This is a genomic window from Halobacterium hubeiense (genome assembly GCF_001488575.1).
Taxonomy (GTDB): domain Archaea; phylum Halobacteriota; class Halobacteria; order Halobacteriales; family Halobacteriaceae; genus Halobacterium; species Halobacterium hubeiense.
Map to the genome: position 1 here is coordinate 1,366,648 of NZ_LN831302.1, position 53,077 is coordinate 1,419,724.

Consider the following 53,077-nt stretch of genomic DNA (forward strand, 5'->3'; position numbering starts at 1 on the left):
CCGTCTCCGAATCTTTCTCGGCGAGAACGCGACTAGTCCGGCAGCTACACGCCCAGCGCGTCCAGCAGGTCGAAGCCGAAGCCGAAGTGCTTGACGAGCCGGTAGCCCAGCCAGATGCCGACGATGCCCATGACGCCGGCCAGCGACGGCGGCGCGGGAATCGGGATGCGGAGGGACGCGAACACCACGCCGACGGCGATGCCGGTCAGCGTCGCGGCGACGACGAAAGCGACGTTCATGGCCGTAGCTGAGGGCGGGCGGCGGCAAAAGCAGCGCGAAACGCGTCAGTCCGAGCGGTACTCCTTGCGGTAGCCGCGGAACTCCGTGCGGTGGGCTTCCTCGTCGGCGAGAATCGTCACCGCGAGGTCCTCCGTGACGGGGTCGTCGGCGTCCTCGGCGGCGTCGATGAGGTCGCGGTACGTGTCGATCGCGTCCTCCTCGGCGTCGAGCACGCCGTCGATGACCGACAGCACGTCGGTGGTGTCCTCGGGCGGCTGGAGGCTGTGCTGGTGGGCTTCGAACTCCGCGGACGCGGGCGGCTGTTCGTCCAGTTGCTTGAGCCGCTCGCCGAGCTGTTCGGCGTGGGAGAGTTCCTCCTGGATGTCCGTCTGGAGGGACTCCTTGATCTCCTCGGCGCGCACGCCGTCGAGGACGATGGAGTTGGTCATGTAGTTCATCACGGCCTCGATTTCGTCGCCGTACGCCTTCCGTAGCAGTCGCGTGACTTCCTCGCTCGTCATACCGGCGACTACGCGTGGCGGTCTTAAAGAACCAGGTGGCGGTTCCGGATTGGCGAAAGCTACTCGCCGCGGACGTCGTCCATGTGGTCGATGCGCTCCTGCAGCAGCGCGTCCGTGCCGATGTCGCGGCGCACGCGCAGTCCTTCGGGGAGGTCGCCGAGCGCGGCGCTGGCCTCGGCTTCGGCGTCGGGAATCGAGGAGCCGAACCCGACGACGGCGTACGACCGCGACGTGGTGGTGTAGATGCCGTCCTCGCGGGCGTCCACGCTCGCGTAGAACAGCTCGGCGTCGTCGAGGTCGGCGGCGTCGATGGTGACGCGGGTGCCGCCCTCGGGATTCGTCGGGTAGCCGTCGGGGACGACGTACTTGCAGACGGTGGCGACGTCCGCGAACTCGGGGTCCGGGAGCGGGTCGTCGTCGCGGGCCGCCGTGAGCACGTCGATGAGCGGCGTCTCCATCGTCGGGAGCGTGTTCAGCGCCTCGGGGTCGCCGAAGCGCGCGTTGAACTCCACGACCTTCGGGCCGTCGTCGGTGAGCATGAACTGGCCGTAGAGGACGCCGCGGTACTTCGGGAGCGCGTCCACGACGGCTTCCAGCGTGTCAACGCAGGCCTCGTACTCGTCGTCGGTGACGAACGGGAGCGTCCAGTCCGGGCCGGTGTAGCTTCCCATGCCGCCCGTGTTCGCGCCCTCGTCGCCTTCGAGCGCGCGGCCGTGGTCGTGGGCGACCGGCGTCGGCCGGACGTCGCGGTTCGCGACGAACGCCTGCACGGTGACCTCCTCGCCGACGAGGCGCTCCTCGACGACCCACTCGTCGTGCTCGGAGGAACGCACGTAGTCGGCCGCTTCCGCCTTGGACAGTTGGTCGCCGGTGACGCGGACGCCCTTCCCGCCCGTCAGGCCCGCGGGCTTGACGGCGACGTCGCCCTCGACGGACTCGACGTAGTCGGCGGCCGCGTCCGAATCCTCGAACGTCTCGAACGCCGCTTGGCCGGGGACGTCGTGCTCGGCCATGAACTCCCGCTGGAACGTCTTGTCCGTCTCGATGCGGGCGTCGGCCTGCTTCGGGCCGAACGCGTAGACGTCCTCGTCGTCGAGCGCGTCCACGACGCCCGCGGCCAGCGGTCCCTCCGGGCCGACGACGGCGAGCGTCGCGTCCACGTCCAGCGCGTAATCGACGACCGCGTCGGGGTCCTCGGTGTCGAGTTCGCGGAAGCCGTCCGCGAGTTCGGCGATGCCCGGGTTGCGGTTGCCCGCGGCCGCGTACAGTTCGCAGTCGCCCGCGAGTTCGTCGGCGATGGCGTGCTCGCGGCCGCCGCCGCCGACCAGCAGGACTCGTTCGGTCATGTCCGGTGAGAGTAAGCAAGCAAGTGTAAATCTTCCCCTACTCCGCCAGCGTGTTGTACGCGTTCGTGTATCGGGCGTGCCGCGAGAGTGGGTTTTACCCGCCGGCGCGCCCTCGTTGGGGTATGTCCGACCCCACCGCGCGGAACCGGCTCGACGAGACCGCGAGCCCGTACCTCCGCCAGCACGCCGACAACCCCGTGCACTGGCAGCCGTGGGACGAGAAAGCGTTCGAGGCCGCCCGCGAGCGCGACGTCCCCATCTTCCTCTCCATCGGCTACTCGGCGTGCCACTGGTGTCACGTCATGGAGGAGGAGTCCTTTTCCGACCCCGAGGTCGCCGAGGTGCTGAACGAGCACTTCGTCCCCATCAAGGTCGACCGCGAGGAGCGCCCGGACGTCGACTCGCTGTACATGACCGTCTGTCAGGCCGTCCGCGGTGGCGGCGGCTGGCCGCTGTCGGCGTTCCTCACGCCCGAGAAGGAGCCGTTCTACGTCGGGACGTACTTCCCGAAGGAGGCCGAGCGAAACCAGCCCGGCTTCCTCCCGCTGACGAAGCGCGTCGCCAAAGAGTGGGACCAGAACCGCGACGAGCTGGAGGAGCGCGCCGACCAGTGGATGAGCACCGCGCGCGGCGAACTGGAGTCGCTGCCCGACCCCATCGAGGTCGGCGACGAGAGCCCGCTGCTCGCCGCCGCGGACGAACTCGCGCGCGCCGCGGACGGCGACCACGGCGGGTTCGGGCGCGCGCCGAAGTTCCCGCAGGCCGGCCGCGTGAGCGCGCTGCTACGCGCTCACCATCGAGAGCGAGGTGACGGCGAGATGGGGACGCGCTACGGCGACGCCGCCCGGCACGCGCTCGACGCGATGGCCGACGGCGGCCTCTTCGACCACCTCGGCGGAGGCTTCCACCGCTACTGCACGGACGCCGACTGGACGGTGCCGCACTTCGAGAAGATGCTGTACGACCAGGCCGCGCTCGCCGAGTTGTACGTCGACGGCTACCGGCTGTTCGGCGACCAGCGGTACGCCGACGTGGTCGACGAGACGCTGGCGTTCGTGGACCGCGAACTCGGCCACCCCGACGGCGGCTTCTACGCGACGCTTGACGCCCGCAGCGCGCCGCCCTCGAATCCCGATGGTGACCACGAGGAGGGCGCGTTCTACGTGTGGACGCCCGACGAGGTGGCGGACGCGATTGGCGAGTACGCCGGCGAAGCGCCCAGCGACGAGTCGGACGACTTCCTCGCGGACGTCTTCTGCGCGCGATACGGCGTGGACGCGGCAGGGAACTTCGAGGACGGGCAGACGGTGCTCACGGTGTCCGCGACCCTGTCCGAACTCGCGGACGACTTCGAGCGCTCCGAGGGCGAGATTGCGAGCGCGCTCGACGCCGCAGCGGAGCGCCTGCGCGTGGCTCGCGAGGACCGGCCACGGCCTGCGCGCGACGAGAAGGTGCTCGCAGGCTGGAACGGCCTGATGGCGCGAGCGTACGCGGAAGCCGGCCTCGCGCTCGACGACTCGTACGCCGAGCGCGCCGCCGACGCAATCGAGTACGTCCGCGGGACGCTGTGGGACGGCGAGCGATTGTCTCGCCGGGTCATAGACGGGGACGTCGCCGGCGTGGGCTACGCGGAGGACTACGCGTACCTCGCGGCAGGCGCGCTCGCGACCTACGAGGCGACCGGCGACCACGACCACCTCGGGTTCGCGCTCGACCTCGCGGACGCCCTGCTCGCGGAGTGCTACGACGCGGAGACCGGCGCGCTCTACGAGACGCCCGAATCCGTCGAGGACGTGGGCGTGCGCTCGCAGGACGTGGCCGACGGGCCGACGCCGTCCCCCGTCGGCGTCGCCGCCGAAACCCTGCTCGCGCTGGACGCGTTCGACCCCGACGCGGGCTACGGGGACGCCGCGGGCGCGATGCTCGAACGGTACGGCGGCCGCGCGGAGACCACGCCGACGAGCCACGCGACGCTCGCGCTCGCCGCCGATACCCGCGCCGAGGGGCTCCTGGAGGTCACGGTCGCCGCGGACGCGCTCCCCCGCGAGTGGCGCGAGACGATTGGGGCGTCGTACCTCCCGCACCGCCTACTGACCGTTCGGCCGCCCGCGGAGTCCGGGCTAGCGGCGTGGCTGGAGGACCTCGGACTCGGGGACGCGCCGCCGGTGTGGGCCGAGCGGAGCGCGGCCGACGGCGAGCCCGCGGCGTACGTCTGCCGGCGCGCGTGCTCGCCGCCCGTGACGACGACCGCAGAAATCGCGGAGTGGCTCGCGGAGTTCCGCGCCTAGAGCTGCTCGGCGAGGTAGACCGCCGGCGAGACGCTCTCCTCCTCGACGAAGCGCGCGAGCTCCTCGCCGTCGCGCTCGATGATGATGGTCGGGATGAGTTCGATGCCGTACTCCTCGACCTTCGGGCCGTACTTCTCGCCGTCCTCGCGCTCGACGGGGTACTGCTCGACGTTCTCGACGCCCGCGGCGTCCAGCGCGGCCGCGAAGTCCGGGAGCTGGCTGCGGCAGTCGCCGCACCAGTCGGCGCCCCAGACGTGGACGGTCACGTCGTCGCCGAGGCTCTCGAACGCTTCCACGACCTCCGGGTAGGACTTCGCGTCCCACGCCGGGTTCGGCTCCATCGTGTTCAGGCTCATAGCTATCAGTTGGCGTGGCGCGGGCAAAAGGCTCGCGCTCGCGGCGACGGCCCCACAGACTCATTTGCGAGCACGTACCAGTCCGCGGTGATGAGTGTCATCGAGGCCGACTCCCTGCGGAAGGCCTACGGGGACGTGCGGGCCGTGGACGGACTCGACCTCGCGGTCGACCGCGGCGAAGTGTACGGGTTCCTCGGGCCGAACGGCGCCGGGAAGACGACGACCATCGAGATTCTGACCGGCCAGCTCCGCCCGGACGGCGGCCGCGCGGCGGTGTTGGGGACGGACCCCGCGAACGAGCCCGTCGAGACGCGGCGCCGGGTCGGCGTCCTTCCCGAGCAGCAGACGCCGCCGAGCTTCCTCACGCCCACGGAGTTCTTCGAGTTCGTCGGGCGCGTGCGCGGTCTGGACGACGAGACGGTGGCCGAGCGCGTCGAGGAGTGGAGCCAGCGCCTCGGATTCGCGGCGAAACTGGACACGCTGTGCGCGGACCTCTCGCGGGGCCAACAGCAGAAGGTGATGCTGACGCAGGTGTTCGTCCACGAGCCCGACGTGGTGGTCATCGACGAGCCGCTGGCGAACCTCGACCCAATCGTCCAGGAGCAGGTCAAGCGCTACCTCCGGTCGTACGCCGAGGACGGCAACGCGGTGTTCCTCTCGACGCACAACATCGACGTCGCCGAGGACGTCTGCTCGCGGGTCGGAATCGTGACGAACGGCCGGGTCGTCGCGGAGCGCGACGTCGCCGACACCGAGACTGACCTGCTGGACGCGTTCCTCGACGCCGTGGAGGGCGCGGACCCGCGGGACACGCCGGCGGGCGGGGTGCAGTGATGGCGTCGAGGACGTGGCTGGTGTTGCGCGCGATGGCCCGCGAGGAACACCGCCTGCACGCGGCGCTGTTCGGCGGCCAGCGCTTCGGCGCGGTCCCCGTGTTCGTCGCGGTCGCGAGCGCGGCGACCGTCGGCGCGCTCCAGTTCACCGGCACGGACGCGGCCGCAATCGCGGACGGCGCGCGCGTGCTCGCGCTCGCGTTCGGCCTCTACACGGGGACCGCCGGACTGGTCGGCGACGACCTCCTGGAGCGCGCGCTCGGCGAGACCGAGGTGCTGCTCTCGACGGCGGGCTACCTGCCGCTGTCGCGGCGCCGGCTGCTCGGCGCGTTCCTCGTGAAAGACGCCGCCTACTACGCGGTGTTGTTCTTGCTACCGATTTGCGCGGGGTTCGCGCCGCTGGTCGCGACGGGCGCGCTCGCGCCGGCGGCGCTGGGCTCGCTGTGGGTGTCGCTTTTGGTCGCGTTCGTCGTCGGGATGGTCGCCACGTTCGCGGCCATCGCGGCCCGCACGCGCGGCGTCCCGTCGTGGGCGCTCGGTGTCGTCGTCGCCGGCGGCGCCGGAGCGGTCTGGGCGACGGGGAACGCGGCCGCCGCGTGGAACGCCGTCGTCGCCACCAGTTTCCTGCACGCGCTCGCGGTGCTGGCGGCCGCGCTCGCCGCCGGCGCCGCGGCGCTCGCCGTCTACGTCCCGACGCACCGCGACCCCGCCGAGACCCGACCGAACCAGTTCGGGCCGCTCGCGGACGCCATCGGCGACGAGAACGGGCTCGTCGCGCGCACGCTGTTGGACCTCGCACGCTCCAGCGGCGGCCTCCTCAAGCCCGTCGTGTCGGCGGCGATTCTGCTCGCGCTCGCGGCGTTCCTCGTGGACGTCGCCGCGCGCATCGTTGGCGTCACCCCGAAGCCCGGCGTCTTCTTCGGGACCGTCCTCGCGCTGAGCGCGTTCACGACGTACAACTGGCTGACGCAGTTCGACAGCGTCGAGGAGTACCTCCTGTTGCCGGTGTCGGTGCCGGCGGTGTTCCGCGCGAAGCGCACCGCGTTCCTGCTGACCGGGCTCCCCACGTCGGTGGCCGCCTACGTCGTCGTGCTCGCCATCTACGACGTATCGCTGGTGGACGCCGCCGTCGGGCTGGCGCTGCTCGGCGGGCTCTCGGTGTACCTGTTCGGCGTGACGGTCGCGCTGGCGGGCTTCGACCCGAACGAGTTCCTCTTCGACGTCCGGCGGTTCGCGCTGTTCACGGCCGGCGTCGCCGTCCCCCTCGTCCCGGTGCTACTGGTCGCGTTCGCCACCGTCTCCGGCCCGATTTCGGGGGCGTACGCCGGCACGCTCGTCGCCGCCAGCGCCGCCCTCGCCGCGGTCGGGGTGGGCCTCTCGCGGCGCGCCGGCCCGCGCTGGGCGGCCGTCTACGCGGCCGGGTAGGCCGGTGTCGAAGGCGGCGAGGACTGACGGTGCCCGCCACACGTTTAGTGGGGGACTACCTAGACGTGGCTAATGAAGGACAGCATCCTCGAAGCCATCGGGTCGCCGCTGGTCCGCGTCCCCGCTCCCGAGGGCGCGACCGTCGCGGCGAAACTCGAGGCGTTCAACCCCGGGGGGTCCGCGAAGGACCGGCCCGCCCGAGAGATGGTGCTGGCCGCGGAGCGCGAGGGCCACGTCTCGCCGGGCGACCGCCTCGTAGAGGCCACCAGCGGGAACACGGGCATCGGCCTCGCGGTCGTCGCTGCCGCGCGCGGCTACGACCTCACCATCGTGATGCCGGCGTCGATGTCCGAGGAGCGACGCCGCCTGCTGCGCGCGTACGGCGCGGACCTCGAACTCGTCGAGGGCGGCATGGAGACCGCCAACGAGCGCGCCGACCGGATGGCCGCCGAGGACGGCGGGTTCCGCGTCAGCCAGTTCGAGAACCCCGCGAACCCGCGGGCGCACTACCGGACGACCGCCGAGGAGATAATCGACCAAGTGGAGGGCCGCGAGATAGACGCGTTCGTCGCCGGCGTCGGTACCGGTGGGACCATCACGGGCACCGCGACCCGGCTCAAGGAGGAGTACCCCGACATGGAGGTCGTCGCGGTCGAACCCGAGGAGAACGCCGTGCTCTCGACCGGCGAGTCCGGCGACGACGACTTCCAGGGGATGGGACCGGGGTTCGTCAGCGACCTCCTCGACCGCGACCTCATCGACACCGTGGAGCGCGTCGCCGTCGAGGACGCCGAGGCGACCGTCCGCGAGCTCGCGCGCGAGCAGGGCATCCTCGTCGGGCAGTCCAGCGGCGCCGCCTACGTCGCCGCCGAGCGCGTCGCCGAGCGCATCGCCGAACCCGGGCTGAACTGCCCGGAAGCCGACTTCGACGCCGCCGACCTCGCGGACGCCGGCATCGACGAGGACGCCCTCGCCGACGGCGGCACGCCCGACTACGACGACTGCCCGCTCGTGGTTACGGTGTTCCCGGACTCCGGCGAGCGCTACCTCTCCGCGGGCGTCTTCGACGCCTGATTACGCCTCGAACTCGGCTTCTGTCACGCGCACGACCACGGTCTCCTCGACGTCCCGGAGGTCGTAGTCGGGACGCTCGCCCTGCACGCGCGTGACGTACATCGGCTCGACGAGTTCGCCGTCCTCCACGCCGTAGACCTTCAGCCGCGCGTCCGTCTCCGGCGCGCGCACGTCCCCGTCCCGGACGGCCGCGGCGAGGTCGCGGGAGAGCCACTCGTCGTCGGCCACGGACGGTTCGAGGACGAACGCCTCCTCGGCGAGCCGGACGAGATACCAGTTCAGGTCGTTCAAAAGCGACACCGCGGCGCCGAGGCTCACGGTGTCCACGGCGACCGTGTTCTCGTACGGCGACCTCACGTCGTAGGTCGCTAGTGCGCGCCGCGCGGTTTCGTACGCGAACAGCTCCGTGCGAAGGTCCACCTCCGGCTTGCCGACGATGCAGACGCGCGTCACGCCGGCACCCCCTCCGAGACTTCGATGCCGTCGGCGACCGCGTCGGCCCACGCGAAGAGGTCGTCGGGTTCGTCCTTGCGGACGCTCTCCATGGACGCGGCCGTCAACGGTTGGTTCGGCGCGAGGCGCTCGCAGCCGACGTTCAGCGTGGAGTCGCGGTACGTGCCGACCTCGCGGGCGCGAGCGATTATCTCCTGCTTGTCGAGCGCGAACAGCGGCCGGTGGACCGGGAGGTCGGTGACGCGGTCTACGACCGCGAAGTTCGCGGCGGTCTGACTGGACTTCTGCCCCAGCGACTCACCCGTGACGACGCCGACGGCGCCGACCTGTTCGGCGAGCCGTTCGGCGACCCGGTACATGAACCGGCGGTACGAGAGCATCCGCGTGCGACCGACCTCGTCGCCGAGGCGTTCGACCGCGTCGCCGGCGTCGGCCACGCGCAGCCGCAGGTCGAAGTTCGGCGCGTACGCCGCGAGGTTGCGCGCCGTCTCCTCGGCGCGGGCGCGGTGGTCGGGGCCGCCGTACGGCCCGAGGTCGAGGTACAGCGGGACGACCGGCGAGCCGCGCTTCATCGCCTCCCACGCCGCGACCGGCGAGTCGATGCCGCCGGAGACGAGCGCGACCAGCGGCTTCTGCGTGCCCAGCGGCATCCCGCCGGGGCCGTCGCGGTGCTCCACGAAGACGAACGCCTCCTCGTGGCGGACCTCCACGGAGAACGTGACGTCGGGGTCGTCGAGGTCGACTTCCGGTCGGACGTCCTGCTCGACGGCGTGCCAGACGGCGTCCCCGCCCTCGCGGTTGACGTCGTGGCTGCCGAAGTCGTGGTCGCCGACGCGGCGGGCGTCCACGGCGTACGCGCCGCCGTCGTAGCACTCGCGGGCGGTCAGCGCGAGCGCGCCGCGAATCGAGCGCAGCTCCGCGGGCACCGAGAGCGCGGGGCTCGCGGAGACGACGCCGAACGTGTCGGCGGCGGCGTCCGCGGCGGCGTCCGGGTCGGGCGTGCGCACGAGCAGGCGGCCCCACTCGCGTTCGACGTCGCCCGGAATCCCGCGGTCGTCGAGGATGGCTTGGAGGTTCTCGCGGAGCCGGCGCTCCATGTCCGACTGCACCGAACTCGACTTCACGCCGACGTCGCCGTGCCGGACGACGACGGCGTCCGCACCGGGCGGTAGCATGGTAGCAGGAAGCCGACCCGGCAGTAAACACCTATCGCCTGCCGGCGGAGAACACTCGCAGACCGGGGGGTCCACCGGGGCGACGCGCACCGAGAACGCGGTCGCCAGCGGCTCCGGACTCGGACGTGGTGAGCGGCGGAATTACGGAAGAACAGCGCGTTCGCCGAGCGAACTGCGAGCGCTTAGATGCGGCCGACTTCCTCGACGCCGACGCTCTCGACGTCGTCGACGTTCGAGAAGGCCTCCTCGACGGCTTCCGTGCCGCCCGCGTCGTCGGGCACGATGACCGTCGTGAGGAGCGCGGTGAGGCCGAACGCGACCTCCTCGGTCTCGACGCCGTTGATCTTCGCGCCCTCGGGGAGGGACTCCGAGAGGCGCTCCTCGAGGTCGTCGAGGTCGACGTCGGGGCTCTCCGGCATGACCTTGAGGACGGCGGCGACCTTCCCCATCGTTACGGCCCCCGGAACCCGCAGTCGGGACACTCGTAGAGGTTGCTCTGCTTGCGGCACTTCGCGCAGCGGTAGATCTGCTGGCCGCAGTCCGGGCACTTGAACGCGGCGGCGGTCGTGCCGGAGATGTTGATGCCACAGGACACGCACTTGCGCGCCCGTTTGGCTTCGGTTTCGGTTTCGCTCATACGTTGTTTTGCGCCCGGACGCGTTTTAACCGTTGTCTTTCGGCGTCGCCGACCGGTAGCTAGCTCCCGGGGAGGATGTCGCCGAGGGCGGCGCCGATGGCCATCGGGAGGAGCGCGACGGCGACCGTGGACGCGGCGAGCATCGGGTCCGTCCACGAGATGCGGCCCCACGCGGTCAACAACAGCGTCGCCGTGACCGTGGACGCGCCGAGGACGCCGACGAGGCGGCGCGGGATGACGCCGAGAATCGGGTCCGCGACGCGGACGTCCTGGAACTGCGCGACGTACAGCAGGCCGTAAACGATGACGACGGTGCTTGCGAGGCTCCCCACGAGCAACGGGAGGTGGCCGGCGAGAAACTCGCCGGCCTCGTTGGTGCCGCCTTCGACGGCCATCGGGATGCCGAACAGGAGGCTTCCCAGCAGGGCTTCCGCGAGATCGTTGGCGTCGAAGCCGTAGATGACGCGGCCGAACGTCCCCTCGGGCTGCATGTCCGTCGCCATCTCCTTCACTTCGCGGAGCTGTTGGCGGGCTTCGTCGTCCTCGACGTGGTCGTCTAAGTCTTCGAGTTCGTCGAAGAGGTCCGAGAAGTCCCTTTGGCTCTCGGACGGTCCCGGTGGTGCGCTCATGTACGACGACACAGCCGCCCGGAACTTAAAACGGCCAGCAGTATCTTGGGCGGGGCGTTCGACGGCTCGCGCATGACCGAACAGCCACCGGAGTACCCGCACCCGAACGAGCTGAAGAAGGGACTGCACGTGGTCATCGAACAGGGACACGGCAAGGAACCCATCGAGGGCGAAGTCGGCGCGGTGCTCGGCGAAGCCGACCCGGAGGGCGCGCGCGTGAAACTGAAGTCCGGCGCCGAGGGCGTCGTCCGCCGCATCGAGCCCAGCGGGGGCGGCGGTCCGCAGCCGACGTGAGGGGCGGCGGTGCTGACGCCACACGAGTGGGTTTAACCCCGCGCGGCCGGTACGCCTGCACATGACTGAACAGGGGTGGTTCGTCGGCGTCGAGCCCGGCGACGCCGCCGCGATGGGCGAAGCCGTCCGCGAAGGCGAGGCGGACGCGCCCGCGGACTGGCCCGAGCGGGCCGTCGACGCGGGGTTCGCCGACGACGCCGACGAGTACTACGAGCTGCTGCGGGACGCGACGCTGGCGGGGACGCGGGCCGCCGTCCGCGAGCGCGAGGCCGCCGACGACCAACAACTGATTCACGCGGTGCGCGCGGCCGCGGACCTCGCGGACGCCGCCAACGAGCTCGCCGAGCGCGGCACGGAGTGGGCGGGCAGCGTCTTCGCGGACGTGGACAGCGGCGTCGAGGGCGCGCGCGAGGTCGCGGAGCGCGAGCCGGAGAACGCCACCGAGGAGCGCGCGGTCGCGCTCTGCGAGCGCGTCGCGGGCCTCGCCGACGAGCGCGACGATGTCCGCGAGTACGTCGAGCGGCAGGCGCCGACGGTCGCGCCGAACCTCTCGAACCTCGCGGGGCCGATGCTCGCCGCGCGCCTGATTGCGCTGGCGGGCGGCCTCGACGACCTCGCGAAACAGCCCAGCGGCACGGTGCAGGTGCTTGGCGCGGAGGACGCGCTGTTCGCGCACCTCCGCGGGCATGCGCCGTCGCCGAAGCACGGCGCCATCTACACGCACGACTACGTGCGCAACACCCACCCCGAGCACCGGGGGTCGGCGGCGCGCGCACTGGCCGGGAAGCTCTCTATCGCCGCGCGCATCGACCACTACTCGGGGGACCTGCGGCCCGAGTTGCGGGAGGAGCTGGACGAACGCATCGAGCGCATCCGCGCTCGTGATACGGAATGAGTCTCCCAGAGGGCGTCCAGCGCCGCGAGTTCGATGGCGAGGAAGTGCTCGCGACGCGCGGCGAGCCGGTGTACGGCGAGCCCGTCGTCGAGGGGTGGCGGCGCTGGGACGCGTCCCGCTCGAAGCTCGGCGCGACGTTCGCGCACGGCCTCGACACGGGCCTGTCCGGCGGTGACGGCGTGCTCTACTTGGGCGCGGCGAACGGGACGACCGTGAGCCACGTCGCGGACTTCGCGGGCCCAACGTACGCCGTCGAGTTCGCGCCGCGGCCCGTCCGCGACCTGCTCGGCGTCGCCGAGGACCGCGGGAACCTCTTCCCGCTGCTGAAGGACGCGCGCAAGCCCGAAACGTACGCCCACGTCGTCGAGTCCAGGCTGGATGCCATCGTGCAGGACGTGGCGACGCGCGGGCAGGCCGACGTCGCGCTCGCGAACCGGCAGTTCCTCGCCGACGACGGCCGGTTCGTCGGCGCCATCAAGGCGCGCAGCGAGGACGTCACGCGCGAGCCCGAGGCCGTCTTCGAGGACGTGTTGGAGCGGCTCCGCGAGGGGTACGAGGTGCTCTCGACCGACCGGCTGGAGCCACACCACGACGACCACCTCGCGGTCGTCGCGACGCCGAAGTAGCCGCGATAGGTCGAGGGGGAGACACCCGGTAGCTCCGCCGACTTCCAGAACTATTTACGGCCGCCACGGGTAACTCCCGCCAGCATGGACGTGGGTTCGCCGGAAGCGTTCGCGGAACTGGGGACGCTCGGCGTCGAGGAGGAGTTCTTCGTCGTCGGCGAGGACGGCGTCCCGACGGCCGGCACCGACCGGCTGGTCTACGAGGCAGAGCCGCCGGAGCTGCTGGAGGGACGCCTCGACCACGAGCTGTTCAAGTTCGTCGTGGAGACGCAGACGCCCAAGCTCGACGGCCCGGGCGACGCCGCAGACGCGGTCCGGGACGTGCGGGCGGCGCTGGTCGCGCACGCCGAGGCCAACGGCTACCGCATCGCCGCCGCGGGCCTCCACCCGGGCGCTCGCTGGCGCGAACACGAGCACGCCGAGAAGCCCCGCTATCGCTCCCAGCTCGAACGCATCCAGTACCCACAGCACCGCAACACGACCGCCGGCCTGCACGTCCACGTCGGCGTGGACGACGCGGACAAGGCGGTGTGGGTGGCGAACCAGTTGCGCTGGCACGTCCCCGTGATGTTGGCGCTGTCGGCGAACTCGCCGTTCTGGAACGGCTTCGACACGGGGCTGGCGTCGGCGCGCGCGAAAATCTTCGAGGGGCTCCCGAACACCGGGATTCCCACCGAGTTCGACTCCTACGCGGACTTCGACCGCTTCGAGCGCCTGATGGTGGAGAACGGCGCCATCGAGGACCGCGGGGAACTCTGGTACGACGTGCGCCCGCACTCCGGGCACGGCACCGTCGAAGTCCGGGCGCCCGACGGGCAGGCCGACCCCGAGACGGTGCAGGCGTTCGTGGAGTACACGCACGCGCTCGTCGTGGACTACGCGAAGCGTTACGAGGACGCCGCCGAACCCACGGTCACGGACGTCTTCGGGGACGGCGACCCGAGCGGCGCGCTCCGCCGCGAGGTCTTAGACGAGAACAAGTGGCGGGCGACCCGACACGGCCACGACGCGGCGTTCGTCCGGCGGGACGCCGGCGGCGAGGTGTCGCTGGGCGAGGTCGTCGAGCGCGAGTGCGAGCGCCTCGGCGTCGCCGGCATCCGGGACGTCTACGAGGCGGAGTCGGGCGCGAGCGCGCAGCGCCGGCTGCTCGCCGAAGCCGGGGAAGCGGCGCTGTACGAGTCGCTGGTCCTCTGAGTGGTACCGGGCGAGCCCGCGGGGGGCGAAGAGCTTTTCATCCACACGTCGCTTTTGACCCGAACGAGACGACGCATGTCCGAGGACACTACCGACGAGACAGCGGGGGAGGACCAGTCGCCGCGGGACCGACTCGGGGAGGAGAAAGAGCGCGCCGTCGCGGGCTTCGACCAGGGGGTCGTCGACATCCTCTCGTGGGTGCTCGACACGGAGACGCGGGCGCGCATCTTCGTCTACCTCCGCCAGCACCCGTGGAGCACCAGCGAGGAGGTCGCCGACGGCACGGGGCTGTACCCCTCGACGGTCCGCGAGGCGCTCGCGGAGCTCGCCGAGGAGGACGTCGTCGAGCGCCGCAAGCGTCAGAGCGAGGGCGCCGGCAACAACCCCTACGAGTACACCGCCATCGCGCCCAGCGACCTCGTGGGCGGCGTCGTCGGCCGCGTGCAGGACGAACTCAACACCGTGTTCAACCTCGACGCGCACCTCGGCAGCGAGGACGCCGACGCCGCCGACGAACCCGTCCGCATCGAGGTCGAAGCCGCCGACGACGGCGACGAGGACGAACAGCGCTCCTGAACCCAAACTGGTAAACGCGGCGGGGTCTTCCGCCGGCGTATGAACGTCGCCCTCGGTGGGACGTTCGACCCGATTCACGACGGCCACCGCAAGCTCTTCGAGCGCGCGTTCGAACTCGGTGACGTCACCGTCGGGTTGACCAGCGACGAACTCGCCGCACAGACGCGCAGCGTCGACCGCGCGGTCCGGCCGTTCGAGGAACGCGAGCAGGACCTCCAGGACGAACTCGCGGCCATCGCCGGGGACTACGGCAGCGAGTTCGAGGTGCGGAAGCTGGAGGAGCCCACCGGCATCGCCACGGAGCCCAAATTCGACGTGCTCGTGGTCTCGCCGGAGACGAAGGCGACGGGCGAGCGCATCAACGACATCCGCGAGGAGCGCGGCCACGACCCGCTGGACATCGAAGTCGTCGACCACGTCCGCGCCGAGGACGGCGACATCATCTCCTCGACGCGCATCGTGCAAGGAGAAATCGACGAACACGGCAACATCACGCCCGACCGCGACGGCCGCTAGTCTACCACGTGGGCGCGTCGAACCCGGCTTCCTCCAGTAACTCCTTCCACCGCTGCTGGATGGCGAGCCGGGAGACGTCGGCGGCCTCGGCGACCGCGGTCTGGGAGCGCTGGTCGCCCGCGATGAGCGCGCCCGCGTAGACGCTGGCCGCGACGACCGCGGGCTTCGACCGCTCCTCGCCCGGCGTCGCCGACAGGAAGAGGTCTTTGGCAGTCGTCTTCGCTTCCGCGTCCAGTTCCAGCTCGCCAGCGACGCTGTCGAGGTCGTCCAGCCACCGTTGTTGGTCGAACTCGTCGCCCGCCCGGTACATACCCCTCCCTTCGGCGCGCCGCACGTAAATCTTCGCCGGCGAACTCGGGGCAAATCGAGTGAATCCGGCGCGACGGTCTCGACGCTTGAAGGGCCGGGCGGACCTCGTGGCGACCACCGATCCCACCGCTCGCGCTCGCAGTCGCGTTCGTGGAACTGTTCGCCGGAACGCCCGCGCAGGCCGGCCCCATCGACGACTCCGTGGTCGTGTTCGCGGGGAGCCTGCTCGTCGGCGGCGTCGCCATCCACGTCGCCGCCAGCTACGTCGCCGGCGCCGGCGAGTACGGGGACGCGGTCCTCACCGCGCTGTTCGGCGCTATCGCGTGGGCGCTCCTCGACGGCGTGCCGCTGGTCGGCGGCCTGCTCGCGCTCGTCGCGTGGGTCGGCGTCATCAAGTGGCGCTACCCCGTCGGCTGGACGCGCGCCGCCATCATCGGCGTCGCCGCGTGGGCCGTCGCAACCGTCGTGCTCGCCGCGCTCACGCTCGTCGGCGTCGGGTCGCTCGACGCGCTCGGCGTCCCCGGGACGTAACGCAATTCTCATTTGCCTGCCTCGGATACGTCGGAGTGCGCGCGGGTAGCCAAGCCAGGAAAAGGCGTAGCGCTTAGGACGCTATCCCGTAGGGGTCCGCCGGTTCAAATCCGGTCCCGCGCACTGACTGAGTTTTCGAGCGAAGCGAGAAAACGAAGGAGGGAGCAGGCACGGATTTGAACCCTGGAAGACGAGCGTAGCGAGTCTTCCTTCGGTTCAAATCCGGTCCCGCGCACGTACCTTTTTGCGCCTCGGGCGTCCTCGCTCACTCCGCTCTCACGGCTCCCGCTGGTCGCCGTTCGAGTACTCCGAGGCCTCCCGCTGGTCGGCCTCGCGCTCGCTGCGGGCACCGCTCGGCGCAAAAATCTACGCTAAAAAGGCTGAACGCTCGGCTCCGCCTCGCGTTCAGTGAATCGCGCTCACTGCGTTCGCGCGAATGCTCGACAGCTAACTCTCACTCCTGAAGTGAGCGAGCATTTCTCGCAACGGTTCAAATCCGGTCCCGCGCCTCTGGAGCGTGAACGAGGGACACCGCTCCAGTTCCACTTTCAGTCCGGTTGGGTCGCCTTTTTGCCGTGACGCGGCGTGTGCATGGAGTGAAGCTATGTCTACGGAATCCCAGTTGCTCGGCGCGTGCCCGGAGTGCGGGGCGGCCATCCCGCCGGGCGCGGTGCTCGTGGAGTACGAGCGCGACGACGGCCCGGTGGTGTACGCGGAGTGTCCGGAGTGCGTGGAGCCGGTTCACCCAAGTTAGTGGTTCTCACGCGTAGTTAGCGGCACGCGGCTTCGTGCTTCCGAACGCTTTTGACTGAATAGTCAGTAAGTCCGGTAAGACCAGTATGGCGGCGCAACCGACCGACGAGATTCTGGAGGCGACGTATCGCGCGCTCTGCGAGCACGGCTACGCGGACCTCACCGTGCAGGACATCGCGGACAACTCCGAGAAGAGCAAGGCGACGATTCACTACCACTACGACAGCAAGCACGACCTCTTCGAGGCGTTCCTGGAGGACCTCTACGACGACTACACCGACCACGTCGACGACGTCTCCGGGGAGACCCACCGCGAGCAGTTGCTCGCGCTCGTGGAGTTCTCGCTGGCGGAGGGCGGCGACGTCCCCGGCATCGACTTCCGGACGGCGATGCTGGAAATCAAGGCGCAGGCGCCCTACGACGAGGGGTTCCGGGAGCGACTCACTGACTTCGACGGCTACCTCGCCGACCGCATCGAGTCGGTCGTCGCGGCCGGCGTCGAGGCCGGCGAGTTCCGCGACGACGTGGACCCCGAGACGACCGCGGAGTTCCTCGTGACGACCATCAAGGGCGCGCACACGCGGCGCGTCTCCGTGAACCACCCGCTGGACCGGATTCGGGAGACGCTCGCGGAGTACGTCGAGACCCGTCTGGTCGCCGACGGCGCCGAGGTGACGGCCTGATGGGGCTGCGGAGTAGCCTCGCGGCCGCGTTCAAGGGCCCCGAGGAGTTCGACCTGACGTCGGGCGGCATCGGGAAGCCGCTGTTCTTCCTCGCGATGCCCATCGTCGTCACGAACCTCTTCCAGACGGCGTACAACCTCGCGGACACGTTCTGGCTCGGCCAGTACAACACCGACGCCCTCGCCGCCATCAGCTTCGCGTTCCCGATGGTGTTCCTGCTCATCTCCCTTGGCATGGGCATCTCGGTGGCCGGCAGCGTCCTCGTCGCCCAGTACACCGGCGCCGGCGAAGAGCGACAGGCCGAGTACGCCGCCTCCCAGACGGTCACGTTCGCGGTCCTCGCGTCGCTGCTGTTGGGCGGCGTCGGCTACTTCTTCGTCGGGGACTTCCTCTCGTTGATGGGCGCGTCCGCGGACGTCCTCCCGCTGGCGTCCAGTTACATGGAGGTCGTCGCGCTCGGGCTGGCGGCGATGTTCGGGTTCGCCGTGTTCATCGCGCTGATGCGCGGCTACGGGGACACCATCACGCCGATGCTGGTGATGTTCGGGTCGGTCGTGCTGAACATCGTCATCGACCCGTTCCTCATCTTCGGGTGGACCGTCGTGGAGAACGCGCCCGTCGTCGGCACGGTCGCGTTCCCCGAGATGGGGATTCAGGGGGCGGCGGTTGCAACGGTCTCTTCGCGCGCGCTCGCGCTCGTGGTCGGCCTCGCCATCATGTTCCGCGGCAACCGCGGCATCGAAATCAACCTCCGGGACATGGCGCCGGACTTCGGGTACCTCCGGCGGCTCGCCCGCATCGGCGTCCCCGCGTCCATCGAGGGGACGGGGCGCGCGCTCTCGATGAACCTCCTGCTGTTCATCGTCGCGACGTTCTCCGACCCCGTGGTGGCCGCGTACGGCATCGGTACGCGGGTGTTCTCGGTCATCGTGCTCCCGGCCATCGCCGTCGCCCGCGGCGTCGAAACCATGACCGGGCAGAACATCGGGTCCGGGAAGCCCGACCGCGCGGAGGCCGCCGCGGCCCTCGCCGCGAAAGTCCTGTTCGGCCTCCTCACGGTGGTCGGCGTCCTCGTGTTCCTGGCGCCCGAACCCATCGTCTCCGTGTTCGTCGGCGCCGGCCAGGAGAACGCCGACCAGGTGGTCTCCATCGGCGCGGAGTTCCTCCGGTACGTCGCGCTCACGTTCGGGTTCATCGGCATCATGCGGGCGTACACCGGGAGCTTCCGCGGCGCCGGGAAGACGCTGACCGCGGCCGCCATCTCCGTGCTGACCCTCGGCGTGATTCGCTTCCCGGTGGCGTGGGTCTCCGCGGAGTCGCTGGGCGAGACCGGCATCTGGCTGTCGTTCGCGGTCTCGAACGTCGTCGGCGCCGCCATCGCCTACCTGTGGTACCGGCGCGGCACGTGGCGCGACGTCGACCTCACGGACTCGGAGGTCGCCGGCGCGGACGCCGCCACGACCGACGACTAGCGACCTGCACTTCTTTCGGGAGGCGCGTCGAACCCACCGTCGATGCCCGATTGGTCTCGCCGACGTGCCCTCCACGCACTCGGAACGGCGACGGCGGTAGCGCTCGCTGGGTGTAGCAGCAGCGACGACGACGGTTTCGAGGAGCCGCCCGGCGGCGGGCGGGGCGACCGAGTAACCGACTACGAACTCCGAACCGTGCGCGCGTCCGCCGCCGAGCCCGTGTTCTGGAAGGGCGAGCGACCCGCTGACGGGGAACCGTCGGTCGGCGGCCACGCGTACGTCGCCACCGAGGACGACCTCGCGGACGTCTCGTTCGGTGACGGCGGGCCGGCCGAGGAGCTGGAGGCGTTCGTGCGCGCGACCGACTACGGCTCGGAGTCCGCGCTCCTCCAGCAGCGGCCGGTCCGGGAGTGCTACGACCTCCGCTTCCGCGGCGTGTGGCGGGAGGATGACGGCTTCCAGACGTCGTTCTGTTCGTACCTGCGACCCGCGGACGTGGCCTGTTCGAGCGGCGACAGGCAGACCGTCGCGGTCGCCATCCGGTTCCCGTTCGTCGAGGACGACGTCACGTCGATGGGGTCGAGCTGGAGCAGCAGCTGCGATAGACGCCCCGACCCGGTCGTCGCCGACAGCGGGGGTGACGAGTCGTGACCGAGCGGAGCCGGCGCGCGTTCCTCGCGGCCGCGGGGAGCGCCGCGCTCGCGACGACGGCGGGGTGTTCGGACCTGCCGGTCGTCGGGGACGACAACGGGGGCGTCGAGTACGACACCGAGCGGTTGCAGTCCGTCGCCGAGCCGGACGCAGAGCCCGCGTCGCCGACGTACCCCGGTCCCGTCCCGGACGCGCTCGCGGCCGACCACTACGAGCGCGGCCGCGAACTGCTCGCCGCGGTGCCGGCGGAGCCGGAGATTCCGAACGAGGCCGTCGCGGAGGAAGTCGCGGCTGACCGCGCGGGCGTCGCCGACGCGCTCGCGGACCCACCCGGGGACGTCGCCACGCTCGACGCGCTGGACGAGTGGCGCCGCGACCGCGCGGAGGCCGCCGAGGTCCGGGGTGCCTACGCGGCCGCGACCGGAACCATCGACCCCGAGGCGCTGCGGGAGCGCCGCGCGGCGGTGCGCGAGGACCTCCACGCGTTCCGCGGCGACTGGGCGTACGAGGCGCAGAGCGTCGTCGAAGCGGTCGTCGTCCACGAGCGGCTGGAGCTGCTCGCGCGGGACGCCGAGAACGCGTTGGTCGCCGAGCAGCGGTTCCCGGACGACCCGAAGCGCGCGGTCTCGACGGTGGGTTCGCTGGTCCGCGGCGTGGAGGCGGCGAGCGCGAACGTAGCCGACGCCGCCGCGCTGCGGGACGCCTACCGGGAGTCGTCGATGACCAGCTACCGGGACGCCGTCGCGACCGCCGCGTCGCGGTTGCAGGCGGTGACACTGTCCACGCGGCGCCGCGTCGCGCCGTACGTCGACGCCGAGGCCGAACCGGCGGACTTCGACCGAGAAATCACTGACACGCCGGCCGAGCGGTTGTTCAGCCGGGCGGCGCTGGACGCACGGACCGCCGTGGAGACCACCGAGTCGGCGTTCGGCCGCGACGAGTACGCGCAGGCGGTGACCCGCAGCGGCCGCGCGCTCGTCGCACTCGTGGCGCTCGAAGCCGCCGTCGAGGCAATCCGGGACGGCGAGTACGGGATGCCGTCCTCGACGGAGGCCGTCGTCGAAGCGCGCCAGCGGGCCGTGGACGCGCTCGAAGCGGTCGCCGCGGGGCCGCTGGCCGACCGCTTCGCGTGGCAGGCGCGACAGACGTTCGACGACGCCGACCACGAACTCGGCGGCTACCGCAACTACGAGTACGACGACGACCACCCGGACCGCGACGACGTCCGGGACGCGGTCGCGAACTACGCGCTCGTCGCTCACGCCGCCGACGCGGTCGCGACCGTCGCCGAGCGCGTCCGCGACGAACTGCGGGCCGCGGCCGGCGAGGACGGCGACTCCGGGTCGGCGTGAGGCCGGCGAATCACGGCAGGCGACTGTCAGACGGGCGGACGACGGGCGCTAACCTTTTTGCGCGTGGGGCGGCTTCCTCCAGTAAATGGCCAGGCCACCGGAACTCCTCGAGGACGTGCTCGACGGCATCGACGCGTTGCTCGTGTTCTCGCCGAGCGGCGCGTACTACGACCGCGTGAAAGACGTCGAAGGTGCGGACGTGGTGGTCGTCGCCACGGAGAACGCCGTCGGCGCGGAGACGTTCGTGGAGCTGCCGCTGGCGTTCGAGGACGTCAAAGAGCGCATCCGGTTCGGCATCGAGGGCGCGCTCTCGGAGGGCGTCGTCGAGGACGGCGACGCGCTCGGCTGTGCGGCGCCGCTGTTCGGCGACGACGTCGACATGGTCGCGCGCACGAAAGTCGACGAGTCCCGTCACTCCGGCATCTACGACCTGTTCGCGAACTCGCGGGCCGAGCCCGGCGTCATCCGGGACGTCTTCGAGGTCGCCATCGAACTCGGGAACAAGGGACAGAAGGGCGAGCCCGTCGGCGCGCTGTTCGTCGTCGGGGACGCCGGGAAGGTGATGAACAAGTCCCGGCCGCTCTCCTACAACCCCTTCGAGAAGAGCCACGTCCACGTCGGCGACCCCATCGTGAACGTGATGCTCAAGGAGTTCTCGCGGCTGGACGGCGCGTTCGTCATCAGCGACTCCGGGAAGATCGTGAGCGCGTACCGCTACCTCGAACCGGGCGCGGAGGGCACGGACATCCCGAAGGGACTGGGCGCGCGCCACATGGCCGCGGGCGCCATCACGCGGGACACGACCGCGGTCGCCATCGTGCTCTCGGAGTCCGACGGCCTCGTGCGGGCGTTCAAGGGTGGCGAACTCGTCCTCGAACTGGACCCCGAGGAGTACTGACATGCAAGTCGACTTCAGCCAGGTACTGGACCCCGACTTCCGGTACGTGCTCGCCGTCGCGGTGCTGTTCGCGGGACTGATTCTCGGCTACCTCGTCGGCCGCGTGAACGAGCGCCTGCTGTTGGCGCTGGGCGTCGACGACGCCGTCGAGGGGACGAGCATCGAGCGGATGGCCCACGACGTGGGGTTCTCGACGGTGTCGCTGCTCGCGCGGCTGACGTCGTGGATAATCTACGCGTTCGCGGTGCTGGTGGCGCTGGAGGTCGCGAAGCTCACCGTCCAGGACGCGGTCTGGTATCCGGTCGTCGGCTTCCTGCCGTCCGTGGTCATCGCGGTCGCGGTGCTGTTCTTCGGCGTCATCGCGGGCGACAAGGCGGAGCTGTTCGTCAGCGAGCGCCTGCGCAGCGTGAAGGTGCCGGAGATGTCGATTCTCCCGAAGATCGTGAAGTACAGCGTGTTGTTCGTCGCGGCGCTGGTCGCGCTCTCGCAGGTCGGCGTCGCGATAGACGCGCTGCTGGTGTTGCTGGCGGCGTACGTCGGGGCGCTCGTCCTGTTCACCGTGGTCGCCACTCACAAGCTGTTGACGTCGGCGGCGTCGGGCGCCTACCTCCTGTTGCGCCAGCCGTACGGCATCGGCGACCGCGTCGCCATCGGCGAGCACGAGGGCATCGTACAGGAGGTGAACGTGTTCGTGACGCGCGTGGAGGACGACGGCCGGGAGTACGTGCTCCCGAACCACCTCGTGTTCGACCGCGGCGTGGTCGTGGTCCGCGAATGAGTCTGGTGGCTTCGGCCGCGACGGTCGGGACGTGGGCCGTGCTGACGGCCGTCGGGTACGCCGCGGTCGCCGGCGACGACCGCCGCGAGTGGGCGCGCGAGCACGGGGCGCGGGCGGCGCTGTGGCTCGGCGCGCTCGCGAGCGTACTGGTGGCCGTCGCCGCGGGCTCGTTCTCGGTGTACGAGCAGGCGGGCGTCTACGTGCTCGCGGTCGCGGGCGTGGTCGGCTACGGCGCGGGCGTCACGGCGGCCGCGGGCGCGGCCGGGCTGGCCGACGCGGCGGCCGGCGACCGGGCGACGCTCGCGCGCCGCCTGCGGGCGTTCTGGTACGCGTCGGCGGCCTACTTCCGGGAGGCGCGGGCGGCGTTCGTGCTGGCGTTCGTGGCGTTCGCGCTGGCCGCCGTCGTCGCGGGCGTCTCCGTCGACCCCGTGTTGCGTGCGGTCGGCTCGTTCTCGGTCGGCGGCGCGTTCGCGAGCCTCACCGCGCTCGCCGCGACCGGCGTGTTCGTCCCGGGGAGCTACGACGAGGAGGCGGCCGAGCGCGTCCGCGCGACCCACTAGCGGTCCAGCGGTTCCGCGGGGACGCCGGCGACGGTCTCGCCGTCGGGGACGTCTTCGACGACCAGCGAGTTCGCGGCGACCTGCGCGTCCTCGCCGATAGTGACGCCAGGGAGGACGACTGCACCGGCGCCCACCATCGCGCGGTCGCCGACGACGACCTCGCCGGTGCGGTACTCGTCCTGGAGGAACTCGTGGCACAGCAGCGTGGCGTCGTAGCCGACGACGGCGTCCTCGCCGACGGTGACCAGTTCCGGCCAGAAGACGTCGGGCGTGGATTCCAGCCCCCACGCGGCGCCCGCGCCGACGGTCACGCCGAGCCGGCGCAGCAGCCAGTTCTTCGCGCGGAGGCTCGGGCAGATGCGCGCGAGCACGACGACGACGTAGTTGAGCGCGACCCGCAGCGGGTGTTTGGCGTCCGGCCACTGCCACAGGGAGTTTCGGGGGCCGGGCGTCGGATTCCGGTCGAGGCGGTCGTGGCGCGACACGCTCGCGGGTTCGCGGGCGGTCGCCATGAACCTACGTGTTCCCCGCAGCGCCGCCGGTACGACTACTGTCGAAGGTAGGATTTATTATCGTCGAACTACAGTCGGCAAACGACGAATGTCTACTCGACAGCTGCCGACTGGGGTGGAGTCGCCGCGCGGGAAGCTGGTCTACCTCTACCTCTCGACGAACGAGAGCGCGACGCTGGACGAACTCCACGGCGAACTCGACGTGCCGCGCATCACGCTGTACAGCGTGCTCAAGACGCTGCGCAGCCGCGGCGTCGTCGAGCAGGACGGCGACAGCTACGTCGCGACCCGTCCGCTCTAGGACTCCTCGACGGGCGTGAACGTGCCCGTGACGTCCCACGAGTGGACGCAGTAGACGTCCCCGACCTCGTCGTCCACGCGCCAGTTCCCCGTCTCGTCGTCCCAGCGCTCCGAGCGCCCGCACTCCGTGCACGTGCGCTCTCTCGGGGCTCGAATCTCGGTCATCACGCGTACGCAGTCGGCCCGCCGGCTTGAGTGTTCTGTCCGCGACGATTTCGACAGCCCTCGGTCCAAACAGTTACGGCGTCGGCGACTCGCGTCTGCGGCATGCAGTTCGGCATTCTCTCCACGGCGAACATCGGCGACGAAGCGGTCGTCCCCGCGATTGCCGCCACTGACCACGAGGTGCGCGCAGTCGCGTCCCGGAGCGCGGACGCCGCGGCCGCGTACGCCGACCCTCACGGCATCCCCGAGACGTACGACTCCTACGACGCCCTGCTGGACGCGGACATCGACGCCGTCTACGTCCCGCTCCCGAACGGCCTCCACGCCGAGTGGACGAAGCGCGCCGCCGACGCCGGCCTCCACGTCCTCTGCGAGAAGCCGCTGGCGTCCGGCGCCGAGGAGGCCGTCGACGTCGTCGAGCACTGCGCGGACGCCGGCGTCACGCTGATGGAGGCGTTCATGTACCGCTACCACCCGCGGACGGTGCGCGCCGTCGAAGTCGCGCGCGAGGAGCTCGGCGACCTCCGCCACGTCCACGCGGAGTTCAGCTTCCAGCTCGGGGACGGCCCAGACGTCCGCCTCGACCCCGACCTCGCGGGCGGCGCGCTGATGGACGTCGGCTGCTACCCCGTCAACGCCGCGCGCACGTTCCTCGGCGAGCCCGCGCTCGTCTCCGGCCACACCCACGACCGCCGCGACGCGGGCGTGGACACCGAGGTCGCGGCGACCTTCGAGTTCGACGACGGCGCCACCGCCACCATCGAAGCCGGCTTCGAGACCGGGCTCCACCAGCGCTACCGCGTCGAGGGCACGGACGGCTGGCTGGAGACAGAGGCCGCGTTCAACCCCGGTCAGTCCGAGACGGTGCTGCGGTGGGGGACCGACGAGAAGACCGTCGAGGAAACGTTCGACCCGGCGGACGCTTACGTGCGCGAAGTCGAGCACTTCGCGGCCAGCGTGGACGCCGGCCGCGACCCGCTGACCGACGGCGAGGAGGCCGTCGCGAACATGCGCGCCATCGACGCCATCTACGAGTCGTCAGCGACCGGCGAGACGATTCCGCTGTAGTCGCGGCGTCGCCGTTCGTGACTGCAGGCGAGCCGGCGCGCGGCACGCAGGAGCGAACCCGAACGACTGCCGTTCACCGAACTCATGGACCGAGAAACTACGACGTCGGCCGTCTCGACGGTGGTGAAGTACGTGGGGATGTTCGCAGTGGCGAGACTCACGGCGGGCGTCGTGCTCGCCATCGTTCCCCAGTCGTATTTCCACCGGCCCACCGTGCTGTCCACGTTCGCGGAACTCGCGCTCGTCGTGGCCTCGCTATACGTGGGGCTGGTAGCCGTGAACAGAGTCGAAGCAGCCGTGTTCGAGGACTGAGTGCCTCCAGCGGCCGAATCGTGGGGGTCAGGCGTGCTCGCTCCAGAACAGGTCTAACTGGTCGCCGAGGAACTCCGGGGTCATGCGCGTGAACTCCTCGCGCTCGCCGGGGCCGAGGTATTCGAAGACGGAGTGGCGCGCGCCCTCGACGTACCGCTGGCCGACGAACGCCCGCACGCCGACTTCTTCCGGGCCGCGAATCACGCGCCCGATGGCCTGTCGCGCGCGCCGCACCGCCGGCACCGTCAGCGCGTACTCGAAGGCGTGGTCCTCGCCGAACGCGTCCGCGTACGCCCGGCGGACCGCGCGAACTCTGGGCGACCCGACGTTCACCAGCGGGACGCCGACGACGGCGCACGCCGCGAGTTTGTCGCCGTCGTAGTCCACGCCCTCCGTGAGCGTGCCGCGGGTGCTGGTCACCATCACTTTGCCGTCGCCGCGGAAGAACTGGCGCTTGAGCGCGTCCGTGTCCTCGTTGCTGGAGGACTCGTCGACGAGCACGGGCTTCTCGACGGCGTCTTCGAGGTAGTCGCCAGCCCACGCCGCTTCCCGGTAGTTCGGCATGCAGACGAGGACGTTCCCCGGCGAACGCGCGATAGTCCGGAGGACGTAGCGGTACTGCTCGCGGGTCTGGTTCTCGTTCTCGCTGGTGGGGTCGCCGCGGTTGCGCGCGGTGAACGGCGTCGCGTCCACGGTGAAGCTCGCGCGGTTCTCCTCGGGGAATCGGAGATCGTAACGGCGCTCCACGACCGGCCGGGCTTCCGCGTCGCCCGCGCCGGCTTCGAGTCGGTCCAGTCCCGTCACCTCGCGGAAGACGTCCAGCGGCTCCAGCGTCGCACTCATCAGCACACCCCCACCGAGCCCCGAGAACGTCTCGCGGAGCGCGCGCGCCGGCATGCAGTTGTACGTCACGAGCGCGGGCGTGTACGCCTCCGCCCACGCCGCGCCGGCGCGCCCCGACTCCTTGGGCGCGTGCTCCAGTTCGATTTCCCGGAAGTACGTCGCGTGGTCGCGTTCCCACCACCGCTGGAGGGTGACGCCGACCGCGCCGCAGACCGCCGAGCGGTCGCCGTCGTCCTCCAGAATCGCCGCGACCGCGGTGCCGATGTCCGCCAGCGACCGCCACAGCCCGCCCGTGTAGCCGTGCTGTTCGGCCCACCGCGTGAGGTCGTCGGGCTCGTCGGTCTCGGGGTCCCGGAGCGGAATCTCGTGGTCGTACTCCGGGAGGTCGCGGGGCCGGTTCGGGTCGTGGCCCTCGTTGGCGAGGTACTCGGCCACCCGGTCGTCGAGCCACTCCGAGACGTCGTCGAGGAACTCCACGGCCTCCCGGACGGCGTCGATGGTGACCTCGTAGCTCTTCAGTTCGTCCCGGACCTGCTGGCGGTTCGACTCGCTCTGCTTGGCGGTCGTGAGCAGCTGCCGGAGGTCGTTGCGGGCGCGAGCGAGCGTGTGCCGGCCCACCCTATCGGAGAGCAGGTCGCGCACGCGCTCCTCCAGGCGGTGGGCTTCGTCCACCACGACGAACGTGCGCTCGTCGAGGAGGTGTTCGGTGAGCCCGCGCGTGCTCGGGTCGAAGAGGTGGTTGTAGTTCCCGATGACGACGTCCGCGTGGTCGAGCATGACCTGCTGGACGCGGTGCGGGCAGGTGCCGTACTCGACGGCCGCCGGCAGGAAGTCCTCGCTGGTGGCGACGTTGTAGTCGCCGACGTCGAAGCCGACCGGCGACCCCTTGTTCCGGCCGTACCAGTCGGCCTCGAACGGGCAGAACAGCGGCGGGTCGCCGTCGGCGAACTCGTCGGGCGCGCTCGGCTGGACGGGCACGTACGGCGAGTCCGCGCCGTCCGTCCGCAGGGGGTTCTCCGAGAGGTTGTGGTCGGCGTCCGCGCGGGCCGAGCGCGCGAGGTCGCGGGCCTTCGCGGGGTCCCACCACGGCTCGTCGAGCGCGTCCGCCGCGCGCAGGTCCGTCAGTTCCCGGGCGTCCTGCCCGTCGAAGCTCCCGCCACCCTCGTCGGCTTCTACGAGGCCCGCCGTGTTCTCCCGGAGGTCTTCACAGCGGTCGTGGACGCTGGCGTCCGGCGGGAACACGTCCTCGCGGCCGTACGGGCAGAGGTCCCGCTTCCCGACGAGCGCGACGCCGTTCAGCGGTTCCTCCAGCCCCGAATTCATCTGCCGGAGGTCGGCGACGAACTGCTGGAGCTGCTGTTTCACGGGGGTGACGACGAACACGCGCTCGTAGTCGTCGGTGCGGCGCACGAGCTGGGCGGCCGCGGTCAGCGCGGCCATCGTCTTCCCGGTGCCGCAGGGCCCCTCCATCGCGAGGTAGCCGCCGCGCTCGCCGGCGTCGATGGCCGCGTCGATGGCGTCGGCCTGCTGGTCGTAGGGCTCGTCGAACCCGAAGAAGTCGCGCCAGTCGTCGTCGCCCATTCGGTAGACGGTGGGGCGTCACGCGGTATGAACGTACGGATTGCCGACCGCGGGGGCCGGTGGATTCTTCCGTGAAAGCGCGCTTCGGGTGCGTATGAGACAGGGGGAGGCGCCGGCCGACGGAGGCGTGTCGCGCCGGCGGTACGAGGCGCTGGCGGCCGCCGTGGACGGCGCCGTCCTCGACGTGGACGCGGACGGACGGGTCACCGGCGTCGGCGAGCAGTTCGTCGAACAGACGGGGTACGGGAGCGAGGAAGTCGTGGGCGAACCGCTCGCGGCGCTGTTCGGTGACGACGCCGGCCGCGTCGAGCGCGCGCTCGACGACCTCGGGAGTTCAGACGCGACGCTGACAGTCAGCGTCGAGTCCGCCGGCGGCGAGTCGGCGCCGTTCGAGTTGCAGTTGCGACGGGTGAGCACGGACGGCGGAGCCGGCGCCGTCGGCGTGCTCTCCCCGACCGACACCGACGAGCCCACGCACGGCCCGGCGGAGCGCCAGCGCGTACTCCACGACGTCTACGACGTGACGACGGACGCCGACCGGTCGTTCGAGGAGCGGACGCGGGCGCTGCTGTCGGTCGTCCGGGAGACCGTCGGCACGGAGTACGCGTCGCTGTCGAGAGTCGAGGGCGGCGACTACGCCTTCGAACTGGTGGACGGCGAGGGAGCGCTGCCGGTCGAGTTCGGCGAGGAGTTCGCGCTCGAGGAGACGAACTGCGAGCGCGTCGTGGAGACCGAGGAGACGGTCGTCTTCCGGGACATCGCGGCGGACGCGCAGGGGTTCGAGGAGCGCGCGGCCAACGCCGACCTCGGGCTCTCGTGTTTCCTCGGCGCGCCGGTCGTCGTGGACGGCGACGTGCAGGCGACGTTCTGCTTCCTGGACTCGGCGCCGCGGCCGGAGGGGTTCTCCGAGTGGGAGGTCACGCTGGTCGGCCTCGCGGCCGAGTGGGTCGGCTACGAGCTCGCCCAGCGGCGCACCCGCGAGCGGCTGGAGCGGCGCAACGACGCGCTCGAAGCGTCGCGGCGGCGCTACCGCACGCTCGCACAGAACTTCCCGAACGGCGGCGTCGGCGTCTTCGACGACGACCTCCGGTACACGCTCGTGGACGGGACGATGTGGGACGACCTCCCGCTGGACGCCGGCGATGTCGAGGGGGAGACCATCTGGGAGGCGCTCCCCGAGGACGCCGCCGCCGACCTCGAACCCGTGTTCCGCGGGGCGCTGGACGGCGAGACGGACAGCGCGGTCTCGACGCTCGGCGGACGCACCTACCGGGTGTGGGCGGTCCCGCTCCGGGACGCCGACGGCGAGGTCACGGCGGGACAGAGCTTCGCGGTCGACGTCACCGACCAACAGGAGCGCGAGGCGGCGCTCGCGAACGCGAAAGAGCAGATGGAGGCCGCCGCGGAGGCGGGCGCGGTCGGCACGTGGGAGTGGCACGTCCCCGAGGACCGGTTCGTCGCCGACGCCGCGCTCGCGCGCCTGTTCGGCGTCGACCCCGAGCGCGCCCGCGAGGGCGTGCCGCTGTCCGAGCTCGTCGCCTCGATTCACGAGGACGACCGCGAGCGCGTCGCCGCCGCCATCGACGAGGCCGTCGAAACCTGCAGCGACTACGAGGAGGAGTACCGCGTCTACGACGCGGACGGCGACGTGCGCTGGGTGGTCGCGCGCGGGCACGTCGAGTGCGAGGACGGCGAGGCGGTGACGTTCCCGGGCGCGATTACGGACATCACCGAGCAGAAGCGCGCCGAGCGGGAAATCGAGCAGCACCGCGAGCAACTGGCGACGCTGTTCGAGGTGCTTCCTGTCGGGGTCATCGTCGCAGACGCCGACGGCGAACTCGTGGAAGCCAACGGCATCGCGAAACGCATCTGGGGTGGTGCGGACTTCGACGCCGAGTCAGTCGAGGAGTACGACCGGTACACGGCGTGGTGGGCCGATTCCGGCGAGCGCGTCGAATCCGACGAGTACGCGCTCGCTCGCGTGCTCGACGGCGAGCCGGTGGTCGAGCCCGACGTCTACGACATCGAGGCCGCCGACGGCTCCGAGCGCGTCATCGAGGTCCGCGGGATGCCGGTGTACGACGACGGCGACGTGGCCCGCGGCGTCATCACGATGACCGACGTCACCGAGCGCGCCGAGCGCGACCGCACGCTCGAACGCCGCGCGCACCAGCAGCGCGTGGTCGCGGACCTCGGGCAGCGCGCGCTCGACGCCGACGACCTCGACGAACTGATGGCGCAGGCCGCCGAGCAGGTCGCCGACGCCCTCGACAACGACTACTGCAAGGTGTTGGACCTCGACGACGACGCGCGCGAACTGCTGTTGCGCCAGGGCGTCGGCTGGGACGACGGCATCGTCGGGAACGCGACCGTGGACGCCGACGACAATTCGCAGGCGGGGTACACGCTGGTCTCCGAGGAGCCCGTGGTCGTGGACGACCTCGCCGCCGAAGACCGGTTCAGCGGCCCCGAACTGCTCACCGCCCACGGCGTCGAGAGCGGCGTCAGCACCATCATCGGGTCGCCTGAGGAGCCGTGGGGCATCCTCGGAACGCACGACACCAGCCGCAAGCAGTTCTCCGCGGAGGACGTCAACTTCGTGCAGAGCGTCGCGAACGTCCTCGCGGACGCCATCGAGCGCGAGCGCTACGACGCCGAGCGCGAGCAGCTCGTCGCGGACCTCGCGGAGTCCAACGAGCGCCTCGAACAGTTCGCGTACGCGGCCTCCCACGACCTCCAGGAGCCGCTCCGAATGGTCTCCAGCTACCTCTCGCTCATCGAGGACCGGTACGGCGACGAACTCGACGAGGATGGGCGAGAGTTCCTGGAGTACGCGGTCGACGGCGCCGACCGGATGCAGGAGATGATAGACGCGCTGCTGGAGTACTCCCGCGTGGACCGCGGAGACTCCTTCGGGCGCGTCGATCTCGACGCGGTGTTCGCGGACGTCTGCCGGGACTTCGAGGTGAAAATCGACGACAGCGACGCGACCGTCGTCGCGGAGTCGCTGCCGACGGTCGCCGGCGACGAGGACCAGCTCCGGCAGGTGCTGGGGAACCTCCTGAGCAACGCCATCGAGTACGGCGGCGAGGAGCCGACGGTCCGCGTGTCCGCCGAGCGCGGCGACGGCGAGTGGGTGGTCGCGGTCAGCGACGACGGCATCGGCATCGACCCGGAGCACGCCGACCGCATCTTCGAGGTGTTCCAGCGGCTGCACACGCACGACGAACACCCGGGGACCGGCGTCGGGCTGGCGCTCGTCCAGCGCATCGTCGAGCGCCACGGCGGCGATGTCCGCGTGGAGTCGACGCCCGGCGAGGGGGCAACGTTTTACTTCACCATCCCCGACAGGAACCAACGCGATGATTGAGCACCGCGACGGCGACCCCGTCGACATCCTGCTCGTCGAAGACAACCCCGGGGACGTGCGCCTCACCCGGGAGGCCTTCGCGGAAGCGCACATCAACAACGACCTCCACGACGTCAACGACGGCGAAGCCGCCCTCGACTTCCTCCACCAGCGCGGCGACCACGCCGACGCCCCGCGCCCCGACCTGATATTGCTCGACCTGAACCTCCCGAAAGTCGACGGCCTCGACGTCCTCGAAGCGGTGAAGTCCGACGACGACCTGCGGACGATTCCGGTCGTCGTCCTCACCAGCTCCGAGGCCGAGGAGGACGTCGCGCGAAGCTACGAACAGCACACGAACGCGTACCTCACGAAGCCCATCGACCCCAACGAGTTCGTGGACGTGATTCGGTCCTTCGAGCGGTTCTGGTTGACGCTCGTGGAACTGCCGCCGACCCCGGAGTGACATGAGCGAGGACGCCCGCCCGAGAATCCTGCTGGTCGAGGACAACCCCGGAGACGCCCGCTACATCCGCGAGCTGCTCGACGACGCCGTCTCGCTGGAAGCCCGGTCGTTCGACGGCGACGCGCTCGTGGACCGGACCCGCGGAGCGCAAGCGGACCCGGTCGTCCACGAGTCGCGCCTCGACGACGCCCTCGACTACCTCGACGACGCCGGAGCCGACGTCGTCCTCCTCGACCTCGGGCTCCCCGACAGCACGGGGCTGGAGACGCTCACGACGCTGCTGGACCACCACGCCGCGGTCCCGGTCGTCGTCCTGACCGGGCTCACCGACCGCGAGGTCGGGATGGAGGCGCTGCGCCGGGGTGCCGAGGAGTTCCTCGTGAAAGACGAGATCAACCCCGAGTTGCTCGTGCGCTCGATTCACCACGCCATCGAGCGGCGCGCGCACCGCCGCGAGCAGAAGCGCTACGAGACGCTCATCGAGGAGTCCACGGACGTCAACGCCATCGTCGACCCCGACGGCACCGTCCAGTACGTCACGCCCTCCGCCGAGTACGTGCTCGGGTACGACCCCGACGAGCTGGCCGGCGAGAACGCCTTCGAGTACGTCCATCCCGACGACCAAGTCGCGGTCCGCGAGGAGTTCGACCGGCTCGCGGGCGACCCCGACTACCGCGCGACGGTGGACTTCCGGCTCCGGTGTGCGGACGGCTCGTGGGTGTTCCTCGACGCGCGCGGCCGGAACCTCCGCGACGAACCCGCGATAGACGGGTTCGTCGTCTACACCCGCGACGTCACCGAGCAACGCGAGTACGAGCGCCGGCTGGAAGCCCAGCGCGAGCGCCTCGCCGCGCTGAACCAACTGAACGATGTCGTCAACGGGGTCGCGGGCGCGGTCGTCGACCAGTCCACGCGGGAGGAGATCGAGCGCATCGCCTGCGAGCGCCTCGCGGCGTCGCCGTCCTACGAGTTCGCGTGGGTCGGCGAGCCCGACCCCGAAACCCAGGAAGTGAACGTGCGCGCCAGCGCCGGCACGGACGGCTACCTCGACGACGTGTCGCTGTCCGTGGCGCCCGGCGACCCGGCCAGCGAGGGGCCGACCGGGCGCGCGCTCCGCACCGGCGAGATGCAGACCGTCCTCGACGTCGACGACGACAGCGACTACGAGCGGTGGCGCGACCTCGCCGACGAGTACGGCTTCCGGTCGTCGGCCGCCATCCCGATTCGCCACGAGGACACCACCTACGGCGTGCTGAACGTCTACGCCGACCGCTCGGACGCGTTCCGCGAGCAGGAGCGCACCGTCGTCGAGCACCTCGGGCACCTCGTCGGGCACGCCATCGCGGCCGCCGAGCGCAAGCAGGCGCTGATGAGCGACGCGGTCGTGGAACTGGAGTTCCGGGTCCGCGAAATCGCGGACGCAGTCGGTGCCGACACCGTCCCGGAGACGCCGATAGCGCTGGAGCGGACGGTCTCCGTCGACGACGGCGAGTTCCTCGTCTACGGCACCGTCGACGAGGACGGCGTCGACGACCTCCGGCGGTTCACGGAGACTGTGTCGTTCTGGAAGTCGTTTGACGTCGTCGGGGAGGACGTCGACGGCGTGCGGTTCGAACTCCGGCTGTCGGACCCGCCGCTGATGTCGGAGGTGGCGTCGCTGGGCGGGTCGGTCCGGCGGGTCGTCCTCGGCGAGGACCTCCGCTTGACCGCGCAGTTCCCGCAGGACACCGACGTCCGGGAGGTCGTGAGCGCGATTCGGGACGCGTACGACTCCGCGGAGGCGGTGGCGCGCCGGCAGGTCACCGAGCGCGACCAGCGCGCCGACCACCTCGCGGACGTCTGGTCGGACGCGCTCACCGAGCGCCAGCGCACCGTCGTCGAGACGGCGTACTACGCGGGCTTCTTCGAGTGGCCGCGCGCGACCAGCGGCGAGGACGTCGCCGAGTCGCTGGACATCTCCGGGCCGACGTTCTCACAGCACCTGCGCGCCGCCGAGAACAAGATTTTCGCGCGCCTCGTCGGCGACGACGCCGCGGATTAGAACTGCGGAAGCGAGAGCGGCACCGACCCCTTCGCGTAGCCGTCCACGGAGCCGTCCGGCCGCACGCGGAAGACGACCGCGGGCCGGTGGCCGACGTCGGGCCGTTCGCCGCGGACGCGGCGCCACTCGTCGTCGGGGAACGACGAGCAGTCCACGAACAGGACGGCGCCGCCGCCGTGGGCTTCCAGCTGGCCGCTGGTCTTCGTCTCCGCGGTCTCCTTGACGGCGCGAATCGGGGTGTCGGCGGCGCGGTCGTTCGTCGGCACCGGCCGCGTCACCTCCACGAGCACGCCGTGTTCGCCCTCGCGGTCCGCGCGGAAGTCCAGCGAGTGACCCGTCGTCACCTCGATTTCGGGCGTAATCTCGTAGCCGGCCTCGTGGAGCAGCCACGCGGCGTGGAACTCGCTCATTGCGGCGCTCGCGCGCGCCAAGTCGAGGAACTCGGAGGTGCCGAGTTTCCCGGCCATCACGTGTCGCTCGTCGTCGAGGACGCCAATGTCGAGGAACTCCTCGTAGAACGCCAGCGCGTCCGCGGGGTCGGCGTCCGGGAAGCCCGCGGCGTGCTCGCTGAAGAACGCGCGCGTCGTCTCGCGGCCGTCCTTCGACATGAACACGGGCAGGAAGAACCACGACAGCGTGGGGTAGTCCGCGAGCCACGGCGACTGCTCGTGCAGTTCCGCCAGGAACTCGCGTTGCGCCCACTCGGAGACGTCCTCGGGGGCTTCGGCGAACGACTGCTTGTCCGTGCGCCACAGCGCTTCCGGCGTCTCGGTGTTGCCGAGCCACCAGCCGCCGTCGCGGTTCCAGCAGAACAGCGCGGTGTCGCCGTTGTCCACGTCGAAGCGCCGCGCGTCGTACCCCTCGGGGGGTTTGAACCACGGCGTCGAGCTACTCGCGCCGAGGTTGTCGTCGAGGTCCCGGTAGAGCAGGTCGCGGACGCGGTCGGCACTCCACGACTCGGTCGAGCGCCGGAACCGCAGCGGTTTCGCCACACTCGGCGTTGGTCGGCGGCAGTGATGAGTCTGTCGTCGGCGCGCGGGCCGGCGGTTAGACGAACTCCAGTTCCTCGGGCGCGTAGGTGACGGCGTCGCGGCCGTAGTCGTCGAAGCGGACGACGACGCGCGGCCCGTCGCTGCCCGGGCGGAGGTCGGTGACGACGCCGTCGTCGCCGAAGTGCTGGTGGCGGTCGTAGCCGTGAACCGCGAGCTTCGCCTTGTCGGCGGACTGCCGCGCGACGCGTACCGGTTGACCGAGGCGCAGGTCTGACGACGATTGTGTCATGTCACTACGTACCACAGTATCTGTAATGAACGTTTCGGCATTCCGGCGGTTCGAGCGAATATATTCGGGAGAACACGCTCCCGCGGCGACGGCCAACCCACGACTGCGATGGCAGCCAAAACACTCGACCTGCGCGAGGTACCGCCGCCCGAGCGCCACCCCAAGATACACGACGCCTTCGAGGAGTTAGACAGCGGCGAGGCGCTGGAACTCGTCAACGACCACGAGCCCAAGCCGCTGTTCTACGAGATGCAGGCGGAAGTCGACTCCTTCGACGCGGACGCCTACGAGGTCGAACAGCGCGGCCCCAGCGAGTTCGTCGCGAAACTCCCGAAGGCCTGACCCGGAGACTGCCTCCTGCGTCGTACCCGCCTCACTCGCCGGCAACACGCCGGCACTCCCGACCCACCGCCGGCGCGCGGCGCCCGCGCGTCGGCATCTCCCATCACCAGATTCCCCCTCATCACCACGCTCCCCTCTCATCGCCACACCACACTTTCCTCACCTCCACTGCGCCACACCCGGCGCCACATTCGGCGCCGCGCACGGCCGGTCAGTCGGCGTCGTCGCGCTCGTCGCCGGCTGCTTTCTCCATCGTGACGCGGTGCGGGGCGTAGCCGCGGCGCTCGTAGAGGCGGCGCGCGGCCTCGTTGTCCCACAGCGCCTCGACGGCGAGCACGTCCGCGCCCGCGTCGCGAAGCTGCCGCTCGGCGTAGTCCAGCAGCGCCGAGCCGACGCCCTCGCCGCGGGCGTCCGCCACCACGTAGAGGTTGTCCACGACGCCGCGCGTGGCGTCCGTCTCGAAGAATCCCGTCTCGACGTGGAACATCACGAACCCGACCGGCTGGCCGCCGCGCCGGACGACCGCGCAGTCGCCGGTGTGGACGTACTGCGCGACGAGGTCGCGGGCCTGCTCGCGGTTCTCCGCGGCGCGCAGGTGCGAGCCGTGCGCGCGCTGCTCGCTGGCGAGCGCGACCCACAGCTCCGTGACCGCCGCGACGTCGTCCCCGGTCGCCGGCGTCACCTCCATCCGCGTCCCTCCACGGTCGGTCTCGTCGGCGCCGCCGTCACCGCAGCGCCTCCACGGCCGGGAGCGGCTCGCCCGTGAGCAGTCGGAGTGCGGCGCCGCCGCCGGTGCTCACGTGCTCGAACCCCGAGAGGCCGAACTGCCGGATGGCCGCCGCCGTGTCGCCGCCGCCGACGATGGTGTAGTCCGCGCGCGTCGCCGCCTCGAAGACGCCGCGCGTGCCGTCCGCGAACGCCGCCTCCTCGAAGACGCCCGCCGGCCCGTTGAGAATCGCGGTGCCGGTCGATTCGAGGACGTCGGCGTACGCGGCGACCGTGTCGCTGCCGACGTCCTTGAGGGGTTCGTCGCGCCCCGGCGGGAGCTCCTCGACGCCGAGTTCGACGCGCTCGCCGTCGCGCTCGACGGCGACGTCCTCGGGCACGTGGATGTGGTTGCCGTACTCGTAGAGGAGCGCGTCCGCGCGCTCGATTGCCGCCTCGTAGCCGCGGTCCTGAATGAACTCCGTGCTCGCGCGGCCGACGTCGACGCCGGCCGCCGTGAGGAAGACGTTCCCGACGACGCCGGTGACCAGCACGTCGTCGGCGAGGTCGTTCGCGAGCGCGTGCTCGACGACCGTCACGGAGTCCGGGACCTTCGCGCCGCCGACGACGTACGTCCGCGGCGTCGGCGTCTCCTCGATGGCGCCGAGCACGTCCAGCTCGGTCTCCATCACGCGGCCCGCGTACGACTCCAGTCGCTCGGGGAACCCGACTAGCGACGGCTGCGAGCGGTGCGCGGCCGCGAACGCGTCGTTGACGTACGCGTCCAGCACCGGGGAGAGCCGCTCGACGAGGAAGGTCTCCGCGGCGCGCTCCGGTGAGAACTCCATGTACTCCTCGCTGTAGAAGCGCGTGTTCTCCAGCAGGACCGCGGTGCCCGCGTCGAGGGCGTCGACGGCGTCCCGCGCCTCGGCGGAGAACGTCGCGTCGCAGTACGAGACCAGATTGTCGAGCAGTTCGTCGAGCCGGTCGGCGTGGGCTTCGAGGCGCTCGAACTCGTCGCCGCCCGGCCGCCCCTGGTGGGCGAGAATCGCGACGCGCGCGCCGCGGTCGAGCAGTTCGTCGAGCGTGTCCACGTGCGCCCGGAGGCGGGCGTCGTCGGCGAGCGTTCCGTCCTCGGCCAGCGGGCTGTTGATGTCGACCCGCACCCCGACTGCGGCGTCCGCGGCGTCGAGGTCGTCGAGGGTCCGTATCGCCATGTGGTGGGACCGAGAGAAGCGGCGGGCATAGGCGTTTCTGTACGTCGCGGCCAGTCACGCGCCCGAATTCGGGTATTCGGACGCGAGTAAACGTCGGCGGCGTGCGCTCGGGGTCGGTTGTGGGATGGGACGTGGCGGCGAGTCCGTGGACGGCAGACGGACTGATACTCCGCTATCAGACCGGCTGACACGCCGGCGTCAGACCGGCTGGCACTCGGGGCAGAGCAGTTGGCCGTTGACGTCCACGAGTTCGTGGGCGAGACCGCCGCAGCTCTCGCAGACGCCCTGCTCGCTGTAGCTGTCCGCCGAGGGCGCTTGCTCGCTGCCCGTCGGCGGCGCGGACGGGGCTGCGGGCGCGCCGCGGAGCTGTTTCTCGACGGTCGGCGCGACGTCGCGGGCTTCCACGACCCCGTGGACGCCGTCGTCGTCGGTGACGAGCACGCGCGGGTCGCCCGTCCGCCCCATCAGGTCGGCGGCGTCCGCGACCGAGGCGTCCAGCGACAGCGACTCGGGCGGGCCGTCCATCACGTCCGCGGCGGTGACCGCGTTCGGGTCGTGGCCGTCCAGCAGCGCGTCCATCACGGACTCGGCGGTGACGACGCCAACCGGCTCGGCCCCCCGGAGGACGACCGCGCTGTTGGTGTTCTCCGCCCGCATCAGTTCCACCGCGTCGAGGAGTTCGTCGGACTCGCTGACGCCGACGAACTCCTGTGAGAGCACGTCCCTGAGCGCTAACTGCGTCATGTGAACACGTAGCACGCAGTCGGGCTAAAAGGTATCCCCACAACGCGTATGAGGGGCGGCAGCGAAGGTCTGTGGGACCGATGCGGCGCGCCAGCGGGATGGTCGTCGCGCGTCCGGTGGCCGCGTGACTGTCACCGCGGATTCGTAACTGTTGCCGCGAGAGGAGGATGTGGCAGCGCTGACGGCGCCGAACCGCGGGATTCAACACCGCTGCCTCCCCTCGCGTGTAGCAATGACCATCCCGTCGTTCGCTATCGGCATCGCCGGGGGCACGGGCGCCGGCAAGACGACGGTAGCGCGCGAGATTACCGACAACGTCGAGGAGGCGGCCACCCTCATCCCGCTGGACAACTACTACAAGGACCTCAGCCACATGGACTTCGAGGAGCGGGCGACCGTCAACTACGACCACCCCTCGGCGTTCGAGTGGGACCTCCTGCAGGAACACCTCGACGCCCTGCTCTCCGGGCAAGCCGTCGAGATGCCCCAGTACGACTTCTCCGAGCACCTCCGAAAGGAGGAGCGAGTCACCGTCGAGCCCACCGACGTCATCGTGCTGGAGGGGATTCTCGCGCTCTACGACGAGGACGTCAACGACATGCTCGACCTCCACATCTACGTCGAGACCGACGCCGACGTCCGCATCCTCCGGCGCATCGAGCGCGACGTCGTCGAGCGCGGCCGCGAGCTGGAGGGCGTGATGGACCAGTACCTCTCGACGGTGAAGCCGATGCACGAGCAGTTCATCGAACCCACGAAGAAGGACGCCGACATCATCATCCCGGAGGGCGCCAACGCCGTCGCGGTCAACCTCCTCGAAGAGAAAGTGCAGGCCGAGAGCTCCGAGATGGCGGAGTGGGCGGTGCGCGGCGACGAGGAGCGCTACGAGCGCGAGTTCACGGACGGCGACGCCGACGACGACAGCGAGGCGGAAGCCGACGCGAGCGCGCCCGAGAACTCGGAGTAGCGCGGGAGTCGCGAGTGCGCGGTAGTTCTGTCGTCGGTACGGAGGAGAATCGACTGTCGCCGGCCTACCGCTCGGGCGGGTGGTAGTCCCAGACGTTCGCGCGGCGCAGGCCGTCGCCGACCGCCTTGTGGAAGTCCACCTTCGTCTCGAAGGTGTCCTCCTCGACGTGTTCGAAGATTTCCTCGACGGAGAGCACCTTCTCGTGGTTGACGCGGACCGGCCAGTCGCCGAACTCCTCGACGAACGCCGATTTCTCCAGCGGGAAGTCGTCTTCCTCGTCGGTCATCTTCGAGAGGACCGCCATGTCGTAGTTGCGGCCGCCCTCGCTGCCCTTCTCGCCGTCGGGGTCGTGGACCCAGTCCCGGCCCGAGGGGTCTTCCATCTCTGCCATACCCGTGACGTTCGCCGCCGGCCCCAAAACCGTTTCTCAATCCGCGCAGGGGATTTTCGACTGCTCGGGCGACGAGTCGCGGAGAAGTCAGCGGTGAGGCTGGGATTTGAACCCAGGAGGCTGACGCCACCGGTTTTCAAGACCGGCGCAATAGGCCGCTCTGCCACCTCACCGCGCGAGCGGTCGTACGACGAGTGGACGGTTGAAACTGTCGTTGTCCGGCAGTCGGGAGGCCCCCGCCCCCAGATTTCGAGTGTTCGACGGTGGAGCGGTGGGCGGCGATTACCCGTCGGGGTGAGTGCGCTGTGACGGGAACACGCCCACCCCGTTTTGCAAGTGTTCTCGCGAGAAATTCAGGGAGCGACGACGGCGCCGGACGAGCGGCCGTTCGAAGCGATATCGGAATCAGGCGATAGGGCGCTAATTACGCGGTTTATTGAGGTTATTGAGGCGCAGGGTGTGGCAGGAACTTCGGGGAGGAACGAGTGAAACAGACCGAACACGCGAAACTACCGAAACGATAGAACCGAGGGTATTATAGTGGACGGGCAGAAAGCGACTCGCAAGCGATGAAGACGCCGTTCCGCGACCGCGTCGAGCTGTTCACCAACAAGGACGTCCTCAAGGACCACTACGAGCCCGAGGAAATCCTCGAACGCGACGAGGAAATCGACCAGTACGCCAACGCCCTCCAGGACGTCGTGGACGGCTGGGAGCCGGACAACGTCTTCGTCTACGGGAAGACCGGCGTCGGGAAGACCGCGGTGACGCGGTACATGATGGACGCCCTCGAGTACGAGGCCGAGGAGCGCGAGGGCGTCGACGACGTGGTGAGTGTCGAAGTGAACTGCCACCACCACCCGTCGTCGTACCAGGCCGCCATCGCGCTCGTGAACGAACTCCGCGCGGACACCGACCGCGACCCGCTCACGACGGGGCTATCGACCTCGGACGTCCTGAACGCGCTGTTCGACGAAATCGAGGCGCGCGAGGGCACCGTGCTCATTGTGCTGGACGAAATCGACAACCTCGGCGACGACGACATGCTGCTCTACCAGCTCCCGCGCGCGAAGACCAACGGCAACATCTCGGACTCGCAGGTCGCGGTCGTCGGCATCTCGAACGACTACACGTTCCGCAACGACCTCTCGCCGAAGGTCCAGGACACGCTCTGTGAGCGCGAGATCAAGTTCCCGCCGTACGACGCCAACGAACTCGTCACGATTCTCACCGACCGAGCCGAGCGCGGCCTCCGCGGGGACGTTCTCGAAGACGGCGTTATTCCCCAATGCGCAGCCCTCGCTGCTCGCGACCGCGGGAGCGCGAGGCAGGCCATCGACCTCCTGCGGGAAGCCGTCAACGTCGCCGTCGAGGACGGCCGCGAGGTCGTCTCCGAGGAGGACGTGGACACCGCAGTCGAGCGCGTCGAGCGCGGCCGCATCAAGGACTCCATCAAGGACCTCACGACCCACGGCCAGTACGTCCTGCTCGCGGTCACGCAGATGTCAGTCAGCGGCGAGACGCCGGCTCGCGCGAAGGAACTCTACGAGGTCTACGAGGAGGTCGCCGCCGAGTACGCCGCCGAACCCCTGAGCCAGCGCAGCGTCCACGACCACCTCAACGACCTCTCGATGCTGGGGTTCCTGCGCCAGCACGACCGCAACTACGGCCGCGGCGGCGGGCAGTTCTTCGAGTACGAGCTCGACGTCGACGCCGAGATGGTCCGCGAGGCGATGGCCGACGAAGCCGAGTAGCGGGTTCCGTCTTCTTCCTCCACTTCTCTCCACTTCCCATCTCCATCTCGCCTGTACTACTTATTCCACACCACCTATTCCACCTACTCAATCGCTTTCCGCCGCATCCTCGCTGCTAGTTCTCTCTCGAACATTCGAAAACCGGGGTGGGGGAGACTCTCATCCCCTCGCTCTCGACGCTCCCCACTAGCTTCGCGCTGACTTCACTTGCAAAACGGGGTGGGGGCCCTCGCCCGAAGACCCTCGTCGCTCTCGAACAACACTTGCAAACGGGGGTCCCCGGGGACGAGTCCCGAGAATCTCACTCCCGGACGAGCACGCGCTCGCCGTCCTCCTCCTCGACGCGGAGGCCGAGGTCTTCGACGTACGCGGTCGTGAACGCGGGGACGACGCGGCCCGCGGCGCGGCGCGCGCGCAGTTCCGTGACCAGCGAGACGAGGTCGTCGCCGGTGCAGACGCGCGTCTGCTCGTGGAGGAAGTCGATGTCGTGGCCGGCGTCCACCGCGCGCGCGGTCACGTTCTCGATTTCTGGTGCGTCCCACGCGCCCTCGAAGTCGATGGGCTCGCGGAAGCCAGCGAAATAGAGGCTGCCGCCCCGAGAGGGGCCGACGACGACGGGGTTCCGACGGAGCTTCAGCGCCGCGCTGTCGACGTGCTTGCGCGCGACCAGCGGCGCGTCGGGTTCGAGGACGGCGACCGACGCTACGTCCTCGGCGTCCAGCAGGTGCGTGACCGTGTTCCCGACGCGGGCGTGCTTCGACGACCCGACCTGCACTTCGACGCGCGCGTCCGCCGCTTCATCCTCGTCGAGCACGTCCTCGACGAAGTCGCGGACTTCCCGCTCGGCGTCCGCCCCCTCGGGGACGTGTTCGTCGGGGAGCAGGTCGTCCGGCCGGTAGTTCACGAGGAGGTCGCCGCCGCTGTCGGTCACCGCGCGGAACGCGTCGGCGGCCATCGCCTCGTACAGCGAGACGGCTTCGCGCTCGGAGAGCGGCGACGTGGCTGCCAGTTCCGGGAGTACGAGTCCTTCCCGCGGCGGGTCGACGGGGACGGCGACGACAGTCATACGTGGTCCTCGGTTCGGGGGACGCTTGAACGCCGCGGTACGCCGGCCTCGTTCGCGCCGCCGACTAGCCGACGCGGGGCGCGCTCCGTCACCGCCCGCGTCGCCCCTTCGTCTGCCGGTAGTCGGTGTCGAGCAGGTCGAGGAAGAACTCGACGTACTCCTCGCGCTGGGCGTCGGTCTGGTCCGCGGGGTGAATCATCGGCGCGAGCTCGAACCCGCGCCCGCGAATCGTCGTCGCGTGGCACTCCTCGACGTCGAGGTCGTCGGCGGGCGTGGTGGTGTACTCTTTCCCGAGTTCCGTCAGCGCGCGCTGGCCGACCGGCACGAGCACCTCCGGATTGATGATGCGGATGTCGGCGTTCAGGTACGGCTCGCAGGTCGCGACCTCCTCGTCGCTGGGCTCGCGGGCGGGATGACGACAGCGCGTCAGGTACGTCAGGTAGGCGTTGTCCAGTTCGGGCTCGTCGCTGGACGGCAGCGAGTAGTTCAGGCCGACGCTCCCGAGGACGTGCTGGAAGCGCTCGCCCGCCTCGTCGCCCGTGAACGGGACGCCGGTCTGCTCGGCGCCCTCACTGGGGGCTTCGCCGACGAACACGAAGTCCGCGCCGACGTCGCCGTAGCCGTGGACGACGCGCTCGCGGACGTCGCAGAGCCCGGGACAGTTCCGGCAGTCCTCGTCCATCCCGTAGGGGTTCTGCGGGCCGTCCTGGTGGGCGTCCATCTGGTCGGGAGTGAGGCCCGCGCGCAAAAAGCCGCTTCGCTCGGCCGCGACGCCAGCGCGCTCACTTCCGCGTTCGGTCGTCGCGAGGCGGGTCGTCGCGGAGCGCGTGGAGGTGTTCGTCGCAGACGGTGGCGGTGGCCTCCGTGACCTCGTAGGCGACGGTGGAGACGAGCGCGGCGTCGTCGCGCCGGCAGTCGGGCACCCACTGCGGGAGCGCGTAGAAGCCGTCCCGGTCGCAGAACGCGCAGCCGTCGACGCCCCGCCAGCGGCCGCGTTCAAGGCTGCGGCCGAACTCCGCGCGCTCGCAGTTCACGCAGAGCGCGCCGACGCGGACGCCGCCGACGGTGTCGACGACCGCGCGGTTGTAGCCCGCGGGTTCGCCGCACGCGATGCACCGTTGGCCCATCGCCGTGAGGACGCGCGGCCGCCGGCATAAGCCTGACTAAGAGGCCTATAGACCACTCTGTTCGGCGCTGCCGTCGGTGAGTTTCGACCACCCGGAAAACGGACCACCGAGTCGGTCGCCGAGCTACTCGTTGCGCGGGCTGCTCGGGTGGTAGTCGGTGTCGTACTCGCCGGGCTGGCCGTCCAGCCGGTCGGGGTTGACGCGGCCGCCCAGCAGCATGAAGTCCAGCATCGTCACGTTCAGCATCGCTTCGACGACCGGGACGCCGCGCGGCGGCAGCACGGGGTCGTGGCGGCCGACGACCTGAATCTCCTTCTGCTCGCCGGTCTCCCAGTCCACCGTCTGCTGTTTCTTCGGAATCGACGTGGGCGCGTGCAGGGTGACTTCGCCGTAAATCGGCTCGCCGGTCGTAATCCCGCCCTGCAGGCCGCCGTGGTCGTTCTCGACGGGCACGGGGTCACCATCGTCTCCGAATTCCCAGTCGTCATTGTGCTCCTTCCCGGGAATCGTCCGCGCGTCGCGGCCGCGTCCGAACTCGAAAGCCGTGCTCGCGGGCACCGACATCATCGCCTGCCCGAGTCGGGCCTCCACGGAGTCGAAGCGCGGCGCGCCGAGTCCGCGCGGCACGCCCCGGATCTCGAAGTAGATGGAGCCGCCGATGGAGTCGCCGCGCTCCTGGTAGTCCTCGATGAGCTCCTGCATCTCCTCGGCGGTCTCGGGGTGCGCACAGCGCACGTCGTTGTCCTCGGTGTGTTCGAGCATCTCCTCGAAGGAGACCTCGGGCGCCTCCACGTCGCCAATCTGGTTGACGTGGGCTTTCACCTGCACGCCCTCGTGCTCCAGCACTTCCTTGGCAATCGCCCCCGCCGCCACCCAGTTGACGGTCTCGCGGGCCGACGAGCGCCCGCCACCGCCCCAGTTGCGTGTGCCGAACTTCGCGGAGTACGTGAAGTCGCCGTGGGACGGCCGGGGCGCGGTGACGAACGGCTCGTACTTCCCGGACTCGGCGTCCTTGTTCTGGATGGTCATGCCGATGGGCGTGCCCGTCGTGTAGCCGTCCTGCACGCCGGAGTTGATTGTCACCTCGTCGGGCTCCCCCCGCGAGGTCGTAATCATCGACTGGCCGGGCTTGCGGCGGTCGAGCTCGCGCTGAATCGTCTCCTCGTCGAGTTCGAGGCCCGCCGGACAGCCCGAGACCACGACGCCCATGCCGGGGCCGTGGCTCTCGCCGTACGTCGTCACCTGGAACAGTCGCCCGAACCGATTGCCGTTCATTACCGGAGCATACGTCCCGAGGGGCTTATGGCTTGCAGTCCGCGCAACCGCTCCCGCCCCGACTGCCCCGCACCGAACATGCGAACGGATTCGGGAGTCGGCTTTCCCGCGTGGGCGTGCTACCAGTTCACAATGGCTGCCACGACGCCGACAGCGACGCGGTGTGGGTGTGCGCGACCGCGCGACTGCGTGGACCGCCGCACCGGCAGGTACCTCACGGCGGTCTACTGGCTCGCGGCGGGCGAGGACCGCTCGCGGGTCAGCACGGGCGCGGTCAGCGACCGCCTCGGCGTGACGCCGGCGACGGTCACCGAGACGTTCGCCGAACTCGCCGCAGCTGACCTCCTCGACTACGAGAAGCACGCCGGCGTGCGGTTGACCGAGCGCGGGCGGGCGGTCGCCGGCGAGCTCGCGTACCGCCAGTGCGTCGTCCGCACGTTCTTCGCGGCGGAACTGGGCGTCGAGTTCGGCGCCGACGAGGGCTACCAGTTCGGCTACGTGCTCCCGGAGAGCGGCGTCGAGAACCTACGTACTCGCATCGACCACGCGCCCGGGGACTGCTGTACCGAGCGCGCAGCCGACGCCGACTGCCTCTGCGAGGCGCGCGCGAACTGATGTCGGGCCTCGAAGTCCACGACGTTCCGGACGGCGTCGATCCCGACGCGTGGCACCTCGACGTGACCGGCGCCGTCGCGAGCGAGCTAACGTTCGACCGCGAGGACCTCCGCGCCCTCCCCGTAGAGACGTTCACGGCGGACTTCACGTGCGTCGAGGGGTGGGTCGCCGAGGACCTCTCGTGGCGGGGCGTCCGCGTCGGCGACGTGCTCGACCGCGCGGCCCCCACGGCGGCGGCCAGCCACGCGCTCGTGCACGCGATGGACGGCGAGTACGCCTGCTCGTTCCCCCTCAACGACCTCGCGGACGCCGTGCTCGCGCTGGAACTCGACGGCGCCGCGCTCCCGGTCGAACACGGCGGCCCCGCGCGCCTCGTCCCGACCGGCGAGGCGGACTGCTGGGAGAGCGTGAAGTGGGTCGCGGAGCTGACCGTCACCGAGTCCGCGCCCGAGGACGCCGACACCGCCGAGTCCATCGCGCTGTCGCGAGTCGGGTAGCCCGCGACCGCGAACATATTCGACTCTGTTGCTATTCGGTCGCGGGCGTTGTGTCCGCGTATGCACTCGACTGTCGACGTCACCGACACCGACCGCGAACAGCGCCGCGACCGCGTCTTCGACCGCCTCGACGACGCCGAGGTGGGGGAGACGGTCGCCGTCACCGCCGACCGCGACGTCCACCCGACGCTCTCCCAGTACGCCATCGCGCGGGACGCCGCGCTCGACCGCTCCTACGAGCAGACGGGGCCGGAGTGGGAGGTCCACGTCACGAAGCGACCGCCCGAGGAAGCCGACGACCCCTACGCGTTCGACGTGCGGAACCTCCCGCCGGCGCGCCGCCACGCCGTCCTCACGGACACGTTCGACCTGCTCGAACCCGGCGAGTCGTTCGTGCTCGTCAACGACCACGACCCCGAGCCGCTCTACCACGAGCTCTCCTCGACGCACGGCGACGTGGTCGGGTGGTCCTACGAGCAGGAGTCCGCGGGCGAGTGGCGCGTCGAAATCTCGAAGACCGGCGAGCCGGCGGCCGACGACGACGGCGCGACCGCGACGTTCGACGTCCGCGAGATTCCCAAGCCCGACCGCCACCCCACGATTCACCACCGCTTCGCGAACCTCGACGCCGGGGACTCCCTCGACGTCATCGCGCCCCACGAGCCGAACCCGCTGCGCCGGGAGTTCCGCCAGCAGTACGGCGACGGCTTCGAGTGGGAGGTCCGCGAGCGCGACCCCGGCGAGGTCCGCGTCCGCATCACGAAGACCGACGCGGACGGGGACCGGAGCGAACCGGACGACGCGAACGCGGACGAAAACGCCGACGCCGACACCGAGGACTTGACCGTCGTGCAGGAGTTGGACGTCCGCGACCGCCCGCCCGCCCAGCGCCACGAAGCCATCTTCGACGCGTACGCCGACCTCGACGCCGGCGAGGCGTTCGTGCTCGTCAACGACCACGACCCGAAGCCGCTGTACCACCAGTTCGAGGCCGAAGCCGGCCCCGAGTTCCGCTGGGAGTACCGCGCCCGCGACCCCGGCGAGTTCCGCGTGCTTGTCGGGCGCGCCGACGCCGCGGACCCCCAGTCGAGCCCGCCCGAGGACGTGGAAGCGCCGTTCTGAGCGCGGTTCGACCCCGTCGCCGCTACCGCTCGTTACACCAAGTCGTCGAGTCGCGCGACGCCGAACGGGACGAGCGCCTCGTCGGGGTGGAGGCCGCCGTGCATCCCCGCGAGGGACAGTTGTTCGGCTTCGTCCGCGTACCAGAGCCCGCCCTCGCGCGGGACCACCACCAAATCGCCGCTGTTCCGTTCGAACGCCGGACCCGGCTCGCCCCGTCCCCACAGCCTCTCGGCGAGCGCTTCCTGTCTGGAGAGCACGAGTGCGTCGCAGTCGGAGAGGCAGGCTCGCGCGGCCTCCTCGTCGGTCACGCGCAGGTGGACGTTCCGGGGGCCGCCGAGCACGAGCGGTGTCCCCGAGCAGTCCGCGGGAACGTACTCCAGCACGCCCGTCGCGTCGAGTTCGGTTCTGTCCGCGTCCCGAATCGGCACCTGCCCGTGGTCCGCGACCAGACAGACCGCCGTCTCCTCGGCCACGTCGTCGTCGAGCGTGCCGAGCGCACGTTCGAGCGCGTCGCAGACCGCCGCGACCTGCGCGCCGTACAGTTCGCTGTCCGGGCCGCGCTCGTGGGCGACCGCGTCGACAGTCGGGTAGTAGGCGTACGTGTACGACGGCGCGTCTGCCGACCGGAGCACGTCCCGGACGGCGAGCGCGAACTCGGTCGCCCGCTCGTAGTGGTGGGTGGTCGCGCCGACCAGTGCGCCGTCGTCGTACCCCGTCCCGTAGTCCGGTTCGACGACGTGCGAGTCGACGCCAGCCTGACCCAGACGGTCGTATATCGGGTCGCCGTCGAAGAGCTCGCCGGGACTGACCGAGACGTTGCCGTCGTCTTTCGCCGCGTACGGCAGCGTCTCGTAGACGGTGTCGCCCACCGGGTCGTAGCCGTTCCAGCCGAGCAGCCCGTGTTCGACGGGATCGCGGCCAGTGTGCATCGTCGTCACGCAGGCGGCGGTCTCGGAGGGGTACGTCGACGTGAGCGGCGTCACGCGGCCGGCGTCGACGAACGACCGGAGCAGCGACACGTCCCCGTGGACGCGCTCGAACTGCCGGAAGCCGAGTGCGTCGACGAACAGCACCAGCACGTGCTCCGCCCGACCGTCCACGCCGTCGAGCGCGCGGTCCGGGAGCGTCGCTCCGAGGTCCGCGTCCAGCATCGACGCTGCGGTCGCCGGCACCCGCGAGAAACAGAACCCGTCGTAGTCGGGGCGAACGAACCCCTCCGCGAGTTCGGTGGCAGCGAGCTCCCCGGCGAGGGCGGTATCGAGCATACCACCGAATCTACCACACCCGTAGAAAACACCACTGGTCGTCTGCCACGTCCTCGCATACGCGGTCGAGGGCCCCGGACGGCCGACTACCGCTCGACGGCGGCGCCGAGGTCGCCGAGCGCGTCGAAGAAGTCGGGGAAGGAGACGTCCACGTGCTCGCCGCCCTCGATGGTCGTCTCGCCGTCCGCGACGAGCGCGGCGACCGACAGCGCCATCACGATGCGGTGGTCGCCGCGGCCGTCCACGCGCGCCCCCGAGAGGTCGCTGTCGCCGCCGTGGACGACGAGTTCGTCCTGCCGTTCCTCGACGGCCGCCCCGAGTTTCGCGAGTTCTTCGGCCATCGCGGACACGCGGTCGGTCTCCTTGTAGCGGACGTGCTCGGCGTCCGTAATCGTGGTCGTGCCCTCGGCGGCCGCGCCCAGCACCGCGATGGTCGGCAGGAGGTCGGGGGTGTCAGCGACGCCCACCGTGATGCCGTCGAGGTCGCTGCGACCCACGACGATTTCGCCGTCGTCCTGCCGCCACTCGACGTCTGCGCCCATCTGCCGCAGGACGTCCACGATTGCGGCGTCGCCCTGCTCGCTGGGGTGGGCGCCCTCGACGACGACCTCCTCGCCGCCCGCGAGCGCGCCCGCCGCCAGCAGGTACGACGCCGACGAGAAGTCCCCGGGGACCGCGTACTCGCCGTCCGCGGGCTCGTAGGTCTGCCCGCCCGGCACCCGGTAGCCGTTCTCGCGCTCCTCGGCGGTCACGCCGAACGACTCCAGCACGTCCAGCGTGATGTCGACGTACGGCGCGGACTTCAGCTCGGTCGTCAACTCGATTTCGACGCCCTCGTCGGTGAGCGCGCCCGCCATCAGCAGCGACGTGACGAACTGCGAGGAGACGTCGCCCGGCATCTCCACGTGCCCGCCCTCGATGGGGCCGTCGACAATCAGGGGCGCCTGCCCGTTCCCGCGGGTCGAGCGCGCGCTCCCGCCGAGGTCCGCGATGGCGTCCAACAGCGGGCCCTGCGGCCGCGAGCGAAGTGACCGGTCGCCCGTGAGCACGGTCGTGCCGTCCGCGAGCGCGGCCGCACCGGAGACGAGTCGCATCGTCGTCCCGGAGTTCGCGCAGTCGATGACGTCCGCGGGGACGTCCGGCGCGCCACCGAACCCCGTAATCTCCCAGTCGGCCTGCACGCGCTCGGCGTCGCCGCCGAAGTGATCGACGGCGCGCGCGGTCGCCTTCGTGTCCGCGCTCACGAGCGGGTTCCGCACGAGCGCGCCCCCGGCGTACCCCGCCGCGAGGAGCGCGCGGTGCGTGTAGCTCTTCGACGGCGGGGCGCGAGCGGTTCCCGACACCCGGGAGTTCCCGACAGTGACGTCCATGGGCGAGGCGACGGCGGCGGCCGCCATCAGGGTTCCGACGCCGGCGACTATGCACGGCAGTGAACGCCCACCACGACATCGACGTGACTTCCTGAAAGCCTCGGCGCTCACTCTGAACGGCCCCGCTATCCCGGCGACCACCGGAGCGGCGACTGATTCGCCGGCTGAAACTGGGTGGTAGGCGAATCCGTATCTGAACACCGCCGACGGCCCGGTGCAAACAGTTATAGTGGCGAGCGACAACTATCACTCGAACTGTCTATCGCTCGTTGCGGGCGACAAAAGCCGTCGCCGGATTTCGTCCGGCGAGTAATCAAATCCCGCAGTCGCAACCCACGCGCAATGCCAGAACTCCCCAACAAATCGCTGTCGGCCGCAGCCACTAGTGTTCAACCGAGCGACCCGAACGCCGTCGACACACCGCGACGCCACCTCAAACGACCGGTTGGCTATACTAGCGACGTAATCGTTCGCCAAGAGTTCGGCCTCACTGACGTTGCGGGCCTCGAGGACGTGACAATCGAGCATTACGGCCCTGGAACGAATCAGGCGATAAACTCACTGCTCGTCCCGGTAGCAGGCGGCCCCAACAGCCGTGCGGCTGTGGCGCTGGCGAGTAGTATCGCTTCGGAGTGGGGCGCCTCGATTACACTGCTGACAGTCATCTCGGAGGACACTACAGACGACCAGAGACGAGACGCTGGCCGACGGCTGGATACGTACACCGACGTCGTGACCGGCAGTACCGTCGAGACGGCCCTCGTTCGCAGCGACGATGTTGTCCCGACGATAGCAGCGGAAAGCGACACACACGAGCTCCTCGTGATTGGCGCGTCCGAGCGGTCACTGTTCGAGCGATTTTTCCGCGGGTCGGTTCCCAACGAGCTCAGGCAAGAAACACACGCACCGATATTCGTGGTCAGCCAATAGGGCCGTTCCGAGGGAGTCTCACTGCTCCCGAACCGCCGGTGCGTCCCGGACGCACTCACCACACCGAAGCGACGCCTCGGTCGGTAACTCGGGGTGAGATACTCTCTCAGGGAGGATACGAGCCGATCGGGGCGCGGTGAGATCCGTCGAGTACCTCGCGATACTCAGTACGGGACGTTTCCCGGCAGTGTGTCGGTTCTCTGGTCTCTCGCTTTCCGGCTCGCGGATGGCCGGAGGCGGTAGGATTTTGCGGCGGCCGCGACGACTCCCCGGCATGGACCGCGACTTCGCGCGCCTCGACGAGTTCCTCGACGAGCAGGGACTGGACGGGTACGCGTTCCACGACGACGGCTCGAACAGCGACCTCTACTACGTCACCGGCTTCGACGCTCCGGACCCGTACTTCGCCGTCTACACGCCCGAGGAGACCGCCGTGCTGGTCTCCTCGCTGGAGTACGGCCGCGCGAAACAGGAGAGTCGCGCGGACACGGTCAAGCGCCACGCCGACTACGACTACCGACAGAAGCACGCCGAGCACGGCGAACGCGAGGCGGAGGCGATGATGGCCGCGGAGTTCCTCGCAGACGTCGGCTGCGAGTCGCTGGCCGTCCAGGAGCGGTTCCCCGTGGGTGCCGCGGACCTGCTCCGCGAACAGGGCGTCTCCGTCGAGCCGGACGAGGACGGCGTCGTCACGGACGTGCGCGCGACGAAGACCGACGAGGAAGTCGAGCACGTGCGGACCGCCCAGGAGGCCAACGAGGCCGCGATGGCGCGCGCGGAGCAACTCATCAGGGGCGCCGACGTCGGCGAGGACGGCGTCCTCCGCCACGACGGCGACGCGCTCACCAGCGAGTTCGTCAAGCAGGAAATCGAAATCGAGTTGCTGCGGCACGGCTGCGCGCTCGACGAGACTATCGTCGCCTGCGGACGGGACGCCGCCGACCCCCACGACCGCGGGAGCGGGCCGCTGGAGGCGGGCGAGTTCGTCGTCGTGGACATCTTCCCGCGGGACAAGGCATCGAAGTACCACGCGGACATGACGCGGACGTTCCTCGTCGGCGAACCCACCGACACCCAACAGGAGTGGTACGACGTCACCCACGAGGCGATGCGGGCCGCGCTCGACGCCGTCGAACCCGGCGCGACCGGCGAGGACGTCAATCAGGCGGTCGTGGACGTCTACACCGACCACGGCTTCCCCACCGTCTACACGGACCCCGAGACCGAGACGGGGTTCATCCACTCGACGGGCCACGGCGTCGGCCTCGACGTCCACGAGCAGCCGTCGCTCTCGCAGGGCGGCGAGGAACTGCGCCCCGGCCACGTCATCACCATCGAACCCGGGCTCTACGACCCCGAGGTGGGCGGCGTCCGCATCGAGGACATCGTCGTCGTCACCGAGGACGGCTACGAGAATCTGACGGACTACGAGATTTCGCTCGCGGCGTGACCTACTCGCGCTCGCGCTCGCCGGGCGTCGGGCGCTCGCTGGCCAGCCGAATCGAGTAGTTCACCAGCGACTCCATGCGGTCCAGCGACTCCATCGCGGACGCCAACTCCGGGCTGTCGCCGCCGGCCGCGCGCGCCGCCTCTAAGTCCTCTCGGAGCACGTCGATTGACTCCAGCAGGTCCGAGGACAGCAGGTTCGTCAGCTCGATGAGGTGGTCGCCGCGCTGGGCGTCCTCGTCGTCGACGACCGTCCGGAAGTGCACGGAGAGCCCGTCTTCGGAGGGGAACGCCCGCACCTCGAAGGTCTTCTCTAGGGGTCGGAAGTGCTCGCGGAACGTCACCGGCTCCTGGGCGGCCATCGCTCGGTGGTACTCCGTGTAGAAGTCCGTGCCGACCGCGCCCGGGAACGCGTCCCAGACGTTCTCCCCGATGACGTCGTCGGCGTCCACCTCCAGGATCTCCTCGGCGGCGCTGTTGACGTACGTGAACCGCCAGTCGCGGTCGAGCGCGAAGAAGCCGTCCGTGATGCGCTCGTAGACGTTCCGCGCGAGGTCGTTCAGCATCGCGACGTCCTGCTCGGCGCGGTAGGACGCAGCGGCGTCGTGGCACGCCTCGGCCAGCGCGCCCAGCGGGTCGGCCTCCTCGTCGTCGCGGACGTAGTCGGTGACGTCCAGCGAGATGGCGTCGCTGGCTATCGAGTCGGCGTCCGCCGTCTCGTAGACGACCACCGGGACCGCGGGGTCAGTGTCGCGCACGAGCCGCAGGAGCCGCAGGCCGTCCGTCCCGTCGGCCGCGTGTGCGACGGCGATGCAATCGACGGCCTGCTCGGAGAGCACGTCGAGAGCGTCGGCCGCGGAGGAGAGCGCGGTCACTGTCAGCGGCGCGTGCTCGGGGAGCGCGCGCTCGGCCGCCGCGCGCGTCCGCTGGTGCGCGCTGACGAACAGGACGTTCAGTTCACCCATGACGGGGGTTCGTCGGCTTGTAGGGCCGCCCGCGGGTTAGTCACTTGTGGCTTCGTCGCGGGTCTGGAGGTCGTGGAACACCGCGAGGAAGTCCTCGTCGTCGAGGTCGGCGACGCGCTGGTCGAGCTCCGAGCGGAGCTCGCGGATGTCCTCGCAGAGCTTCTGGTAGCGGTCGTCGCCCGCGAGCTCGGCGTCGGTCTTGGTCGTCTCGATGGTCGCTCGCTTGGACGCCAGCGCGAAGTACCGCTGGACCTCCTCGTTGTACAGCGAGCGCGCGAGCAGCTGCTTGACGAGCGCCTCCAGCTCGTCGCGCTCGA

At 70.3% G+C, this 53,077-nt stretch carries 60 protein-coding genes and 2 tRNA genes (1 of these 62 cut by a window edge); 34 read left to right on the top strand and 28 right to left on the bottom strand.

The window, feature by feature from the left end; genetic code table 11:
* Positions 1-44 precede the first annotated feature (44 nt).
* From HHUB_RS07050 to purD, 3 genes are read right to left on the bottom strand one after another with little or no spacing between them, the layout of a single operon-like run.
* Entirely contained in the window at positions 45-239 is a 195-nt protein-coding gene (locus HHUB_RS07050; RefSeq protein ID WP_059056927.1) for a XapX domain-containing protein, read from the bottom strand.
* A gap of 45 nt (positions 240-284) precedes the next feature.
* A complete protein-coding gene (locus HHUB_RS07055) occupies positions 285-740 on the bottom strand; it encodes a ferritin-like domain-containing protein (RefSeq protein ID WP_059056928.1) in 456 nt (151 codons plus the stop codon).
* 59 nt (positions 741-799) lie between these two features.
* Complete coding sequence (purD, locus tag HHUB_RS07060) at positions 800-2,086, bottom strand: phosphoribosylamine--glycine ligase (RefSeq protein ID WP_059056929.1); 1,287 nt, start codon at positions 2,084-2,086, stop codon at positions 800-802.
* A gap of 122 nt (positions 2,087-2,208) precedes the next feature.
* On the opposite strand from purD, the gene HHUB_RS07065 reads away from it, so the two are divergent.
* Positions 2,209-4,374, top strand: a complete 2,166-nt coding sequence (locus tag HHUB_RS07065; protein ID WP_059056930.1) for a thioredoxin domain-containing protein — start codon at positions 2,209-2,211, stop codon at positions 4,372-4,374.
* On the opposite strand, the gene HHUB_RS07070 is transcribed toward HHUB_RS07065, so the two are convergent.
* A complete protein-coding gene (locus HHUB_RS07070) occupies positions 4,371-4,730 on the bottom strand; it encodes a thioredoxin family protein (protein WP_059056931.1) in 360 nt (119 codons plus the stop codon). The genes HHUB_RS07065 and HHUB_RS07070 overlap by 4 nt on opposite strands.
* Before the next feature lie 90 nt (positions 4,731-4,820).
* Here HHUB_RS07070 and HHUB_RS07075 point away from each other — a divergent pair, with 90 nt between their 5' ends.
* From HHUB_RS07075 to HHUB_RS07085, 3 genes are all read left to right on the top strand, one after another.
* Positions 4,821-5,564 carry an ABC transporter ATP-binding protein gene (locus tag HHUB_RS07075; protein ID WP_059056932.1) on the top strand — a complete coding sequence of 248 codons (744 nt, stop codon included), beginning with the start codon at positions 4,821-4,823 and terminating at the stop codon, positions 5,562-5,564.
* Positions 5,564-6,988, top strand: a complete 1,425-nt coding sequence (locus HHUB_RS07080) for a hypothetical protein (RefSeq protein WP_059056933.1) — start codon at positions 5,564-5,566, stop codon at positions 6,986-6,988. Before HHUB_RS07075 ends, HHUB_RS07080 begins: the two co-directional genes overlap by 1 nt.
* A 72-nt stretch (positions 6,989-7,060) precedes the next feature.
* Positions 7,061-8,062, top strand: a complete 1,002-nt coding sequence (locus tag HHUB_RS07085; protein WP_059056934.1) for a PLP-dependent cysteine synthase family protein — start codon at positions 7,061-7,063, stop codon at positions 8,060-8,062.
* Here HHUB_RS07085 and HHUB_RS07090 read toward each other — a convergent pair whose 3' ends face one another.
* The 5 genes from HHUB_RS07090 to HHUB_RS07110 form a co-directional block, all read right to left on the bottom strand.
* The gene (locus tag HHUB_RS07090) at positions 8,063-8,515 is read right to left on the bottom strand and encodes a DUF5804 family protein (protein ID WP_059056935.1); all 453 of its coding nucleotides are present in this window, start codon (positions 8,513-8,515) and stop codon (positions 8,063-8,065) included. It lies immediately after the preceding gene.
* Positions 8,512-9,690 (bottom strand): tRNA sulfurtransferase, encoded by a 1,179-nt coding sequence (locus HHUB_RS07095; protein ID WP_059056936.1) that lies wholly within the window; start codon positions 9,688-9,690, stop codon positions 8,512-8,514. The genes HHUB_RS07090 and HHUB_RS07095 overlap by 4 nt, the downstream gene beginning before the upstream one ends.
* Before the next feature lie 182 nt (positions 9,691-9,872).
* Complete coding sequence (locus tag HHUB_RS07100) at positions 9,873-10,139, bottom strand: elongation factor 1-beta (RefSeq protein WP_059056937.1); 267 nt, start codon at positions 10,137-10,139, stop codon at positions 9,873-9,875.
* Between the two features lie 2 nt (positions 10,140-10,141).
* The gene (locus tag HHUB_RS07105) at positions 10,142-10,327 is read right to left on the bottom strand and encodes an HVO_2753 family zinc finger protein (protein ID WP_059056938.1); all 186 of its coding nucleotides are present in this window, start codon (positions 10,325-10,327) and stop codon (positions 10,142-10,144) included.
* Positions 10,328-10,386: 59 nt separating this feature from the next.
* Complete coding sequence (locus HHUB_RS07110; protein ID WP_059056939.1) at positions 10,387-10,956, bottom strand: DUF2391 family protein; 570 nt, start codon at positions 10,954-10,956, stop codon at positions 10,387-10,389.
* Between the two features lie 72 nt (positions 10,957-11,028).
* On the opposite strand from HHUB_RS07110, the gene HHUB_RS07115 reads away from it, so the two are divergent.
* The 6 genes from HHUB_RS07115 (at position 11,029) to HHUB_RS07140 (ending at position 15,057) form a co-directional block, all read left to right on the top strand.
* Positions 11,029-11,250, top strand: coding sequence for a hypothetical protein (locus HHUB_RS07115; RefSeq protein WP_059056940.1), 222 nt, complete (start codon positions 11,029-11,031; stop codon positions 11,248-11,250).
* Positions 11,251-11,311: 61 nt separating this feature from the next.
* Positions 11,312-12,145 (top strand): NOP5/NOP56 family protein, encoded by an 834-nt coding sequence (locus HHUB_RS07120; protein ID WP_059056941.1) that lies wholly within the window; start codon positions 11,312-11,314, stop codon positions 12,143-12,145.
* Positions 12,142-12,771 carry a fibrillarin-like rRNA/tRNA 2'-O-methyltransferase gene (locus HHUB_RS07125; protein WP_059056942.1) on the top strand — a complete coding sequence of 210 codons (630 nt, stop codon included), beginning with the start codon at positions 12,142-12,144 and terminating at the stop codon, positions 12,769-12,771. The genes HHUB_RS07120 and HHUB_RS07125 overlap by 4 nt, the downstream gene beginning before the upstream one ends.
* Before the next feature lie 84 nt (positions 12,772-12,855).
* Positions 12,856-13,965, top strand: a complete 1,110-nt coding sequence (locus HHUB_RS07130) for a glutamate--cysteine ligase (RefSeq protein WP_059056943.1) — start codon at positions 12,856-12,858, stop codon at positions 13,963-13,965.
* A 75-nt stretch (positions 13,966-14,040) separates the two neighbouring features.
* The gene (locus HHUB_RS07135) at positions 14,041-14,541 is read left to right on the top strand and encodes a winged helix-turn-helix domain-containing protein (protein ID WP_059056944.1); all 501 of its coding nucleotides are present in this window, start codon (positions 14,041-14,043) and stop codon (positions 14,539-14,541) included.
* A gap of 39 nt (positions 14,542-14,580) precedes the next feature.
* Positions 14,581-15,057 (top strand): phosphopantetheine adenylyltransferase, encoded by a 477-nt coding sequence (locus HHUB_RS07140; protein WP_059056945.1) that lies wholly within the window; start codon positions 14,581-14,583, stop codon positions 15,055-15,057.
* A gap of 1 nt (position 15,058) precedes the next feature.
* On the opposite strand, the gene HHUB_RS07145 is transcribed toward HHUB_RS07140, so the two are convergent.
* Positions 15,059-15,367, bottom strand: a complete 309-nt coding sequence (locus tag HHUB_RS07145) for a transcription initiation factor IIB family protein (protein WP_059056946.1) — start codon at positions 15,365-15,367, stop codon at positions 15,059-15,061.
* Between the two features lie 149 nt (positions 15,368-15,516).
* Here HHUB_RS07145 and HHUB_RS07150 point away from each other — a divergent pair, with 149 nt between their 5' ends.
* From HHUB_RS07150 to HHUB_RS07190, 10 genes are all read left to right on the top strand, one after another.
* A complete protein-coding gene (locus HHUB_RS07150; protein ID WP_238323936.1) occupies positions 15,517-15,897 on the top strand; it encodes a hypothetical protein in 381 nt (126 codons plus the stop codon).
* 39 nt (positions 15,898-15,936) lie between these two features.
* Positions 15,937-16,020, top strand: a tRNA-Leu gene (locus HHUB_RS07155).
* A 481-nt stretch (positions 16,021-16,501) separates the two neighbouring features.
* Entirely contained in the window at positions 16,502-16,651 is a 150-nt protein-coding gene (locus tag HHUB_RS17055; RefSeq protein WP_169793399.1) for a DUF7837 family putative zinc-binding protein, read from the top strand.
* 85 nt (positions 16,652-16,736) lie between these two features.
* On the top strand, positions 16,737-17,333 hold the full coding sequence (locus HHUB_RS07160; protein WP_059056947.1) for a TetR/AcrR family transcriptional regulator: 597 nt from the start codon (positions 16,737-16,739) through the stop codon (positions 17,331-17,333).
* Positions 17,333-18,805 (top strand): MATE family efflux transporter, encoded by a 1,473-nt coding sequence (locus tag HHUB_RS07165; protein WP_059056948.1) that lies wholly within the window; start codon positions 17,333-17,335, stop codon positions 18,803-18,805. The genes HHUB_RS07160 and HHUB_RS07165 overlap by 1 nt, the downstream gene beginning before the upstream one ends.
* 42 nt (positions 18,806-18,847) lie before the next feature.
* A complete protein-coding gene (locus tag HHUB_RS07170; protein ID WP_059056949.1) occupies positions 18,848-19,456 on the top strand; it encodes a hypothetical protein in 609 nt (202 codons plus the stop codon).
* A complete protein-coding gene (locus HHUB_RS07175; protein ID WP_059056950.1) occupies positions 19,453-20,808 on the top strand; it encodes a hypothetical protein in 1,356 nt (451 codons plus the stop codon). The genes HHUB_RS07170 and HHUB_RS07175 overlap by 4 nt, the downstream gene beginning before the upstream one ends.
* An 85-nt stretch (positions 20,809-20,893) precedes the next feature.
* The gene (dacZ, locus tag HHUB_RS07180; RefSeq protein WP_059056951.1) at positions 20,894-21,706 is read left to right on the top strand and encodes a diadenylate cyclase DacZ; all 813 of its coding nucleotides are present in this window, start codon (positions 20,894-20,896) and stop codon (positions 21,704-21,706) included.
* Between the two features lies 1 nt (position 21,707).
* Complete coding sequence (locus HHUB_RS07185) at positions 21,708-22,484, top strand: mechanosensitive ion channel domain-containing protein (protein ID WP_059056952.1); 777 nt, start codon at positions 21,708-21,710, stop codon at positions 22,482-22,484.
* Complete coding sequence (locus HHUB_RS07190) at positions 22,481-23,044, top strand: hypothetical protein (protein ID WP_059056953.1); 564 nt, start codon at positions 22,481-22,483, stop codon at positions 23,042-23,044. Before HHUB_RS07185 ends, HHUB_RS07190 begins: the two co-directional genes overlap by 4 nt.
* On the opposite strand, the gene HHUB_RS07195 is transcribed toward HHUB_RS07190, so the two are convergent.
* A complete protein-coding gene (locus tag HHUB_RS07195) occupies positions 23,041-23,556 on the bottom strand; it encodes an acyltransferase (RefSeq protein WP_059056954.1) in 516 nt (171 codons plus the stop codon). The two genes, HHUB_RS07190 and HHUB_RS07195, sit on opposite strands and share 4 nt — an antisense overlap.
* Before the next feature lie 88 nt (positions 23,557-23,644).
* On the opposite strand from HHUB_RS07195, the gene HHUB_RS07200 reads away from it, so the two are divergent.
* A complete protein-coding gene (locus HHUB_RS07200; RefSeq protein ID WP_059056955.1) occupies positions 23,645-23,857 on the top strand; it encodes a helix-turn-helix domain-containing protein in 213 nt (70 codons plus the stop codon).
* Here HHUB_RS07200 and HHUB_RS17060 read toward each other — a convergent pair.
* Positions 23,854-24,021 (bottom strand): HEWD family protein, encoded by a 168-nt coding sequence (locus tag HHUB_RS17060; RefSeq protein WP_169793400.1) that lies wholly within the window; start codon positions 24,019-24,021, stop codon positions 23,854-23,856. The two genes, HHUB_RS07200 and HHUB_RS17060, sit on opposite strands and share 4 nt — an antisense overlap.
* Before the next feature lie 102 nt (positions 24,022-24,123).
* On the opposite strand from HHUB_RS17060, the gene HHUB_RS07205 reads away from it, so the two are divergent.
* Both HHUB_RS07205 and HHUB_RS07210 read left to right on the top strand, forming a co-directional pair.
* On the top strand, positions 24,124-25,089 hold the full coding sequence (locus tag HHUB_RS07205; RefSeq protein ID WP_059056956.1) for a Gfo/Idh/MocA family protein: 966 nt from the start codon (positions 24,124-24,126) through the stop codon (positions 25,087-25,089).
* A 120-nt stretch (positions 25,090-25,209) separates the two neighbouring features.
* Positions 25,210-25,401 carry a hypothetical protein gene (locus HHUB_RS07210; protein WP_143416372.1) on the top strand — a complete coding sequence of 64 codons (192 nt, stop codon included), beginning with the start codon at positions 25,210-25,212 and terminating at the stop codon, positions 25,399-25,401.
* A gap of 27 nt (positions 25,402-25,428) precedes the next feature.
* On the opposite strand, the gene HHUB_RS07215 is transcribed toward HHUB_RS07210, so the two are convergent.
* Positions 25,429-27,825, bottom strand: coding sequence for an ATP-dependent DNA helicase (locus tag HHUB_RS07215; RefSeq protein ID WP_059056958.1), 2,397 nt, complete (start codon positions 27,823-27,825; stop codon positions 25,429-25,431).
* Positions 27,826-27,919: 94 nt separating this feature from the next.
* Here HHUB_RS07215 and HHUB_RS07220 point away from each other — a divergent pair, with 94 nt between their 5' ends.
* Genes HHUB_RS07220 through HHUB_RS07230 form a run of 3 tightly spaced genes read left to right on the top strand, consistent with a single transcriptional unit; the run spans position 27,920 to position 33,681 of the window.
* Positions 27,920-31,195, top strand: a complete 3,276-nt coding sequence (locus tag HHUB_RS07220; protein ID WP_059056959.1) for a PAS domain S-box protein — start codon at positions 27,920-27,922, stop codon at positions 31,193-31,195.
* Positions 31,188-31,640 carry a response regulator gene (locus HHUB_RS07225; protein WP_059056960.1) on the top strand — a complete coding sequence of 151 codons (453 nt, stop codon included), beginning with the start codon at positions 31,188-31,190 and terminating at the stop codon, positions 31,638-31,640. Before HHUB_RS07220 ends, HHUB_RS07225 begins: the two co-directional genes overlap by 8 nt.
* 1 nt (position 31,641) lies before the next feature.
* On the top strand, positions 31,642-33,681 hold the full coding sequence (locus HHUB_RS07230) for a bacterio-opsin activator domain-containing protein (RefSeq protein ID WP_059056961.1): 2,040 nt from the start codon (positions 31,642-31,644) through the stop codon (positions 33,679-33,681).
* On the opposite strand, the gene HHUB_RS07235 is transcribed toward HHUB_RS07230, so the two are convergent.
* A complete protein-coding gene (locus tag HHUB_RS07235; RefSeq protein WP_059056962.1) occupies positions 33,678-34,673 on the bottom strand; it encodes a DUF5784 family protein in 996 nt (331 codons plus the stop codon). The genes HHUB_RS07230 and HHUB_RS07235 overlap by 4 nt on opposite strands.
* A 55-nt stretch (positions 34,674-34,728) precedes the next feature.
* The gene (locus tag HHUB_RS07240) at positions 34,729-34,962 is read right to left on the bottom strand and encodes a hypothetical protein (protein ID WP_059056963.1); all 234 of its coding nucleotides are present in this window, start codon (positions 34,960-34,962) and stop codon (positions 34,729-34,731) included.
* A gap of 108 nt (positions 34,963-35,070) precedes the next feature.
* On the opposite strand from HHUB_RS07240, the gene HHUB_RS07245 reads away from it, so the two are divergent.
* Positions 35,071-35,304 carry a DUF2249 domain-containing protein gene (locus HHUB_RS07245; RefSeq protein WP_059056964.1) on the top strand — a complete coding sequence of 78 codons (234 nt, stop codon included), beginning with the start codon at positions 35,071-35,073 and terminating at the stop codon, positions 35,302-35,304.
* Positions 35,305-35,515: 211 nt separating this feature from the next.
* Here HHUB_RS07245 and HHUB_RS07250 read toward each other — a convergent pair whose 3' ends face one another.
* The 3 genes from HHUB_RS07250 to HHUB_RS07260 all read right to left on the bottom strand — a co-directional run bounded on the left by HHUB_RS07250 (position 35,516) and on the right by HHUB_RS07260 (position 37,970).
* Positions 35,516-35,992 carry a GNAT family N-acetyltransferase gene (locus tag HHUB_RS07250; RefSeq protein WP_059056965.1) on the bottom strand — a complete coding sequence of 159 codons (477 nt, stop codon included), beginning with the start codon at positions 35,990-35,992 and terminating at the stop codon, positions 35,516-35,518.
* A 37-nt stretch (positions 35,993-36,029) separates the two neighbouring features.
* Positions 36,030-37,226, bottom strand: coding sequence for a phosphoglycerate kinase (locus tag HHUB_RS07255; RefSeq protein ID WP_059056966.1), 1,197 nt, complete (start codon positions 37,224-37,226; stop codon positions 36,030-36,032).
* A gap of 198 nt (positions 37,227-37,424) precedes the next feature.
* On the bottom strand, positions 37,425-37,970 hold the full coding sequence (locus tag HHUB_RS07260; RefSeq protein ID WP_059056967.1) for a CBS domain-containing protein: 546 nt from the start codon (positions 37,968-37,970) through the stop codon (positions 37,425-37,427).
* Positions 37,971-38,202: 232 nt separating this feature from the next.
* Between HHUB_RS07260 and udk the strand changes: the two genes are divergently transcribed.
* Positions 38,203-38,937 carry a uridine kinase gene (gene udk / locus HHUB_RS07265; RefSeq protein WP_059056968.1) on the top strand — a complete coding sequence of 245 codons (735 nt, stop codon included), beginning with the start codon at positions 38,203-38,205 and terminating at the stop codon, positions 38,935-38,937.
* A gap of 64 nt (positions 38,938-39,001) precedes the next feature.
* Here the strand turns inward: udk and HHUB_RS07270 are convergent, their stop codons facing one another.
* Both HHUB_RS07270 and HHUB_RS07275 read right to left on the bottom strand, forming a co-directional pair.
* Positions 39,002-39,328 (bottom strand): DUF5785 family protein, encoded by a 327-nt coding sequence (locus tag HHUB_RS07270; protein WP_082687196.1) that lies wholly within the window; start codon positions 39,326-39,328, stop codon positions 39,002-39,004.
* Positions 39,329-39,419: 91 nt separating this feature from the next.
* A tRNA-Ser gene (locus HHUB_RS07275) sits at positions 39,420-39,501 on the bottom strand.
* A 396-nt stretch (positions 39,502-39,897) separates the two neighbouring features.
* Here HHUB_RS07275 and HHUB_RS07280 point away from each other — a divergent pair.
* Complete coding sequence (locus HHUB_RS07280) at positions 39,898-41,082, top strand: orc1/cdc6 family replication initiation protein (protein WP_059056969.1); 1,185 nt, start codon at positions 39,898-39,900, stop codon at positions 41,080-41,082.
* Between the two features lie 301 nt (positions 41,083-41,383).
* Here HHUB_RS07280 and HHUB_RS07285 read toward each other — a convergent pair whose 3' ends face one another.
* From HHUB_RS07285 to aroC, 4 genes are all read right to left on the bottom strand, one after another.
* The gene (locus HHUB_RS07285; RefSeq protein ID WP_059056970.1) at positions 41,384-42,148 is read right to left on the bottom strand and encodes a hypothetical protein; all 765 of its coding nucleotides are present in this window, start codon (positions 42,146-42,148) and stop codon (positions 41,384-41,386) included.
* An 88-nt stretch (positions 42,149-42,236) separates the two neighbouring features.
* Positions 42,237-42,869: a uracil-DNA glycosylase gene (locus HHUB_RS07290; protein WP_059056971.1), complete on the bottom strand. Its 633-nt coding sequence runs from the start codon at positions 42,867-42,869 to the stop codon at positions 42,237-42,239.
* 61 nt (positions 42,870-42,930) lie between these two features.
* The gene (locus HHUB_RS07295) at positions 42,931-43,275 is read right to left on the bottom strand and encodes a hypothetical protein (RefSeq protein WP_059056972.1); all 345 of its coding nucleotides are present in this window, start codon (positions 43,273-43,275) and stop codon (positions 42,931-42,933) included.
* A 123-nt stretch (positions 43,276-43,398) separates the two neighbouring features.
* Positions 43,399-44,550 carry a chorismate synthase gene (gene aroC, locus HHUB_RS07300; RefSeq protein ID WP_059056973.1) on the bottom strand — a complete coding sequence of 384 codons (1,152 nt, stop codon included), beginning with the start codon at positions 44,548-44,550 and terminating at the stop codon, positions 43,399-43,401.
* Between the two features lie 132 nt (positions 44,551-44,682).
* On the opposite strand from aroC, the gene HHUB_RS07305 reads away from it, so the two are divergent.
* Genes HHUB_RS07305 through HHUB_RS07315 form a run of 3 tightly spaced genes read left to right on the top strand, consistent with a single transcriptional unit; the run spans position 44,683 to position 46,784 of the window.
* Positions 44,683-45,165: a metal-dependent transcriptional regulator gene (locus HHUB_RS07305; RefSeq protein WP_059056974.1), complete on the top strand. Its 483-nt coding sequence runs from the start codon at positions 44,683-44,685 to the stop codon at positions 45,163-45,165.
* The gene (locus HHUB_RS07310) at positions 45,165-45,662 is read left to right on the top strand and encodes a molybdopterin-dependent oxidoreductase (RefSeq protein ID WP_059056975.1); all 498 of its coding nucleotides are present in this window, start codon (positions 45,165-45,167) and stop codon (positions 45,660-45,662) included. The genes HHUB_RS07305 and HHUB_RS07310 overlap by 1 nt, the downstream gene beginning before the upstream one ends.
* 60 nt (positions 45,663-45,722) lie before the next feature.
* On the top strand, positions 45,723-46,784 hold the full coding sequence (locus HHUB_RS07315) for a DUF2249 domain-containing protein (RefSeq protein ID WP_059056976.1): 1,062 nt from the start codon (positions 45,723-45,725) through the stop codon (positions 46,782-46,784).
* Between the two features lie 32 nt (positions 46,785-46,816).
* Here HHUB_RS07315 and HHUB_RS07320 read toward each other — a convergent pair whose 3' ends face one another.
* Together HHUB_RS07320 and aroA are read right to left on the bottom strand one after the other, a co-directional pair.
* Positions 46,817-48,049: an alkaline phosphatase family protein gene (locus HHUB_RS07320; RefSeq protein ID WP_059056977.1), complete on the bottom strand. Its 1,233-nt coding sequence runs from the start codon at positions 48,047-48,049 to the stop codon at positions 46,817-46,819.
* 86 nt (positions 48,050-48,135) lie between these two features.
* Positions 48,136-49,419, bottom strand: coding sequence for a 3-phosphoshikimate 1-carboxyvinyltransferase (aroA, locus tag HHUB_RS07325; RefSeq protein ID WP_059058234.1), 1,284 nt, complete (start codon positions 49,417-49,419; stop codon positions 48,136-48,138).
* Positions 49,420-49,761: 342 nt separating this feature from the next.
* On the opposite strand from aroA, the gene HHUB_RS16060 reads away from it, so the two are divergent.
* Positions 49,762-50,349, top strand: coding sequence for a universal stress protein (locus tag HHUB_RS16060; protein WP_082687198.1), 588 nt, complete (start codon positions 49,762-49,764; stop codon positions 50,347-50,349).
* A gap of 274 nt (positions 50,350-50,623) precedes the next feature.
* Entirely contained in the window at positions 50,624-51,799 is a 1,176-nt protein-coding gene (locus HHUB_RS07340) for a M24 family metallopeptidase (RefSeq protein ID WP_059056980.1), read from the top strand.
* 1 nt (position 51,800) lies between these two features.
* Here the strand turns inward: HHUB_RS07340 and HHUB_RS07345 are convergent, their stop codons facing one another.
* Both HHUB_RS07345 and HHUB_RS07350 read right to left on the bottom strand, forming a co-directional pair.
* Positions 51,801-52,760: a PAS domain-containing protein gene (locus HHUB_RS07345; protein WP_059056981.1), complete on the bottom strand. Its 960-nt coding sequence runs from the start codon at positions 52,758-52,760 to the stop codon at positions 51,801-51,803.
* A gap of 36 nt (positions 52,761-52,796) precedes the next feature.
* A protein-coding gene (locus HHUB_RS07350) for a HalX domain-containing protein (RefSeq protein WP_059056982.1) crosses the window boundary here: on the bottom strand, positions 52,797-53,077 show its 3' portion. Its footprint extends 304 nt past the window's final position; 281 of the gene's 585 nt are visible here — the last part of the coding sequence; its start codon lies off the right edge, out of view; its stop codon occupies positions 52,797-52,799.

Bases quoted from the DNA above. Each gene is read 5' to 3' on its own strand.
- HHUB_RS07050 (WP_059056927.1), bottom strand. From the start codon at position 239: ATGAACGTCGCTTTCGTCGTCGCCGCGACGCTGACCGGCATCGCCGTC.
- HHUB_RS07055 (WP_059056928.1), bottom strand. From the start codon at position 740: ATGACGAGCGAGGAAGTCACGCGACTGCTACGGAAGGCGTACGGCGAC.
- purD (WP_059056929.1), bottom strand. From the start codon at position 2,086: ATGACCGAACGAGTCCTGCTGGTCGGCGGCGGCGGCCGCGAGCACGCC.
- HHUB_RS07065 (WP_059056930.1), top strand. From the start codon at position 2,209: ATGTCCGACCCCACCGCGCGGAACCGGCTCGACGAGACCGCGAGCCCG.
- HHUB_RS07070 (WP_059056931.1), bottom strand. From the start codon at position 4,730: ATGAGCCTGAACACGATGGAGCCGAACCCGGCGTGGGACGCGAAGTCC.
- HHUB_RS07075 (WP_059056932.1), top strand. From the start codon at position 4,821: ATGAGTGTCATCGAGGCCGACTCCCTGCGGAAGGCCTACGGGGACGTG.
- HHUB_RS07080 (WP_059056933.1), top strand. From the start codon at position 5,564: ATGGCGTCGAGGACGTGGCTGGTGTTGCGCGCGATGGCCCGCGAGGAA.
- HHUB_RS07085 (WP_059056934.1), top strand. From the start codon at position 7,061: ATGAAGGACAGCATCCTCGAAGCCATCGGGTCGCCGCTGGTCCGCGTC.
- HHUB_RS07095 (WP_059056936.1), bottom strand. From the start codon at position 9,690: ATGCTACCGCCCGGTGCGGACGCCGTCGTCGTCCGGCACGGCGACGTC.
- HHUB_RS07100 (WP_059056937.1), bottom strand. From the start codon at position 10,139: ATGGGGAAGGTCGCCGCCGTCCTCAAGGTCATGCCGGAGAGCCCCGAC.
- HHUB_RS07105 (WP_059056938.1), bottom strand. From the start codon at position 10,327: ATGAGCGAAACCGAAACCGAAGCCAAACGGGCGCGCAAGTGCGTGTCC.
- HHUB_RS07110 (WP_059056939.1), bottom strand. From the start codon at position 10,956: ATGAGCGCACCACCGGGACCGTCCGAGAGCCAAAGGGACTTCTCGGAC.
- HHUB_RS07115 (WP_059056940.1), top strand. From the start codon at position 11,029: ATGACCGAACAGCCACCGGAGTACCCGCACCCGAACGAGCTGAAGAAG.
- HHUB_RS07120 (WP_059056941.1), top strand. From the start codon at position 11,312: ATGACTGAACAGGGGTGGTTCGTCGGCGTCGAGCCCGGCGACGCCGCC.
- HHUB_RS07125 (WP_059056942.1), top strand. From the start codon at position 12,142: ATGAGTCTCCCAGAGGGCGTCCAGCGCCGCGAGTTCGATGGCGAGGAA.
- HHUB_RS07130 (WP_059056943.1), top strand. From the start codon at position 12,856: ATGGACGTGGGTTCGCCGGAAGCGTTCGCGGAACTGGGGACGCTCGGC.
- HHUB_RS07135 (WP_059056944.1), top strand. From the start codon at position 14,041: ATGTCCGAGGACACTACCGACGAGACAGCGGGGGAGGACCAGTCGCCG.
- HHUB_RS07140 (WP_059056945.1), top strand. From the start codon at position 14,581: ATGAACGTCGCCCTCGGTGGGACGTTCGACCCGATTCACGACGGCCAC.
- HHUB_RS07145 (WP_059056946.1), bottom strand. From the start codon at position 15,367: ATGTACCGGGCGGGCGACGAGTTCGACCAACAACGGTGGCTGGACGAC.
- HHUB_RS17055 (WP_169793399.1), top strand. From the start codon at position 16,502: ATGTCTACGGAATCCCAGTTGCTCGGCGCGTGCCCGGAGTGCGGGGCG.
- HHUB_RS07160 (WP_059056947.1), top strand. From the start codon at position 16,737: ATGGCGGCGCAACCGACCGACGAGATTCTGGAGGCGACGTATCGCGCG.
- HHUB_RS07165 (WP_059056948.1), top strand. From the start codon at position 17,333: ATGGGGCTGCGGAGTAGCCTCGCGGCCGCGTTCAAGGGCCCCGAGGAG.
- HHUB_RS07170 (WP_059056949.1), top strand. From the start codon at position 18,848: ATGCCCGATTGGTCTCGCCGACGTGCCCTCCACGCACTCGGAACGGCG.
- dacZ (WP_059056951.1), top strand. From the start codon at position 20,894: ATGGCCAGGCCACCGGAACTCCTCGAGGACGTGCTCGACGGCATCGAC.
- HHUB_RS07185 (WP_059056952.1), top strand. From the start codon at position 21,708: ATGCAAGTCGACTTCAGCCAGGTACTGGACCCCGACTTCCGGTACGTG.
- HHUB_RS07190 (WP_059056953.1), top strand. From the start codon at position 22,481: ATGAGTCTGGTGGCTTCGGCCGCGACGGTCGGGACGTGGGCCGTGCTG.
- HHUB_RS07195 (WP_059056954.1), bottom strand. From the start codon at position 23,556: ATGGCGACCGCCCGCGAACCCGCGAGCGTGTCGCGCCACGACCGCCTC.
- HHUB_RS07200 (WP_059056955.1), top strand. From the start codon at position 23,645: ATGTCTACTCGACAGCTGCCGACTGGGGTGGAGTCGCCGCGCGGGAAG.
- HHUB_RS17060 (WP_169793400.1), bottom strand. From the start codon at position 24,021: ATGACCGAGATTCGAGCCCCGAGAGAGCGCACGTGCACGGAGTGCGGG.
- HHUB_RS07205 (WP_059056956.1), top strand. From the start codon at position 24,124: ATGCAGTTCGGCATTCTCTCCACGGCGAACATCGGCGACGAAGCGGTC.
- HHUB_RS07215 (WP_059056958.1), bottom strand. From the start codon at position 27,825: ATGGGCGACGACGACTGGCGCGACTTCTTCGGGTTCGACGAGCCCTAC.
- HHUB_RS07220 (WP_059056959.1), top strand. From the start codon at position 27,920: ATGAGACAGGGGGAGGCGCCGGCCGACGGAGGCGTGTCGCGCCGGCGG.
- HHUB_RS07225 (WP_059056960.1), top strand. From the start codon at position 31,188: ATGATTGAGCACCGCGACGGCGACCCCGTCGACATCCTGCTCGTCGAA.
- HHUB_RS07230 (WP_059056961.1), top strand. From the start codon at position 31,642: ATGAGCGAGGACGCCCGCCCGAGAATCCTGCTGGTCGAGGACAACCCC.
- HHUB_RS07240 (WP_059056963.1), bottom strand. From the start codon at position 34,962: ATGACACAATCGTCGTCAGACCTGCGCCTCGGTCAACCGGTACGCGTC.
- HHUB_RS07245 (WP_059056964.1), top strand. From the start codon at position 35,071: ATGGCAGCCAAAACACTCGACCTGCGCGAGGTACCGCCGCCCGAGCGC.
- HHUB_RS07250 (WP_059056965.1), bottom strand. From the start codon at position 35,992: ATGGAGGTGACGCCGGCGACCGGGGACGACGTCGCGGCGGTCACGGAG.
- HHUB_RS07255 (WP_059056966.1), bottom strand. From the start codon at position 37,226: ATGGCGATACGGACCCTCGACGACCTCGACGCCGCGGACGCCGCAGTC.
- HHUB_RS07260 (WP_059056967.1), bottom strand. From the start codon at position 37,970: ATGACGCAGTTAGCGCTCAGGGACGTGCTCTCACAGGAGTTCGTCGGC.
- udk (WP_059056968.1), top strand. From the start codon at position 38,203: ATGACCATCCCGTCGTTCGCTATCGGCATCGCCGGGGGCACGGGCGCC.
- HHUB_RS07270 (WP_082687196.1), bottom strand. From the start codon at position 39,328: ATGGCAGAGATGGAAGACCCCTCGGGCCGGGACTGGGTCCACGACCCC.
- HHUB_RS07280 (WP_059056969.1), top strand. From the start codon at position 39,898: ATGAAGACGCCGTTCCGCGACCGCGTCGAGCTGTTCACCAACAAGGAC.
- HHUB_RS07285 (WP_059056970.1), bottom strand. From the start codon at position 42,148: ATGACTGTCGTCGCCGTCCCCGTCGACCCGCCGCGGGAAGGACTCGTA.
- HHUB_RS07290 (WP_059056971.1), bottom strand. From the start codon at position 42,869: ATGGACGCCCACCAGGACGGCCCGCAGAACCCCTACGGGATGGACGAG.
- HHUB_RS07295 (WP_059056972.1), bottom strand. From the start codon at position 43,275: ATGGGCCAACGGTGCATCGCGTGCGGCGAACCCGCGGGCTACAACCGC.
- aroC (WP_059056973.1), bottom strand. From the start codon at position 44,550: ATGAACGGCAATCGGTTCGGGCGACTGTTCCAGGTGACGACGTACGGC.
- HHUB_RS07305 (WP_059056974.1), top strand. From the start codon at position 44,683: ATGGCTGCCACGACGCCGACAGCGACGCGGTGTGGGTGTGCGCGACCG.
- HHUB_RS07310 (WP_059056975.1), top strand. From the start codon at position 45,165: ATGTCGGGCCTCGAAGTCCACGACGTTCCGGACGGCGTCGATCCCGAC.
- HHUB_RS07315 (WP_059056976.1), top strand. From the start codon at position 45,723: ATGCACTCGACTGTCGACGTCACCGACACCGACCGCGAACAGCGCCGC.
- HHUB_RS07320 (WP_059056977.1), bottom strand. From the start codon at position 48,049: ATGCTCGATACCGCCCTCGCCGGGGAGCTCGCTGCCACCGAACTCGCG.
- aroA (WP_059058234.1), bottom strand. From the start codon at position 49,419: ATGGACGTCACTGTCGGGAACTCCCGGGTGTCGGGAACCGCTCGCGCC.
- HHUB_RS16060 (WP_082687198.1), top strand. From the start codon at position 49,762: ATGCCAGAACTCCCCAACAAATCGCTGTCGGCCGCAGCCACTAGTGTT.
- HHUB_RS07340 (WP_059056980.1), top strand. From the start codon at position 50,624: ATGGACCGCGACTTCGCGCGCCTCGACGAGTTCCTCGACGAGCAGGGA.
- HHUB_RS07345 (WP_059056981.1), bottom strand. From the start codon at position 52,760: ATGGGTGAACTGAACGTCCTGTTCGTCAGCGCGCACCAGCGGACGCGC.